The following is a 57,671-nucleotide window of genomic DNA, read 5'->3' on the forward strand; positions in this document are numbered from 1 at the left end:
CGAGCGTCCGGGCGAAGACGTCCTGCAGCCCGCGCTGGCTCAGTCCGCACGCGGCGGCGATCGTGGGGACCGAGGGGCGTTCGGCGGCGTGCAGCTCGATGAACCGGATCGCGTCGCGGAGCCGGTTCGCCACGGGGACGTCGTCACCGCGGTTGCGGATGGGGAACGTGTCGAGGATGACGACGGCCAGCCGGCGGTTCAGGGCGGTCCGCATCGGCCCGAGCACGCGCTCGTCGACCAGGGCCGGCCCGAGTTCTCGGATCAGGTGCCGCAGTGGTTCGCGCCGGGCGACGACCTCGTCCTGCTGGTCGAACAGCAGTGGACCGTCGGGCAGGCGGTAGCCGAGGTCGCGGCCGACGCTGCGCAGGAACCGGTCGGACACGTGCACGCCGTTGTAGACGGTGCCGTCGGACTCGAACCGGTAGGCCTCGGACGCCGACGCGATGTACGGGCTGCCCGGCTCGACGACGCGGGTGCGGTCGGCGAAGTGCATCTCGAGCCGGCCCTTGGTCAGCCAGAACACCACGTGGTCGTCCCGCACGCCGATGACCCCGCCCCGCCGACCACCCTCGGCCCGCATGGTGCGCAGCGACAGGTCGTCGTCGCCCACGACCGTGTACTCGTACCGGGTGTCGTCGGTGGCGAACGTCTCGGAGGCGAAGTCCGAGCCGCCGTACTCGGCCGCGAAGATCTCGGAGTAGTCGGAACCCTCGCCGTCGGAGAACCGCAGCCGGCGGAATCCGTTCGTCGTCGAGGGGTCCATGCGCTGATCATGCCACCGGTTGCGCCCGGACGAGATCGGAATACCCTAGGGGGGTACCGTATTGAGAACGGTGGAGGCGGACATGCACGAACACGTCGGGTACATCGGCGACAAGGACGACCTGCTCAAGCGACTCCGTCGCGCCGAGGGGCAGGTGCGCGGCATCGCGCGGATGGTCGAGGACGAGACGTACTGCATCGACGTCCTGACCCAGATCTCGGCGGCGAACCGGGCGCTCGAACGCGTCGCGCTGTCGCTGCTCGAGGACCACCTGGCGCACTGCGTCGCCGAGGCCGTCGCCGAGGGTGGGGACGCCGCCGACGAGAAGGTGCGCGAGGCCAGCCAGGCGATCGCCCGGCTCGTCCGCTCCTGACCCCGACGACCCACCATCGAGAAGGAGACACCATGACCACCGAAACGCTGCTCGTCGAGGGCATGACCTGTGACCACTGCGTGATGAGCGTCACCGAGGAACTCACCGAGGTCGACGGGGTGTCGGGCGTCGACGTCCGACTCGTCCCCGGCGGATCGTCCGAGGTCACCGTCAGCTCGGCGGCACCCGTCGACGCGGACGCCCTCCGCGCCGCCGTCACCGAGGCGGGGTACGAGGTCGTGCGCTCGTGACCGACCGCACCGTGGAACTCGACATCACCGGGATGACCTGCGCCTCGTGCGCGAACCGCATCGAGCGGAAGCTCGGCAAGCTGCCCGGAGTCACCGCCACCGTCAACTACGCCACCGAGAAGGCGCAGGTGCAGGTCGCCGCGGACGGCACCGCCGACCCCGAGGCGCTCATCGCCGCGGTGGAGTCGGCCGGGTACGGCGCCACGGTGCCGGCCCCGCCCGCCGCTGCTGACGCCGACCCCGCGGTGGACGAGGACCCGACCGGCCCGCTGCGCCGGCGCCTAGCCGTGTCCGCCGTGCTCGCGGTGCCCGTCGTGGTGCTCTCGATGGTGCCGGCCCTGCAGTTCCCGAACTGGCAGTGGCTCGCCCTGACGCTCGCCGCGCCCGTCGCGGTCTGGGGCGCGCTCCCGTTCCACCGTGCCGCGTGGGTCAACGCCCGGCACGGTGCCGCCACCATGGACACCCTGGTGAGCGTCGGCGTCCTCGCTGCCTTCGGGTGGTCGCTGTACGCCCTGTTCTTCGGCGACGCCGGCACGACCGGCATGCACATGACGTTCTCGTGGTTCGCCACGGACCCCGAGGCCACCGACCTCTACCTCGAGGTCGCGACGGCCGTGACGGTCTTCATCCTCGCCGGCCGGTACATGGAGGCGCGCGCCAAGAAGCAGTCCGGTGCCGCGCTCCGTGCCCTGCTCGAACTCGGTGCGAAGGACGCCACCGTCCTGCGCGACGGCACCGAGCACCGCGTGCCCGCGTCGTCGCTCGCCGTCGGTGACGTCGTCGTCGTGCGCCCCGGTGAGCGGATCCCGAGCGACGGCCTGGTGCAGGACGGCTCCTCGGCCGTCGACCTCAGCATGCTCACCGGCGAGTCCGTGCCGGTCGAGGTGGGCCCGGGCGACCGCGTGACCGGCGCGACGATCAACGTCGGCGGCCGCCTCATCGTCGCGATCACCCGCGTCGGCGCCGACACCGAGCTCGCCCGGATGGGCCGCCTGGTGGAGGACGCCCAGACCGGCAAGGCCGAGGTGCAGCGCCTGGCCGACCGGGTGTCCGCGGTCTTCGTGCCGATCGTCATCGCACTCGCCGTGCTGGCCTTCGTCGGCTGGCTCGTGGTCGGCGGTTCGGTCACGGCGGCCTTCACCGCGGCCGTCGCCACCCTGATCATCGCCTGCCCGTGCGCCCTCGGACTCGCCACCCCCACCGCGCTGCTGGTCGGGACCGGCCGGGGCTCGCAGCTCGGCATCCTGATCGGCGGCCCGCAGGTGCTCGAGCGCACCCGTGGCGTCGACACCGTCGTGCTCGACAAGACCGGCACCGTCACCACGGGATCGATGACCCTGCGGTCGGTCACCGCCGTCGACGAGACCGACGACACCGTGCTCCGGCTCGCCGCCGCGGTCGAGGACGGCTCGGAGCACCCCGTCGCCCGTGCCGTGACCACCGCGGCCCGAGCCCGCGGCGTCGACCTGCCCGCGGCGACGCAGTTCACCGCCATCCCCGGCGCCGGCGTCCAGGCGGTCGTGGACGGCGACGTCGTCCTCGTCGGCACCACCCGCTGGCTCGCTGAATCGTGGTCCATCACCCTGCCCGAGGTCCTGTCCGACGCCGTCGACGGTGCCGAGGCCGACGGGGGCACGGCGGTCGTCGTCGCCCGGAACGGCAGCGCCCTGGGTGTGGTCGTCGTCGGCGACACCGTGAAGCCCGAGGCCGCCGACGCCATCGCCCGCTTCCGGGCACTCGGGTTGCACCCGGTGCTGCTCACCGGCGACAACGACGGTGCCGCACGCGGGGTCGCCGCCAGTGTCGGGATCGACGAGGTGCACGCCCGTGCGACCCCGGCGTCGAAGCTCGAGACCGTCCGTCGGCTGCAGTCCGAGGGGCGGAGCGTCGCGATGGTCGGCGACGGCGTGAACGACGCCGCCGCGCTCGCCGCGGCGGACCTCGGCATCGCCATGGGCGCCGGCACCGACGCAGCGATCGCGGCCAGCGACATCACGGTCGTGAGCGGTCGACTCACCGTGGTCGCCGACGCCATCCGGCTGTCCCGCGCCACGCTCGGTGTCATCAAGGGCAACCTGTTCTGGGCGTTCGCGTACAACGTCGCGGCGATCCCGCTCGCGATGGCCGGGCTGCTCAACCCGGTGCTCGCGGGTGCGGCGATGGCGTTCTCGTCGGTCTTCGTCGTGACGAACAGCCTGCGCCTGCGTCGCTTCGCACCGCAGCCGTGAACGCGGCAAGCCGCGCGTCCCTGGACCCGGCGAGTCGACCGCGGCCTGAACGCGGTGCGGCGACCACGGCCCTGAACGCGACCTGCCGGGGGCGTGACGCGCGCAGCGAACGCGAGCCGCGCCTCCCGGCCGACTGTGCGCACCACCTGCCGGAGCGCACTACGCTCGAAGACGGTCCGCGACGCAGCGCTGCGTGACCCGCGGGCTGTACGTCTTGAACGTGATCCCCAGGAGGACCGAAGTGACCGAATCCGCTCCCGTCGACCCCACATCGACCGAAGGCTGGAAGAAGCTCGACAGCATCGCTGCCGACTTCACCCCGGACCTGCGAGGGTGGTTCGACAGCGACCCCGGTCGTGCCGAGCAGTACACCTTCCAGGCCGCCGACCTGACCGTCGACCTGTCCAAGGGCCTGGTGACCGACGAGATCCTCGCCGCGCTGCTGCAGGTCGCGAAGGACACCGGCGTCGCCGAGCGCTTCCAGGCGATGCTCGCCGGTGAGCACATCAACGTCACCGAGGACCGCGCCGTCCTGCACACCGCGCTCCGCCGCCCGAAGGCGACCGAGGACCTCGTGCCCGCGGCACCCCTGACCGTCGACGGCCAGGACGTCGACGCCGACGTGCACGCCACGCTCGACAAGGTCTACGGCTTCGCCGAGCAGGTCCGCAGCGGCGCCTGGACCGGTGTCACCGGCAAGCGCATCGAGACCGTCGTCAACATCGGCATCGGCGGCTCCGACCTCGGCCCCGTCATGGTCTACGAGGCGCTCAAGCCGTACGTCCAGCCCGGCCTCGAAGCCCGCTTCGTGTCGAACATCGACCCGGCGGACATCTACGAGAAGACCGCGGACCTCGACCCCGAGACCACGCTCTTCATCGTCGCGTCGAAGACCTTCGGCACGCTCGAGACCCTGACGAACGCCCGCCTCGCCCGCCAGTGGCTGTGGGAGGAGCTCGGCCTGACCGACGCCGCCGACGACGAGAAGAAGAACGCCGTCGCCAAGCACTTCGTCGCCGTCTCCACCGCGCTCGACAAGGTCGAGGCGTTCGGCATCGACCCCGAGAACGCCTTCGGCTTCTGGGACTGGGTGGGCGGCCGCTACTCGGTCGACTCGGCCATCGGCACGAGCGTCGTCATCGCCATCGGCAAGGAGAACTGGGAGCAGTTCCTGGCCGGCTTCCACGCCATCGACGAGCACGTCCGCACCACGCCGCTCGAGCAGAACGTGCCCGTCCTGATGGGCCTGCTCAACGTCTGGTACACGAACTTCCTCGGTGCGCAGAGCCACGCGGTCCTGCCGTACACGCAGTACCTGCACCGCTTCGCCGCGTACCTGCAGCAGCTCACCATGGAGTCGAACGGCAAGCGCGTCCGCTGGGACGGCTCGCCCGTCACGACCGAGACCGGCGAGGTCTTCTGGGGCGAGCCCGGCACGAACGGCCAGCACGCGTTCTACCAGCTGATCCACCAGGGCACCCGCCTGATCCCGGCCGACTTCATCACGGTCGCCAACCCGGCCCGTCCGCTGAAGGACGAGACCGGCGACGGCAAGGGCGTCGCGCCCGGCACCGACGTGCACACGCTGTTCCTGGCGAACTTCTTCGCGCAGACCAAGGCGCTCGCGTTCGGCAAGAGCGCCGACGAGGTCCGCGCCGAGGGCACCACGGACGAAGGGATCGTCGCGGCGCGCACGTTCCCCGGCAACAAGCCGACCACGTCGATCATCGCGCCGGAGCTCACCCCGAGCGTGCTCGGCCAGCTCATCGCCCTGTACGAGCACATCGTGTTCACCGAGGGCACGATCTGGGGCATCGACTCGTTCGACCAGTGGGGTGTGGAGCTCGGCAAGCAGCTGGCGCTGCAGGTCACGCCGGCCGTCGAGGGCGACCAGGCCGCGCTCGACGCGCAGGACCCGTCGACCAAGGCGCTCATCGCGAAGTACCTGGAGCTGCGGAAGTAACGCAGGCGCCCACCTGACGGACGGGAGGCCCGTGGCGGATCCGCCACGGGCCTCCCGTCCGTCGTGTGCGTGCGCTGGCCGCGGGGCGGACGCCGGGCTGGTTTCGCGCTCAGCGACACCTCACGCGCGTCGCGGCCCGTGAGGTGTCGCCCAGCCCGAAACGCCGCCGGCCGCCGCGCGAGCCGCCGCGCCGGCCGGTCCGCCGGTGTCGGCCGGAGCGGCTACCGTCGAGGGCATGGACCGCTCGGAGATGCTCGCCGCCGCTGCCGCCGCCCACGCCGCCCGGATCGCCGAGGCCGGCGGGGACGACACCGCCGCCCGTGAACGTGCTGCGTCGGTGCACGACCGTGACTCCCTGGCCGACGAAGCCATCCGCGCCGTGGAACGCCGCCGCGCGGGGGAGTCGGACCGCGCGGCCTCACGCACCGAGGGCGTGCTGTCGGACTGGCACCGGATGGGCACCCGTCGCGGCATCACCCCGGACGCGCAGGTCCGCACCGCGTGGACCGTGACCGGGGTCCCCGAGCGCGGTGACGCCCGGGCCCTGGCGAACGTGCTGCTCTCCACCGCGGGGCACGCCGGACGCGTCGCCGACGCCGCACGCCGCAACCCGGCGCTGTCCGGTGCCGCGAGTGCCGCGGCCCGACGCACCGTGCGCCGCTACACCGACCACGGCGCCGACATGGCCTCGTTGGGGGACGTCCTGGGCGACGGACCCGTCGACGACGAACGCTGAGCACCACCTCCACAGTTGGACCGCTCCCGTCCTCATCAGGCGTTCTGTGGACCGTTCCAAAAGACCTGACGACAGAATGTCCAATTGACAGGACATGGAATCGGGTTACGATCAGTCCACGCGATGAAGCGCGATCACCGACGAAGGAGTCACCGAATGGTCGACATCAAACCGACAGCCCCGACTGTCGCACTGCCCCCGTTGGGGACCGGGCCGCACCGCCGACGTCTCGGCGTGCTGGCCCTCGTCGCCACGTTCGGCGGGCTGCTCTTCGGGTACGACACCGGCGTGATCAACGGTGCCCTGAACCCGATGAAGGCGGAGCTCGGCCTCACGAACTTCACGGAGGGTGTCGTCACCAGCTCGCTGCTGTTCGGTGCCGCGATCGGCGCCATGCTCGGCGGCCGCATCGCCGACGGCTGGGGTCGTCGCAAGACGATCATCCTGCTCGCCGTCACGTTCTTCGTCGGCACGCTGATCTGCGTGGTCGCACCGACGTTCGAGGTCATCGTCGTCGGTCGTGTGCTGCTCGGCCTCGCGGTGGGCGGCGCATCAACGGTGGTGCCGGTGTTCCTCGCCGAGCTCGCGCCGTACGAGATCCGCGGGTCGCTGTCCGGCCGCAACGAGCTCATGATCGTGATCGGCCAGCTCGCTGCGTTCGTGGTCAACGCGTTCATCGGCAACATCTGGGGTGAGGGCAACGGCGTGTGGCGCGTCATGCTGGCCGTCTGCGCGCTCCCCGCGATCGCGCTGTTCGTCGGCATGCTCCGGGTGCCGGAGTCGCCGCGGTGGCTCGCGTCGAAGGACCGCTACGACGAGGCTCTCTCCGTCCTCGAGCAGGTCCGGACCACCGATCGGGCCCGCGCCGAGCTCGACGACATCAAGCGGAGCAACGACCTCGAGGCGAAGGTCGAGCGCGTCAGTGGGTGGCACACGCTGCGCGGGAACAAGTGGCTCATCCGCATCGTGCTCATCGGTGCCGGGCTCGGGGTGGCCCAGCAGCTCACCGGCATCAACTCGATCATGTACTACGGCCAGACCGTGCTCATCGAGTCCGGGTTCCAGGCGTCGGCGGCCCTCATCGCGAACATCGCCCCCGGGGTGATCGCCGTGGTCGGTGGCGTCATCGCCCTGTACAACATGGAGAAGATCAACCGCCGCACGACGCTGATCCTCGGGTTCACGCTGACGACGATCTGCCACTTCCTCATCGGCATCGCGTCGGTGGCGCTGCCCGAGGGCAACCCGGCCCGCCCGTGGGTCATCCTGTTCCTGGTCGTCGCGTTCGTCGGCTCGATGCAGACCTTCCTCAACATCGCGGTCTGGGTCGTGCTGTCCGAGATCTTCCCGACCCAGATCCGTGCGCTCGGCATGGGTATCTCGGTGTTCTGCCTCTGGATCGCGAACGCGTTCCTCGGGCTGTACTTCCCGACGATCGTCGCCGCGACCGGCATCACCGGCACGTTCTTCGGCTTCGGGGTCGTCGGGCTGCTGGCGCTGCTCTTCATCTGGAAGTTCGTGCCGGAGAGCCGCGGCCGCACGCTCGAGGAGGTCGAGGAGGGCGTCACCACCGGCAACATCTTCACCGTCCCGGAGAAGGCGTCGCGCCGCTAGTCCGCACCACGGACGGACGGGAGGCCCGGTGCCAGCTGGCACCGGGCCTCCCGTCCGTTCTGTGGTCGCGCTACGGGCGCAGGAGCACCTTGCCGACGCGGCCGGCGGTGTCGCTGGCGCGCACGGCGTCGCGGACCTGCTCGAAGGCGAAGGTCTCGGCGACGGGGAGCGTCAGCGAGCCGTCGAGCACGCGGGTGATGAGCTCACCGAAGAGCTGCCCCTTCGTCTCGGCCGGCATCGTCTTGCTGACGACGGAGCCCCAGAAGCCCTTCACGGTGAGCTGGCCGAAGATGACCTTGCCCGACGGGATCTCGAGCGTCGGTGACGCCATCGCGCCGAAGACGACGAGGGTGGCGTTCTCGCCCAGCACGGAGGCGATGTCGCCGGCGGCCTTGCCGCCGACGGACTCGACACCGGCGATGATCGGGGCACCACCGGTGATCGCGGCGACCTGGTCCTGCCAGTCGTCGGCGTCGGTGGCGACGATGCGCTCGATGCCCTGCTCGCGGAGCTCGTCGACGCCGGCGGCGCGACGGACGAGCCCGATCACGTTGATGCCGCGGGCGGCGCCGAGCTGGGCGACCATGCGACCGACCGCACCGTTGGCGGCGTTCTGGATGATCCAGTCGCCCTCGTGCAGGTCGAGCGAGTGCAGCAGGCTGATGGCGCTGAACGGCATCGAGACGAGCTGGGCGGCGGCCTCGTCGGTCATCGCGTCCGGAACCGGCACGAGTCCGGCGGCGTTCGCGGTGTAGTACTCGGCCCAGACGCCGAAGGCACCGCCGGCGACGCGCTGGCCGACCTGCAGGTTCGTGACGCCCTCGCCGAGTGCCTCGACGACGCCGAGCGCCTCGGTGCCCGAGGCGGCGGGGAGCTCCGGCTTGAAGCCGTAGGTGCCGCGGACGGTCCACAGGTCGTGGTTGTGGATGGGGGAGAGGACCGTGCGGACGAGGACCTCGCCGGCACCGGGCGTCGGGACGGGGCGTTCCTGCACCTCGAGGACGTCGGCGGGCTCTGCGAACGTCTCGTGGACGACGGCGCGCATGGTGGTGGGGGTGGTGGTGCTCATGGGTCAGTCCTCCGAGACGACGATGGTGACGTCGATGTTGCCGCGGGTCGCGTTCGAGTACGGGCAGACCTGGTGGGCCGCGTCGGCGAGGGCCTGGGCCTGGTCGTGCTCCAGGCCGGGGATGACGACCTCGAGCATGACGGCGAGCTGGTAGCCGCCGTTGCCGTTCGGGCCGATCGACACGCGGCCGCCGACGGACGAGTCGGTGATCTTCACCTTCTGGCTGCGGGCGACGCCCTGCAGCGCGGAGTGGAAGCAGGCGGCGTAGCCGGCGGCGAAGAGCTGCTCGGGGTTGGCGCCGTTGCCGGAGCCACCCATCTCCTTCGGGATGGCGAGGTCGAACTCGACCGTGCCGTCGCTCGTGGCGACGTGGCCGTTGCGGCCTTCGCCGGTGGCCAGGGCCTCGGCGGTGTAGAGGGCTTCCATGGGGTTCCTTCCTTGTGGGGCGGATCGTGAAGTTGTGGGGTCGGTGCTCCGCATGCTCTCGCGCTCAGCGACAGTTCACGGGCGCGCGTGGGCGTGAGGTGTCGCTCAGCGCGAAACGGCGCCGGCGCCCGCGCCGGCGCCAGCGGGGTCGCGGTCCGGGTCAGCAGCCGCGTGCATCGTCTCGGTCAGCCGCTGCAGCGTCGCGATGAGCTCGGCGGCGGCGCGCTCGTCCGACAGCCCCATCCCGGCGGCGATGCGCGCGGGGATGCCGCTCAGTTCGGACCGCAGTTCGCGGCCCCGGTCGCCCGCGGTCACGGTGACGACGCGTTCGTCGGTGCTGCGGCGCTCGCGGCGGACCAGGTCGCTCTGCTCCATGCGGCGGAGCAGTGGCGAGAGGGTGCCGGAGTCGAGCTGCAGGTGTTCCCCGAGGCTCGAGACGGTCTGGTCGCCCTCGACCCACAGGGTGACGAGCACCAGGTACTGCGGGTACGTCAGGCCCCAGGGTTCGAGCATCGTGCGGTACGCCTGCGTGGTGGCGCGGGACGCCGCGTAGAGGGAGAAGCACACCATCTCGTCGGTCACGGGCATGCGTCCACACTGTCACGCAACACGGTTGTGCACAACTCTTCGGAGTGGATGCCCAGGTCACGACGAACACGCCGACGGCCGAGGCGGTTAGGCTGACGTGACCCAAGATGACCAGCAGCGACCTCGACACCACCACGACCCCCGGCAACGGATCGGCGTCGTCCCACGGCAAGACGATCCTGATCGGTGAGCACGCCGTGGTGTACGGCGCACCCGCTCTCGTCCTGCCGGTGCTCGACGCACGGGTCGTCGCGACGGTCTCCCCGGTCGCCGCCGACGCCGAGCAGCCCGGGCACAGCCTGCAGTCGACCGTGCACACCGGCCCGCTCGACCTCGCCCCCGCGGCCGTGATGCCGACCGTCACCGCCGTCACCGCGACCCTGCGCCACTTCGGGGTCACCGACCGGCACTTCCACGTCCGGGTCGACAGCGAGGTCCCGACGGCCAGGGGCATGGGCTCGAGCGCCGCGGTCGCCGCCGCCGTGACCGCCGCCGTCGCCGACGCCCTGGGCGAGACCCTCGACGTCGAGACCCACCACGAACTCATCCAGGAGTGCGAGCGCGTCGCCCACGGCCGCCCCTCCGGCCTCGACGCGCGCGGTGTCGTAGCGTCCGCGCCGGTCTGGTTCGAGGGCGGGCACATCGAACCCGTCACGCTCGGCGCCCGGTTCACCTTCGTCGTCGCGGACACCGGCGTCCCCGGGCACACCCGACAGGCGGTGTCGGCCGTCCGCGCCCGCCACGACCAGGACCCGGCCGGCGTCGACGCCGTGGTCGACCGGATCGGCGCACTCGCACGACGGGCACGGGGGACACTGGAGAACGGCGATGCCCAGGGTCTGGGTGCCACGATGGACGCCGCGCACGACCTGCTCAGCACACTCGACGTGTCGAGTGACGACCTGGACCGGCTCGTCGACGCCGCACGTGCTGCGGACGCCCTCGGCGCGAAGCTCACCGGCGGCGGGCGGGGCGGGTGCGTCCTCGCGCTCGCCACGGACGACGACCACGCGGACCGCATCGCGGCCGCACTCCGCGGCGCAGGGGCCGCAGCCACCTGGACCACCACGATCGGAGCCCGCGCTTGCTGAACGCCACCGCCGTCGCGCACCCCAACATCGCCCTCGTCAAGTACTGGGGGAAGGCGGACGCGCAGCTCGCGCTGCCCGCCACGGGCAGTGTCTCGATGGGGCTCGACGTGTTCCCGACGACGACCACCGTCACGGTGGACGGCGGGTCCGGTGACGGCGAGGAGGCGCGTGACCGGTTCACGCTGAACGGTCACGTCGTCGACGACGGTGCGCTGGTGCGCGTGCAGCAGTTCCTCGACCTGGTCCGCGCGCTCGCGGGGTCGTCCGAGCGTGCGTCGGTCGTGTCCGAGAACACCGTCCCCACCGGTGCCGGCCTGGCCTCGAGCGCGTCCGGCTTCGCAGCCCTGGCGACCGCGGCCGCCGCGGCGTACGGCCTCGACCTGTCACCGCGCGACCTGTCCCGCCTGGCCCGTCGCGGTTCCGGTTCGGCCACGCGCTCGATCCCGGGCGGTGTCGCCGTCTGGCACGCGGGCGACGACCAGGGCTCCTTCGCCGAGCCGATCCCGGCCCCGCCGATGGCCATGGTCGTGGTCACGATCGACGCCGGTCCGAAGCCCATCGGCTCACGCGAGGCCATGCGTCGCACCATCGCGACCTCGCCCTTCTACCCCGCCTGGGTGACCTCGACCACCGAGACCGTCGGCGACATGCTGACCGCCTGCGCCGCGGGCGACTTCACCCGCATCGGCGAGATCACCGAGAGCAACGCGCTCCGCATGCACGCGACGATCGAGGGCGCGTTCCCGCCGATCCGCTACCTCAACGCCCGCAGCGTCGCCGTGTTCGACGCCGTCGCCGAGCTGCGTGCCGGCGGCACCGAGGCGTACGCCACGGCCGACGCGGGCCCGAACGTCGTCGTGCTCACGAAGCCCGAGGACCGGTCGGCGGTCGCCGGGGCGCTCGCGTCGCTGGGGGACGTCATCGAGTCCGGCACCGGACCTGCCGCGCGGGTGCTCCGCTCCGAAGAGATCGGGAGCAATCCCGACCAGAAGGAGTCCGCGCAGTGATCGAGTTCCGTGCACACGGCAAGCTGTTCGTCGCCGGCGAGTACGCCGTCGTCGAGCCTGGTCAGCCGTCCGTCCTGATCGCCCTCGACCGCGCCATCACGGCGAAGGTGCGCGAGGGCCACGGCGCGGGCAGCGTGCACTCCGAGGAGTACGGGCACCTGCCGCTCACGTGGACCCGTGCCGAGGACGGCCTGGCGCTCGACCGCGAGCACCACCCCTACGACTACGTGATGGCGACGATCGACCTGGTCGAGAAGCTCCGCGCCGAGCACGGCATCGCCCCGCGGTTCCACGACCTGCGCATCGAGAGCCAACTGGACGACGCCAGCGGCCGGAAGTTCGGGCTCGGGTCCTCGGCCGCGGTCACCGTCGCCACCGTCGGCGCCCTCGACCGCTTCTACGGCATCGGCCTGACGCAGCGTCAGCGCTTCCAGGTGGCCCTGCTCGCCACCATCCGGGTCAACCCCCGGGCATCCGGCGGAGACCTCGCCGCGAGCACGTTCGGTGGCTGGCTGCGCTACAGCGCCCCGGACCGCGAGCGCCTCGCCGCCATGCTCGGCGACCACGCCGTGTCGGCGATCCTGACCGATGGCGACGCGTGGGACGGCTTCGACGTCCAGCGGCTGCCCGCCCCCGAGAACCTGCAGCTGCTCGTCGGTTGGACCGGCTCGCCCGCGTCCACCACGAAGCTCGTCGACGTGGTGCGTCGGCATCGCAACGGCGGGTACCAGGCGTTCCTCGACGAGAGCCGCAGCGCCGTCGACGACCTGACCACGGGCCTCCAGACCGGCGACGCCGAGCGCACGCTCGGTGCCCTCCGTCGCGCTCGCGGGCTGCTGCAGCGCCTCGGCGCGTCCGTCGGGTCGCAGATCGAGACCGAGCGTCTCGCGACCCTGTGCGACGTCGTCGAGGCAGCGGGCGGGGCGGCGAAGCCGTCCGGTGCCGGCGGCGGCGACTGCGGCATCGCGCTCGTCCCGGCGGACACCGACCCCGCCGGCATCCACCGCGCCTGGGAGGCGCACGACATCAGACACCTCAGCGTCGCGGTGCGAGCACCAGAAGGAGCCCTCGATGAGTGACCTGCTCACACCGATCCCCACCAAGTGGGTCGGCCCGATCCGCGTCAGCGGCAACGCCGTGCAGGGGGAGCACGAGGTGCCCCTCGCCACCTACGAGTCGCCGCTCTGGCCGTCCGTCGGCCGCGGTGCCCGGATCTCGCGGATGGTCGAGGACGGCATCGTCGCGACCGTCGTCGACGAGCGGATGACCCGCTCCGTCGTGGTCCGTGCCGACAGCGCCGCAGCCGCCCACGTCGCCGCGGGGCAGATCCTCGCGCGCCAGGACGAGCTCGCCGCGATCGTGGCCGGGCAGAGCCGGTTCGCGAAGCTCATCGAGGTGCACCCGGAGATCGTCGGGGACCTGTTGTTCCTGCGCTTCGCGTTCACCACCGGTGACGCCTCCGGCCACAACATGGTCACGCAGGCGGCGGACAAGCTGCTGCCGGCGATCCTGGACTGGCAGCCGGGCCTGCGGTACGTCTCGGTGTCGGGCAACTTCTGCACCGACAAGAAGGCCACCGCGGTGAACGGCATCCGTGGTCGCGGTCGCAACACCATCGCCGAGATCGTGATCCCGGGCGAGGTCGTCGAGAAGCGCCTGCGGTCGAGCACCGCGCGCATCGTCGAGCTCAACATCGCGAAGAACCTGATCGGCTCGACGATCGCCGGGGCCATCCGCTCGGCGAACGCGCACTACGCGAACATGCTGCTCGGCTTCTACCTGGCCACCGGGCAGGACGCCGCCAACATCGTCGAGGGTTCCCAGGGCATCACGAGCGCCGAGGACCGTGACGGCGACCTGTACTTCGCGACCTCGCTGCCGCACCTGATCGTCGGCACGGTCGGCAACGGCAAGGGCGGGGACCTGCCCGTCGTCGAGGACGCCCTGGTACGCCTCGGCTGCCGCGACGACCGCGAGCCGGGCGCGAACGCCCGCCGCCTCGCCGCGCTCTGCGCCGCCACCGTGCTGTGCGGGGAGCTCTCGCTCCTCGCCGCCCAGACCAACCCGGGTGAGCTGATGGCCGCCCACGTCGCGATGGAACGTCGCGGCGCGAAGCCGGCGGGGGGCGCAGCATGACCGGCGTCGGCATCCACGACATCGCGATCGCGACCGGACACCATGTGCTCGAGCTCGACGACCTGGCCGAGCGACTCGGCGTCGACCCGGCGAAGTACCACGTCGGCATCGGGCAGGACGCCTTCAGCGTGCCCGCCCCCGACGAGGACATCGTCACGATGGGCGCCGCCGCCGCGAAGGAGCTCATCGACCGGCACGGCGTCGACGGCATCCGAACGGTGCTGTTCGCCACCGAGTCCGGCGTGGACCAGTCGAAGGCCGCCGGCGTGTACGTGCACGGCCTGCTCGGGCTGCCGAAGGCCGTCCGCGTCGTCGAGCTGAAGCAGGCCTGCTACGGCGGGATGGCCGCGGTGCAGCTCGCCCTCGGCATCGTCGCCCGTGCCCCGCACGAGCGCGTGCTCGTCATCGCCGCCGACGTCGCCCGGTACGACGTCGACACCCCCGCCGAGCCGACCCAGGGTGCCGGTGCCGCCGCGATCCTGGTGTCCGCCGACCCCGACCTGATCGAGATCGAGCCGGCGGCGGGCGTCTACACGGCCGACGTCGACGACTTCTGGCGGCCGAACGACCGCTCGACCGCGCTCGTCGACGGACGCCTCTCGGTGAGCGCCTACGTCAACGCGTTCGTCGGCGCCTGGGACGACCTGGCGGAACAGGGTGGGCCGGCGTACGACGACATCGCCCGGTTCGTGCACCACCAGCCCTTCACCAAGATGGCGATCAAGGCGCACCGCAAGCTCACGCAGCACGTCGGCGCCCCGTTCGACGAGTCCGACCTGGCGATCGGGTTCACGTACAACCGGCAGACGGGCAACACGTACACGGCGTCGCTCTGGATCGGGCTCGCGGGACTGCTCGACCTGGACGACGACCTGGCGGGGGAGCGACTCGGCCTGTTCAGCTACGGCTCGGGCAGCGTCGGCGAGCTCATCACCGGCATCGTCCGGCCCGACTACCGCGAGCACCGTCGTACGGGTCGCGTGCGGTCGCTGCTCGAGGCACGGGTCCCCCTGACGGTCGACGCCTACCGCGAGCTGCATGCGGGCGGCGCCGCCACCAGCGAGGACGTCGAACGCCCGCGCGTGACGACCGCGCCGTTCCGCTTCGCGGGCGTGCGCGGCGGTGCGCGCCACTACGAGGCATCGGCGCAGCCGGATCAGCAGGCGTAACCGCTCGGTCCCACGTACCCCTCGTGCAAGCGACAGATCCCCGCGGAACATCCGCGGGGATCTGTCGCGTTCGGGGACCGGACCCGGCTCGTGCGCCGGGATCTGTCGCTTGCGCGGGACGGACGGGAGGCCCGTGGCGGCGCCGCCACGGGCCTCCCGTCCGTCTGCTGGTCACGCTGCGGACAGGACCTCGCGTTCGAGTCGCTGGTAGCTGGCCTCCATGCCCTCCGTCATGCCGGTGGCGAGGATCGCGTCCCGCTGGTCCCGGTCCGGGTAGGTGACGAGCAGCGTCATCAGGGTGACGCCGTCGACCTCGTCGAACTGCAGGTCGTTCGTGTTCGGCGGGAAGGGCGCCCCGGTCATGCGCTCGGTCGACACCATCCGGCGTTCGGGTTCGACGACGAGGTTCTCGCCCTCGAACCCGAAGGGCTCGCCCTCGGTGTCACCCGTCGGTGCCCACGCCTGCCGGAACGTCCCGCCCGGGGTCAGGTCGTTCTCGTACACCGTCATCTCCCACCCGTCGGGGCCGAGCAACCAGCGGCGCACCAGGTCGGGCTCGGTGTGCGCCCGCCAGAGCAGGTGCCGCGGTGCCTCGAACGCCCGGGTGATGCGGACGTGGGTGTCGTCGACGACCTCGGTCACGGTCCCCTGGCCCAGCGCCCACGCTCGCAGGTCGGCGAGCACCCGGTCGAGCTGGCCGAACGCCTGCTGGTAGCCCTCGAGCATGCCCATCTCGAGCATGGCGTCGAGGTCGGCGGTCGAGGTGAAGGACGACACCACGGTGACGCGGGAGCCGTCGTCGACCGGCTCGAACGACAGCACGGTCTCGCCCGCGGGGAGGGACTCGTCGACGGCGCCCTCGGGGTCGGTGAACAGGTCGCGGAAGACGATGCGACGGTGCTCGTCGACCTCGGTGACCTGCCAGACGGCGTGGAACCGCTCGCCCTGCGGTGACGTCATCCGGTAGTCGGCCCGGCCGCCGGGGCGCAGGTCGAAGGACGTGAAGGTCGCGGGGAAGGCGGGTGGGCCCCAGAACCGCTCGAGCTGTCGCGGGTCGGCGAAGGCGGCCCAGAGGCGTTCGACGGGGACGGGGAACTCGGCGACGAGGGTCATCGAGAGGGTGTCGGGATCGGTGTGGACGGACGTGGTGGGCATCATCGCTCCTGGTGTCGTCGGGTGTCGTTCAGTGCTGGGTGTCCGGACGCGTCGCCGTCGAGCAGGTCGCCCAGGCGGTCCATCCGGCTGTGCCAGAGGCGACCGTAGGCGTCGAGGAGGTCCCGGACCCGGTCGAGCTGCTCCGGCTCGGCGCGCACGATGCGGGTGCGGCCGCGTGCCTCCTTGCTCACGAGTCCGGCTCCTTCGAGGACGGCGACGTGCTTCTGGACGGCGGCGAACGACATCGAGTAGGCCTCCGCGAGTTCGCTCACGGACGACGACCCGACGAGCGTGCGCCGGACGATGTCACGACGGGTCGCATCGGCCAGGGCATGGAACACCCGGTCGACCTCGGCGTCGGACAGTTCGATTCGTACAACCATTTGGTTGTAGATTACGTCCGCCCGGTCTCGTCCACAAGGGGGACCTGCCGGTAGTCTGGCGGCGGAGATCGGAGGGTCGATGGCGGAGCAGCTCGGTGCGTCCGGTGCCGTCCGTGCCCTCGTCGCCACGCTCCCCCCGGCGCCGCGCCTGACCGACGTGGTCGCCGGTGTCGGCCGGATGGTCGGCAAGTCCACCCGCGTCGTCGACGTCGACGGCCCCAGCTGGGGGCCACTCACCGCGCTCGTGTCGCAGTTCGAGCACGAGAACCTCGTGCTCGTGCCGGCCGGGGCGCCCCCGCTCTACCGCATGCACTGCGTCCTGCACGAGCTCGGGCACCTGGTGCACGGCGACGTCGGGACGCCCAGCCCGTCGTCCGTCGCCGAGTTCGCGGCCGGCGGCCACGTCTGCCGTCGTGCGCTCGACGCCGACTCCGGCCTCGTGAGCATCTCCGACGACGACGAGCACTTCGCCGAGCGGTTCGCGTACGAGCTCGCCACCGTCCTGCTCGCCGGAGCCACCGGGGCGGACGAGCGGGCCTACGGCTGATGGCCGTCCTGCACGCCGCGGCCTTCTGGTTCGCGGCGCTGATCTTCCTCGCCCGCACGCCGTACGTGCTGCGGAACCCGCGCGGCCGGGCTGCCTGGGGTGCCACCGGCGTCGGGGCGCTCGGACTCCTGACCCTCGGCAGCGTCGTGCCGCAGCCGGTGCTCGACGGGGCCCTGGGCGGCTCGAACCTCATCAACCTGGTGCAGAACGTGTGCGCGACCGTGGCGTTCTGGCTGATGCTGCGGGCGAGCACGGACGACCTGCCGAGGCGTCCACTGTTCGCGACCCCCGTGGCGCTGCTCGTCGTGGTCGTGGCCTTCACGGTGCCGTTCCTGCTCGTCGAGGAGCGCGGCGGCACCGACTTCCACTTCATCGTGAACGAGATCGAGCAGACCCCCATGTGGCTCTACGCGACGGTGTACATGGTGGGTGTGGGGCTGATCGCCGCGACGACCCTGCGCCGCGGCGTGCTGCAGACCCCGGTGGCGCTCGTGGTGTTCCGCGTCGGGCTCGCCCTCGTCGTCGTGGCGAGCGTCGACGAGGTCGCCTCGCTCACTGCCGACCACTTCGGGCTCTTCCCGGCCGCCGTGCGGGACGGACTGCGCCTGGCCTTCGACCCGCCGTTCTACCTCGGCATCGTGCTCATCGTCGTGGCGATGGCCTCGCTGACGTTCCGGCGCTGGGGTCGTGACCTCCGGCACCGCGGGCACCACCGACGACTGCGCCGCATCGCCCGGCGGCACGCGGTCCGGGCGGTCGAGCGGCCGGGGGACCCGCAGGCCCGGACCTACGACCTGGTCATCGCGATCCGCGACGCCGAGGTGCAGGGACGGAGGCTCGACGACGCCGAGCTCGTCCAGGTGCGATCGGCCGAACGGACCCTGACCAAGAGCCTCGGAGGATGACGGCGTGACGATCGTGTGGTGGGTGCTCGGAGCCCTCGTGGTGCTGGTGGCGGTGTCGTTGGTCGTCCTGGTCGTCCTGCGCAAGGTCGTCGGCAAGATCGTGCTGCCCGGCGGTGACCGCTGGACCCCGGTGATCGAGGCCGACGGGGACTCCGTCCGGCTGCCGATCACCGTCGACACGGTGCGGCCGGGGGAGTACGGGCTGTGGCACGACGGCGCCGGGCACACCACGGTCGGACCGGTGCTCGAGGTGGACGAGGCAGCCGGGTTCGTCCGTCGGGCCGTGGTGCGGACCACCGGTGCGGTGTCGTCGCGGGTGCGGTGGAGCGGGCACGTGCACCCGGACCCGGCGGCGATGGACGTGGACTGGTCCGAGGTGTCGGTGCCGACGACGGTGGGGCCGGCGCCCGCGTGGGTGGTGCGGCCGGGTCCCGGCGGCGCTGCGCGCCCGGACCGCGTGGCCGAACGGGCTGCAGGCCCCGACCGCGCGGCTGCCCAGGGTGCCGACCCCGCGGCCGCCCGCACGTGGGCCGTTCACGTGCACGGCATCCGGACGACCCGGGTCACCGCGCTCCGGACGGTCCCGGCGGCGCTCGAGCTCGGTTGGACCTCGATCGTCCCGTCGTTCCGCGGGGACGGCGAAGCACCGTGGGAGGGCCGGGCCTCGCACCTCGGCGCCCGCGAGTGGGCGGACGTCGAGGCGGCGCTCGACCACGCCGTCGCGCACGGCGCCGAACGGCTCGTCGTCGTGGGGTGGTCGATGGGCGCGACGATCACGCACGAGCTCCTCGCCCGCTCGGCGCACCGCGACCGTCTGGCCGGGATCGTGCTCGTCGCCCCGGCGCTCGACTGGTCGGTCACCGTGCGGTCCCAGGCCCGGCGCGCGGGACTGCCGGGACCCGTGGTCGGCGCTGCCCTCGGGGCGATGGCGACGCCGGTCCTCTGCCGGCTGGTGGGGCTGCGCTCGCCGGTCGACGTGCGCGCCCTGTCCTGGTTGCGCGCACCCCGGCCGCTGCCACCGACCCTGCTCATCCACTCCACCGGCGACACCACCGTCCCCTTCTCGGCCAGCCAGGAGTTCGCGGACGCCCACCCGGACACGGTGACGCTGGCGGTCAGCGAACCCGCGGAGCACGCGTGGGAGCGCAACGTCGACGCCGTCTGGTTCGACCGGACCATCACGACCTGGGCGTCACGAGCGGGGCTCACTGGTCCACTGGAGTAGAAGGAGCCATGGGGCAGCTCATCTACGACGGCCGACCGCTCGACCTGCGGATCGACGACCGCGCGCTCACGCACCTGCAGATCGTCATCGTCAACATGCTCCGTCGGGACCACCGGTTCGCGTTCTCGTGGAAGGACGACGTGGTCCACGGCAACGGTCGGAGCACGATCTGGCTGAACCCCAACGTGAGCCTGCACTTCAAGTTCACCGGCAGTCGTGTGCCCTCGATCAACCGCAGCTGGCTCGAGGACCTCTACGCCTCGGCCACTTCGGGGTCCGGGCTCGTGCTGACACCGGAGCCCCCGGACACGAGCACCGCGGACGACTCGGCCTGGTCGCGCGCCGTCGCGCCGGGTGACGCGGACGATGCCTCCGCGGCGACGAGCAAGAGCGCGTCGGGGACGACGAGGAGTAGCACAGCGCGCTGATCCGGGTCAACGGGTTTCGCTCAGACTGTCCGGATCGTACGGTTTCGGTACCGCGGTTCGCTGTCGTCCCCCAGCATCGGCCTTCTAGGGCGTCGATGCAGGCAGACACCGCGGGAGGAGGGGAACCCGAATGGCCGTGGCGCAGCACGCGTGCGGCACCGACCAACCATCGGTGGCCGCCGCACTGCACGACGAGAGTCCCGGATCAGGGGACTCCGCGTCCGGGACGCCGGGTCATCGCACCCGGTCCGTCGCGTCACGCTGCTGGGCTCGCCGGTCTGCCCCCATCGACCGGCGCTCCTCCGGGACCGCCCCGGCCATCGGATTCGGGTTCCGTGGCCGGGGCGGACTCACCGCCGTCGTCGCTCAGTAGACGTCGCGGACGTACCGCTTCGCGCGTCGCATGTCGGCCAGGTAGGCCTGCGCGTCGTCCTCGCCGCGTCCGCGGCCACTCCGGATGACCTGCAGGAGCGCCGCCTCGACGTCCTTCGCCATCCGCGACGCGTCGCCGCACACGTACACGTGGCCGCCGTCCTCGAGCCAGGCGAAGAGCTCCGCGGAGCGCTCGAGCATCCGCGTCTGCACGTAGACCTTCTCGGCCTGGTCGCGCGAGAACGCCAGGTCGAGGCGGTCGAGCACGCCCTGTTCCTGCAGCTCGGTGAGCTCGTCCTGGTACACGAAGTCGGTGTCCCGGTGCTGGTCGCCGAAGAACAGCCAGTTGCGCCCCGTCGCCCCGGACACCGCGCGCTCGTGCAGGAACCCGCGGAACGGCGCGACCCCCGTGCCCGGTCCGATCATGATCATCGGGGCCGACTCGTCCGCCGGCACCCCGAACGACGCGTTCGGCTGCAGGTAGACGTCGACGGTGCCGTCCGGGTCGACCCGGTCGGCCAGGAACGTCGACGCGACACCGGCGTACATCCGGTGCGGGTCGCCGTAGCGCACCGACGCGATGGTCAGGTGGATGCGGTCCGGGTGCGCCAGCGGGCTCGACGAGATCGAGTACTGCCGCGCCTGCAGCGGCCGCAGGTTCGGCAGCAGCTCGTCGAGTCCCGGGGCGGCCGGGCCGGCGTCGCGGAGCAGGTCGAGGACGTCGCGTCCCCAGAGCCAGCGGTCGAGCTCGTGCTTGTCGCCGTGCGCCACCACTGCGGCGAGCTCACTCGACGGCGCGCGCTGCACCAGGTCGGCGATGAGGTCCTTCGAGGGCGTCCGGATCTCACGGTCGGTCCGCAGGACCTCGGTGATCGGCCGGCCGTCGAACGCCTCGCTGCCGCTCGCGCCGACCTGCTCGAGCAGGTCCGCCACGAAGACCTCGTCGTTCACCGGCACGACCGCCAGGGCGTCGCCGGCCGCGTACTCGATGCCCGAGTCGCCGAGGTCGAACTCGTAGTGCCGGATCTCCTTCGCGCTGCGCGGCGAGGAGAGCAGCCGGTTCTCGACCAGGCGCGACGGGTACGGGTTGCGCTTGTTCCACTGCGAGCCCGGCCGGGAGGCACGGCTCGCGCCCGCCCCGCCGGTCGCGCCGGCACCGTCGCCGGCACCACCGCCCGTGGTCGCGCCGGGTGCGGCCGTCGCGCCGGCCTCGGCGGCGAGGCGGTCGAGGACCGCCGCGGTCCACAGTGCGGCCGGGTCCTCGAAGTCGACGTCGCAGTCGACGCGGTCGTGGATCCGGGTCGCGCCGAGCTGCTCGAACCGGGTGTCGAGGAGCTTGCCGGCCTGGCAGAACTCGTCGTAGCTCGTGTCGCCGAGGCCCAGGACGGCGTACTGCAGCCCCTCGAGCCGCGGCACGGTGCTCGCCTGGACCGCGTCCCAGAACAGCCCGGCGTTGTCGGGCATCTCGCCCTCGCCGTAGGTCGAGGTGACGACGAGCACGTGCGACATCTCGGCGAGCTGCTCGGGGGTGACGGCGTCGAGCGCACTGGCACGACCGCCGAGTCCGCGGGCCTTCGCGCCGGCGACGAGCTCGTCGGCCAGGAACTCGGCGTTGCCGGTCTGGGTGCCGAAGAGCACGTCGATCGTCGTCGTGGGCGCGCTGGCTGCGACCTTCTTGCCGGCGGCCGCGATGCCCGCGATGAACCCGGCGAGCCAGGACTCCTGGGCGGCCGAGAACGGTGCGTCGACTGGGATCAGCGACCCGGTCGGGGGGAGCAGGCTCACGCGGTCACCGCCTCGGTCGGCGCCTGCGGTGCACGGCGGGCGATGTCCTCGAGCGCCGCGGTCGCGAGCAGCTCGTCGAAGCGGGCCTCGCGAACGCGGCCGTCGTTCTTGGCGTTCTGGTGCATGATCCACCCCGTGGTGCCCGGCGCGTCCATGCTGCGGTTGTTCCGCTGCGTGAGCGCGCGCTTGTAGTCGTCGAGCCGCTTGATCGCGATGAGGGTCGCGAGCTGGTCGTCGGCGAAGCGGTCGAGCGTGCCGCGCAGGTACTTCACGACGCGCTGCTTGACGGAGAAGTCCTCGGTGAGCACGAGGTTCTTGACGGCCTCGGCGACCCGCGGGTCGGCGGCCCCGAACGCACCCGGGACGCGCTCGAGGGCGACGTCCTGGGCGACCCCGAGCACCGTGTACGACGACAGCAGCGAGAACATGTCCTCGCCCTGGTCGCCGAGTGCCGGGGCACGGCCGTCGAGCACCGTGCGCTGGTCGCGGTAGTCGAGCTTGAACGCGCGGAGCTTGTCGGTGGCGATCGAGGTCGCGAGCTCGTCGAGGAGCTCCGGCCGGGTCGCCGCCGCGAGGATCTCGCCGGCGTCCTGCGTGAGCAGCAGGGCGCGGGGCATGCCGACGTAGACGTGCGCGCGGGCGGTGTCCCACTCGGCGAGCAGCCGCTCGGCCAGGACCGAACCGGTTGCCTCGAGGTGCCACTCGAGCAGCAGGCGGGCGGCGGCCTCGTGGAACGCACCGCGCTCGGTGTCGGTGACCGGGAACACCAGGAGCGAGTCCGTGCTGGCACGCTCGGCGACCTGGCCGGAGGGGTCGTACTGGTACAGGAACCCGCCGGACATGCCGTTGCCGAGGCCCTTGCCGAACGCGCCGAGGTTGAACACGGCGCCCCCGGTCATGTACTCGCAGCCGAAGTCGCCGAGACCCTCGACGACGGCGGTCGCGCCGGAGTTGCGGACGGCGAACCGGTCGCCGGCCTCGCCCTCGACGAAGGTGCGCCCACCGGTGGCCCCGAACAGCGCGAAGTTGCCGACCAGCACGTTGCCGCCCTGTTCGGCGCTGCCGCCACCGGGGGCGCGGACGATGATCCGTCCGCCGCTCTGGCTCTTGCCGACGCCGTCGTTCGCGGTGCCGGTGTGCTCGAGCACGACGCCGTCGTTGTTGAAGACGCCGTAGGACTGCCCTGCCGAGCCCTGCGTGCGGATCGTGACCGCGCCGTCCACCAGCCGGCGGCGTCCGCGGTCGTCCGTCGTCACGGCGGGCAGGCCCTGCACGTCCTCGGCGCCGAGCTCGTGGTTGAGCAGGCGCTCGAGGTCGATGCCGAGCTGGCCACCGACCGACTTGTCGGCGTTGCCGAGCAGCACACCGTGCACGAGCACGTGCTCCTGCGCGTGGTCGACCAGGGCGGTGCGGACGCGCTCGAGCAGGGCGTCGTCGGTGTGGAAGTCCTTCTCCAGGTACTCCGGGTCCGCGACGATCTTCTCGGGCACCTGGGCGAGCAGGGCGCGGGCGTCCAGCCGGCCGACGCTCGCCGGGTGGTCCAGGAGCTGCAGCAGGTCGGCCCGACCACGGGCCTCACGCAGGGAGCGCAGGCCGAGCCGGGCCAGGATCTGCCGCACGTCGTGGGCGATGTTGAGCAGGTACTGGGCGAACGCGCGGGGGTCGCCCTCGAACGCCTCGGCGTTCGTGGTCAGGCCCGCCGGGCACTTCACGTTGCAGTTCTTCGCCATCACGCAGCCGAGCATCATGAGCGCGGTCGTGCCGAACTCGAAGCTGTCGCCGCCGAGCAGGGCGCTCGTGACCACGTCGCTGCCGGTCTGGTGTGCGCCGGAGCAGCGGAGCGTGACCTTCTGGCGCAGGCCGTTGGCGACCAGTGCCTGGTGCACCTCGGACACGCCGATCTCCGCCGAGCGGCCGGCGTACTTCAGGCTGGTGACCGCCGCTGCGCCGGTGCCGCCGGTGTTGCCCGCGACGTTGATGACGTCGGCGCCGGCCTTCGCGACGCCGACCGCGATCGTGCCGATGCCCTCGGACGAGACGAGCTTCACGATCACCCGGACCCGGGCGGCCTTGCAGTCGTGGATGAGCTGCGCGAGGTCCTCGATCGAGTACGTGTCGTGGTGCGGCGGCGGCGAGATGAGCTCGACGCCCGGCGTGCCGCCACGGGCCGCGGCGATGTCCACCGTGACCTTCGGCGCGGGCAGCTGACCGCCCTCGCCGGGCTTCGCGCCCTGGCCGATCTTGATCTCGAGCTCCTCGAGCATGGGGTCGGCGAGGTAGCCGGCCCAGATGCCGAAGCGGCCGGAGGCGAACTGCTTGATGCGCGAGCCCCGGATGGTGCCGTAGCGGGAGTGGTGCTCGCCGCCCTCACCGCTGTTCGACATGCCGCCGACCATGTTCGTGCCGTGCGCGACGGCCTCGTGGGCGGTGGCGACGAGGGCACCGTGGCTCATCGCACCGGACGCCAGGGTCCGGGTGATCTCGTGGGCCGGCTGCACCTCGTCGAGCTCGACGCTCGCCGGGGCGCTCTGCAGCAGGGCGAGCAGGGCGACGGCCGCACCGGTGGCGCGCAGCGTCACCCGGGTGTCGTCGACGGCGTCGATGTCGATCTGGCCGGGGTGGAGCAGCGCGAGGCCGTCCGCGAGGGCCCGGTGGCGCAGTGCACCCGTGGTCCCCGTCGACGTGAGCTCCAGGCGGAACCGCTCCGTCCCTCCAGGCAGGTCCTGGTCGTCCGCCGGACGCGAGCCGGAGAGCCCGCGCACCGTGACGCTGGCGTTGCCGCTCGTCGAGAAGCGACCGAGCTCGCGGGCGAAGTCCTCCGCCGTGTCGATGCCCGTGACGTCCGCGGGCAGCGCGAGCACGTCGCGGAGTGCGGCGGGACGGCGGGACCGCTCGTCGTGCGTGGTCTGCAGGAACGTGACGTAGCCCGGCGTGATGCGGTGCGCGTCGATCTCGGCGTCGCTGAGCTGGTCGTAGCCGGTGTTCCGGTACGCGGCGTCGGTGATGCCGAACGAGTCGTCGAGCTGGCCGAGCGTGAGCAGGCGCAGCGCGTCCGAGTCGCCGGAACGCTCGAAGGCCGGGCGCTCCTCGGTCATGCCGCCGAAGCCGCGGACGCTCGCGACGCCGAACGAGTGGCCGGCGCCGTCGGAGCGTTCCTTGAACAGGCCGAGCAGCGGGACCTGGCCCTCGGACGCCACCGAACGGGCACGCTCGTGCCAGTCCGTCGCCGCCTGGGCGATGCGCGCGAAGCCGACCCCGCCGACCGGGGCCTGCATGTGCGGGAAGATCCGCGCGAGCACGTCGTCGCCGGTGTCGAGGTAGTTCGGCTCGAAGAACTCGCCGCCGATGTAGCTCTCGGCGGTGCACAGACCGACGCGGCCCATGGTCTTCGCCAGGGCCTTCTCGGCGGCCTTCCGGAACTGCTTGAGTGCCAGGTCGGTCGCGGTCAGCTCGCCGGCGGGTGCGGGCGCGGCGGGGTACTTCTCCTCCGCACGCAGGCGCGCGCTCAAGCTGTACACAGCGGCGGCACCGAACCCGAGGGCGGTCGCGACGTGGTGTGACGATGGCAGCTGACCGCTCTCCGCGACCACGGACACCCGCAGGCGCAGACCGGTCTCGATGAGCCGCTGGTTGACGGCGGCCACGGCCAGGATCACGGGGAGGGGCGCATGGGTCGACGACACCTCGCGGTCGGTCACGACCGCGATCCCACCACCGCGCGCCGCGAACGCCTCGATCGCGTCGCACAGGGCGTCCAGCGCGCCGCGCATCGCGTCGGCGTTGGCCTGCTCGTCGGTGGGCACCGGCACGTAGAGCATGTCGAAGCGCTCGAGCGGGACGATGTCCTGGTCGCGCAGCCGCACCATGTCGAGGTGCCCGAGGATCGGCGACTGCACGACGAGCTGACGGCCCGTGGTGCCCGTGCCGTCCGGCTTCGCGCCGAGTGCGACGCGCATCGACATGCCGTCGGCCTCGCGGATCGAGTCGAGCGGGGGGTTCGTCACCTGGGCGAAGCGCTGCGAGAAGTACTTCGCCATGCCGCCCTCGGTGTCGCTCAGGGCGTTGATCGCGTTGCCGTAGCCCATCGCCGAGATGCGCTCCGACCCGTTCTGCAGCATCGGGTCGAGCATGAACCGGAAGCTCTCCTGGTTCAGCGAGTACGCCACGTACCGGCCCGCGAGCGACAGGTCTCCGTCGTAGCCCAGGGTCGTCGTCGTGCGCTCGTAGTCCGGAGCGGGCACGTCGTCGAGGTTCACGCGGGCGGCGTCGAGCAGGGTGCCGTAGTCACGGCGGGCCGCGAGCATGTGCAGCACCTCGCCCGTGCGCATCCGGGTACCGGTGCGGTGGTCGACGACGAGCATGCCGCCGGCCTCGATGCGGCCGCGGTGCACGACCTCGTCGGCGGCGAACTCGACCTGGCCGGCCTCGGACGACACCATCAGGTACTCGGCCGTCTCGACGGTGCGCAGCGGGCGCAGGCCCAGGCGGTCCAGGCGGGCGCCGACGACGTCGCCGTCGCTGAAGATCACGGCCGCGGGGCCGTCGTTCTTCTCCTCGTACAGCGAGAAGTACTCGAGCATGTCCCGGACGTCCGGCGTCAGCGTGCGGTCGTTCTCCCACGCCGGCGGCATGAGCGAGACCACGGCCTCGACGATCTCGAGCCCGTCGTCGAACACACGGCTCTGCAGGGTCTGGTCGAGTCGGCTCGAGTCCGACTGCCCGGGCGGGCGGACGATGCTCCGGGTGCGGGCACGGGCGAGCGCCTCGTCCGACAGCCGGTTCTTGCGGTCGGTGTTCAGCTCTCCGTTGTGCGCCATCAGGCGGAACGGCTGCGCCATCGTGGGGTGCGGCTCGGTGTTCGTCGAGAACCGGGTGTGGAAGTACAGCGTCCGGACCGAGTGCCGGGGGTCGCGCAGGTCGGTGAAGTACCCGATGACCTCGCCGGAGTTCAGCCGGCCCTTCAGGATCTGGGTCCGAGCGCTGAGTGACAGCGGGTACAGGGCGGCGTGCTCGGCACGTGCGGCCGCAGCCTCGCCGTAGGACACGGCCTCGATGGCGAGCAGGGCACGGTTCGCCGCCGCGTCGACCTCGGTGCGCTCCCAGTCGGACGGCGCCCGGAAGACCCACTGCACGATCGGCAGCTGGTACTGCTCGGCCTCGGGGCGGGCGACCGAGTGGTCCACCGGGACGTCGCGGACCAGCAGCAGCTCGAAGCCCTCTGCCGCGATGGCGTCCGTGACGGTCTGCTCGGCGCGGGCGCGCTCGTCGGCGCCGTCCGCTCCGTCGCTGCTCGGCACGAAGCAGTTCGCCACGCCGAAGTGCCCGGCGCGCAGCTGCTCGCCGGTGATGGCGCTGAAGAACTCCACCGACAGGTCGATGCTGACGCCAGCGCCGTCACCGACACCCTCGGCGGACTTGCCGCCGCGGTGCGGGATGGAGCACAGCGCTTCGTCGCCCTTGCGGATGACGTCGTGGCTCGGCGTCCCGTCGAGACGGGTGATGAAACCGACGCCGCAATCGCTCGATTCGCGGGCAGGGTCGTAGAGACCGAAGGAGGTGGGGTTCACGTGCGGGTCCAGTGGGGGCGTTGCCGGCAGCGGACGGCGCGGGCTGCATCGATGGAGCGCTCGCCGCGGGCAGACCGATGGTGGCAGTCGGGCCCTGTGGGGTGGTGGTGCGGTAGGGCGATGCTACGGCTTGGTATACCGACCGTGCAACACGGGTGGTGGGCGTGTGGTGCGAGGTTCCGTAACCGGTGCCCGGCAGGACCCGCGGCACGGAGGACGGAACCTCGCACGGGCTGCCCGGCGGGGTCAGCGCGGAGCGCTCGCGGGGTCAGCGCGGCAGCAGGATCTGCACGATCGCGACGACCACGAGCGCCGCGATCGGGACGCCCGCGATCCAGGCTCCGGCGCGCATCTGCGTCCGGCGGATCGTGGGCGGTGCGTGTGAGGACCGTGCGAACTCGGTCGCCGCGACGAGCTCCGGCGCGGCGGCGGGCGGTGCGGGCTCGGGTTGGGGCCGGTCGTCCTCGAACGCGGGGACCTCGACCACCAGGTCGGCGGGGTCCGGGCGGCCCGGGAGCTTGTCGTACGCGTTCGTCGCGGGGCCTCCTCGTCGATGTCCTCCGCCCAGTATGCGACCCGGGCGGCAGTCGGTGAGCAGAAGATGTCGGGTGCGGTCGCGGCACCCGACATCTTCTGCTCACGAAGCGGCCAGAGCGCCGCGAGCGAGGCCGCGCCGCGCACGGTGCGCTGTCGTCCGGCCCGTGCGGGGTTACCTGCTCGGTGCACGGTTGTAGCGCTGCACGGGGCGGGCAACTCCGCACGGGGTGAGCAAGGCCGCACGGTGCGGCGCCGGCACCGGGACGGGCAACTCCGCACGGGGTGAGCGAGACCGCACGGTGCGAGGGGTCAGGCGTACCGCCGCGCTGCCCGGAGCGCGGCCCCGGTGTACGAGCCGCCGAACAGGAACACGTGCAGCAGCAGCGGCGCGAGCTGGTGGAGCTCGACGCGCTCCTGCCAGCCGTCGGCCAGCCGCGACTCCCGGTCGTAGGCGGCGAGCACCGTCTCGAGCCGGGGCAGCCCGAACAGCCCGAGCAGTGCCAGGTCGGTCTCGGCGTGCCCGCCGTGGGCGATCGGGTCGATGAGCACGGCGCCGGTGGGTTCCGATGAATCCGTGGGCCAGAGCACGTTGCCGGCCCACAGGTCGCCGTGCAGACGAGCGGGTCGGTCCCCGACGAGCGCGGGCTGCGGCGACCCGAGCGTGCCGTCCTGCACGCGCGAGGCGACCCGCTCGAACACGGCGGCCTCGGCGTGGTCGAACCCGCCGGCGTCGACGATGCGGCGGACGAAGTCGCGGATCCGGTACTCGGCGAAGAACTCGCCCCAGGTCGCCGGTGCCTGCTCGGCCGTGACGAACGGCGTGCGCGAGCGGCCCATCCGCAGCGCCGCACCGCGGGTCCATCCGGCGGGCGGCGCACCCCAGTGGTCGGCGCCGGCGGCGTGGGTGTGTGCGAGGGACCGGCCGAAGCGCTCGGCCTGGGCGGCGGTGGGGGATCCGTCGGAGATCAGCTCGAGGTCGAGCACGGTCGGGCTCGGGCGCCCCAGCACGCGGGCGATGCGGGTGCCTCCGGTGTCCTCGGCCTCGGCGAGCCAGGCGAGTCCGGCGGCTTCGGCTGCCGCTTCGTCCGCGGTGGTGAACGTCTTCACGTGCGTCTCGGCCATCGGTCCATCCTGCCGAGGGGGCACCGTCGACCGTTCAGCCGACGATCACCCGGCGACCCGGCGACCCGGCGCCCCGGCGACCCGGTCACGCGCTCGGCTCTCCCCGCCGAGCCGCGTGCACCACGAGTGCCAGCTGCACCCGGTTCTCGACCCCGAACTTCTCGTACACGTGCCCCACGTGCGTCTTCACGGTGGCGAGCCCGACGAACAGGTCGGCGGCGATCTGCGCGTTCGACGCACCGTTCGCCACGGCGAGCGCCACCTCGGTCTCCCGCTCGGTCAGCAGGGCGAGCAGTCGGCGCGCCTCGGCTCCGCCGGCAGCAGCGCCGGCAGCAGCGCCGGCAGCAGCGCCGGCAGCAGCGCCGGCAGCAGCGCCGGCAGCAGCGCCGGCAGCAGCGCCAGCAGCAGCGCCGGCCGGTCCGCCGCCCGGGCCACCGGCCGCCTGGCCCGAGCGGGGCCCGGCCGCGAACGCGATCACCCGGTCGAGCACGGACGGGGACAGGATCGAGCGTCCGGCCGCCACCGTCCGGACCGCCTGCACCAGCTCGTGCGGCGGGGTGTCCTTGAGCAGGAACCCGCGGGCACCGGCCTGCAGTGCCCCGAGCACGAGGTCGTCGCCCTCGAAGGTCGTCAGCACCAGGACGGCCAGGTCGGGTCGACGCCGGAGTTCGCGCTCGGTGGCGACGAGTCCGTCGCACCGGGGCATGCGGATGTCCATGAGCACGACGTCGGGTGCGGTCGTCGCGATGACGCCCTCGGCTTCGAGCCCGTCGCCCGCTTCGCCCACGACCACCAGGCCGTCGTCGCCGCTGAGCAGCATGCGGAGCCCGACGCGCACGAGCTGGTCGTCGTCGACCAGGACGACGCGGATCGGTGCGGTCACGCCGTCCACGGCAGCACCGCCTCGACCACGTGCACCCGGCCGTCGTCGCTGCCGGCCCGGAAGCTCCCGCCGACGAGTCGAGCCCGTTCGGCGAGCCCCCGCAGGCCGTGCCCCGCGGTGGCCGCGGACGCCGGGCCCTCGGCCAGCGTGTTCGACACGACCACCCGGATCGCAGGACCGCTGACGACCTCGACGACCACGTCGACGGGTTGCCCGGGGGCGTGCCGGCGGGCGTTCGTCAGCGCCTCCTGCACGATCCGGTACGCGTGCCGCCCGACGACCGTCGGTGCCTCCGAGCTGTCGGCCACGATGCGCGCCCGGACGGTCACGCCGCCGGCACGCGCCTGGTCGAGCAGGGCGGGCAGGTCGACGAGCGTCGGCTGTGGAGGCGCGGTGCCGGTCACCTCGTCGCCCCCGGTCGCCGCGGGGTCGCGCAGCACCCCGAGGACGTCGCGCAGGTCGGTGAGCGCGGAGTGCGCCTCGGCCCGCACGACCCCGGCGGCCGCGGCCGTCTCGTCGGGGGTGAGTCCGGGGCCGCGGTACTCGAGCGCGCCGGCGTGCAGCGCGACCAGGGAGAGCCGGTGGCCGAGGACGTCGTGCATCTCGCGGGCGATGTGGGCGCGTTCCTGCTCGCGGGCCCGGTCCTCGCGCAGCTGCTGGTCGCGCTCGAGCAGTGCGGCCCGCTCGCGCAGCGACAGCAGGAGCGCCCGGCGCTGCCCGATCGCGATGCCGATCACCACGAGCAGGGCGATGCCGACGATGCCCGCGACCATGATCTGCCAGAGCGGCATGTCGTCGGCCGGGGGCGCCAGGACGACGTCGTAGAGCACGGTGGAGCCGAGCATCACGGCGGCGGCGACGGCGAGTTCGGCAGCCCGACGCCGGGTGGCGAGCGAGACGAGGGAGAGTCCTGCTGCCCCGACGGCCAGCGTCGACACCGAGCTGAGGGCAGCGATGACGACCGTGATGACCAGCGGTGCGCGGTGTCGGAACGGCAGGAGGACGAGGGCGGCCAGGCCGGCGCCCATGTCCGCGAGGATCAGGGCACCGACGTGCAGCTCACTCCACCCGCGGGTGTCCATCGTCGGCCACACCAGGGCAGCGGTGAGCAGCCCGGTCAGGGCGGCGACGGCCACCCGCCACGTCTGCGCCCAGACGCGCCGTCCGAGGGGGACGGCGGGGAGCGCGATCGAGGTCATGTCCCGAGCCTAGGGAGCGGGGAGGCCGAGCGGATCCGCCGAAGGTCGGAGCTGCTGCCGGGGTCGGGAACCGCGCGCCTCAGACCGCGTCGACCAGGGCGTGCGCGAGGGGGTGCCACTCGCGCGACGACGGCCCGCTCAGCACCAGGGTCCGCTCGAGGCGCCGGGCCATCGGGATCATCACGAGGTCCGACGGCAGCATCCCGCGGCCCAGCGTCGGCACGATCGACACGCCCTCGCCCCGCTGGATCATCCCGAACATCGTGCTCATCTCCCGCACCCGGTGGGCGTAGCGGAAGGGCCGTCCGTCGAGCTCGTGCAGCTTCTGGATCTGGTACTCGCAGCCGCCGCCACCCGCGACGAGTCCGTCCTCGTGCAGGTCGTCGAGGGTGAGCGCCGGGAGCTCGGCGAGGGGGTGGTCGCGGCGGACGACGGCGGCCATCTCGTCACGGGCGACGACCACACCACCGGCCGGTGTCGGCGACGGGTCGACGAGCACGGCGGCGTCGACGGTCCCGGCCTCGAGCCACTCCGGCATCTCGTCGTCGTCGCCCTCGTAGACCTGCACGTCGACGTCCGGCAGGGTCACCGCCCACAGCTCGCGGAGCCGCGGCAGCAGGCCCTGGCAGACGGTGGGGACGGCCGCGAGTCGCACGGTGCCGCGGGCCGTGGCGGGCCGGACCACCGCCTCCAGGGCGTCGACGGAGGCGAGCACGCTGCGGGCGTGTGCCAACAGGCGGTCGCCGAGCGGTGTGGCGGCGGCGACCGCGCCGCGGCGCACGACGGGGCCGCCGACCTCGCGCTCCAGCCCGGCGACCGCGTGCGACACGGCGGACTGTCCGACCCCGAGCGCCGCAGCGGCCGAGGTGAAGGACCCGGCGTCGAGCGTGGCGACGAACGCGCGGAGTTGCTGGACCGAGACCGTCATGCGTCCTCCTCATGTGTGCATGAGCGACATGCGTTTGCCGCATGCCGATCGCTGGTCCGACACTAGGCCACGTGAACGCTCTCCTCTACGCCCTCGTCGCCCTCACCTGGGGGTCGAGCTTCCTGTTCGCGAAGATCGGCCTCGACGGGCTCGCCCCGCAGCAGGTCGCGACCGTGCGGACCGTGCTCGGCGGGGTGACGCTCGTCGTGGTGCTCCTGGCGACCCGTCGCCGGTGGCCCCGGGAGCCCCGCACCTGGGGACACCTGGCCGTCGTCGCGGTGTTCCTCAACGCGGTGCCGTCGTCACTGATGGCGTGGGCCGAGCAGACGGTGCCGTCCGGGCTCGCGAGCATCTACAACGCGACGACCCCGATCATGACGCTGGCCGCGCTCGCGGTGCTCGTGCCCTCCGAGCGGCTGCGCGGACGACAGGTGGTCGGGATCGTGCTCGGCATCGTCGGGGTGCTCGTGCTGGTCGGCCCGTGGGACGTCCTGACCGATCCCGAGGTGCTGGCGAGCGTGCCGGGACAGGTCGCCCTGCTCGGCATGACCGCGTCCTACGGCATCGGGCTCGCCTACCTGCGCCGGGTGGCCGTGGCGAGCGCGGACGACCCGGTCACCCTGGCGACGGTCCAGCTGACGCTGGCCTCCGGGATGCTCCTGCTGGTCGCGCCCGTCATCGCGACCGGTCCGGTACAGCTGGACGGGAGGATCGTGGCCGCGATGATCGCGCTCGGTTGCGTCGGCACGGGGCTGGCCTACGCCTGGAACACGCGGCTGGTGCAGGCGTGGGGCGCCGGGCGCGCATCCACCGTCACCTACCTGACGCCCGTGGTCGGGGTGGCGCTCGGCGTCCTCGTGCTGGGGGAACGGGTGCGGTGGAACGAGCCCGTCGGTGGACTCGTCGTCCTGCTGGGGATCGCCCTGGCGTCCGGGGTGCTCGTGCGTCGGAAGGCACCCGCGCCGGCTGCTGCCTGACCGGGCCCGGGGCCGAGCCGTAGGATCGGCTCCGACGACGACGAGGTCGTCGAGGAAGACGGAGAACGGCATGCACGACACCCACACCACCCGCGCGACAGCGTCCGTCGCAGCGATCCTCGCCGAGTCCGCGGAGCGGTACCCGGACGACGTCGCCGTCATCGTGGGTGACGTCCGCACCACCTACGCCGAGCTGTGGGCGCAGACCCTCGCCTACGCCGGAGCGCTCCGCGCACGGGGCGTCAGCGAGGGGTCGAAGGTGGCGATGCTCGTGCCGAACGTCGCGGACTTCCCCCGCGTCTACTACGCCACGCTGGCCCTCGGCGCGGTGGCCGTCCCCGTGCACGCCCTGCTGAAGCGCCGCGAGGTCGAGTACGTCCTGCGCGACAGCGGCGCCACCCTGCTCGTCTGCGCCGCACCGCTGCTCGGCGAGGGTTCCGCCGGCGCCGAGCTGGCCGGGGTCGACGTCGTGACCGTGCTCGCGCCGGCGACCACCGACGACGGGTCCGCGGTCGGCCCCGACCGGCTCGAGGACCTGGCCGAGCGGAGCGAACCGCTCGACACCTACGTCCCGCGGCACCCGTTCGACACCGCGACGATCCTGTACACGAGCGGCACCACCGGCCAGCCCAAGGGGGCGGAGGGCTCCCACTTCTCGCTGCTCGAACAGGTCAACACCAACCTGCTGACGACGTTCGACATGCACCGCGGGGACGTCCTGCTCGGCGCACTGCCGCTGTTCCACACCTTCGGGCAGACCTGCACGATGAACACCGGGTTCCGGACCGGCGCGACGCTCGTCATGCTGCCGCGGTTCGACGGCGACTCGGCGCTCGCCGCGATGGTCGAGCACGGCTGCGGCATCTTCATGGGCGTCCCGACGATGTACATGGCGCTGCTCGACGCCGCGACCCGGTCCGAGGCCCGACCGACGCTCCGGTACGCGATCTCCGGTGGTGCTTCGCTGCCGCTCGCGGTGCTCGAGCGGTTCGAGCAGGTCTTCGACGCCCCGATCCACGAGGGGTACGGCCTGACCGAGACCTCGCCGGTGGCCACCTTCAACCACGTCGGCCGACCGCCGCGGCCCGGCACGATCGGGACACCGGTCTGGGGCATCGACGTCGAGATCGCCGACCCGGAGGTCCGCGACGCGATCGTGATGCTGCCCCGAGGCGCGATCGGCGAGCTCGTGATCCGCGGCCACAACCTGATGAACGGGTACCTCGACCGCCCCGAGGACACCGCGGAGGCGATCGTGGACGGCTGGTTCCGCACCGGCGACCTCGGCACGAAGGACGACGACGGGTACCTGACCATCGTCGACCGCACGAAGGACATGATCATCCGCAACGGCTACAACGTGTACCCGCGGCAGGTCGAGGAAGTGCTCGCCACCCACCCCGACGTCGCGATGGCCGCGGTGTTCGGCGTGCCGCACGCGGTGCACGGGCAGGAGGTCGAGGCCGCGGTGGTCCTGCACGCCGGCGCGACCGTCGAGCCGCAGGTCCTGGTCGACTTCGTCGCCGCCGAGATCGCGGCGTACAAGTACCCCCGGGTCGTGCACGTCCTCGACGCGCTGCCGCTCGGTCCGAGCGGCAAGGTGCTCAAGCGCGAGCTCGTCGACCGGTTCGGCGTCGATGTGACGGCGGTTCCGTGATCCCTCCCACGACCGCGCAGGCGCGATCCGTACGCTGACCGGGTGACCGCCAGCCGCACCCCGTCGACCGCGCGCCTGCTGTTCGCGTCCTCACACCCGGGGCCCACGGTCACCGTGACGGTCCTCGCCGCGGTCATCGCCGCCGCCGTCGGGCACCCGGTGTGGCTCGTCGTGCTGGTGGCCCTGACGGTCGTCGCCGGGCAGCTGTCCATCGGGCTCGCGAACGACTGGATCGACGCGGACCGCGACCGGGCCGTCGGGCGGAGTGACAAGCCCGTCGCGCGGGGACTCATCGCGGTCGGCACCGTCCGCACCGCCGCGTTCGCCACCGCCGGGGCCGCCGTGGTGCTCTCGCTGTTCCTGGGACCGGTCGCCGCGGTCGCGCACCTCGTGCTGGTCGCCGCCGGGTGGGCCTACGACGCCGGGCTCAAGCGTTCGGCGTGGTCGGTGGCGCCGTTCGTCGTCGCCTTCGGGCTGCTGCCCGTGGTGTCCGTCGCCGCCGGGCCCGAGGGCCAGTGGCCGGCGTGGTGGGCGATCGCCACGGGGGCCGTGTTCGGGATCGCGATCCACTGCACCAACGTGCTGCCCGACCTGGTCGACGACGCCGCGACCGGTGTCCGGGGGTTCCCGCACCGGCTCGGACTCCGTCGCGCCGGGATCGTCGCGTTCGCCGCACTCGTCGTCGCTGCCGCCCTGGTGCTCAGCGGGCAGGTGCTCGGCGACGACCCCGTGCGCGGTGCCGACGTCGTGCTCGCGGTCGTCGGTGCCGTCGTGGTGCTCGTCCTCGCGGTCGTCGGCGTCCGGCTGGTGCTCGCCGGGCGGGCGTCACGCACCCTGTTCCGGCTCGTCATCGCGTCGTCGCTCGTGCTGGTCGTCGAGCTCGGCCTCGCGGGCGCGCGACTCGTCGCCTGACGACGCGGAACACGCTGCGCGACTGCGTGCTGAGCGCCGGACGCGAGCCGTCAGGCCCAGCGCATCGCGTAGAGCCGGGCCAGGCCGTGCGCGGTCGGCAGCGACAGGGCGGTCCGGAGCAGCGCCTCCCGGCCGGTCGCCGTGACGGGGCCGAGCGGACGGCCGAGTGCCATGTTCACCTCGGCCTGCCGTGCCGCGCGTCGGGCGGACGCCTGTCGTCGGGCGGCGTAGCCCGGCCACGGACCGGCGACACCGGTGCGGACCGCACCCGCCAGCAGCGGCGCCAACTCGGCGGCGTCGAGCCACCCGAGGTTCATGCCCTGCCCGCCGATCGGGCTGATCTCGTGGGCGGCGTCGCCGACGAGCACGACCCGGCCGGCGCCCACGCGGTCGGCCGTGCGGCGGCGGACCCGGAAGCCGCTGGTCATCGAGCAACTCGCGGCGTCCGGCACGACACCGGTGCGCTCCGCGACGAGTGCGGCCAGGCGGGCTGCGACGTCGGTGTCGGCGGGACCCGCGCTGCCCTCCGCCGAGGCGAAGTCCGCGTCGTCGGGCACCAGGGCGACGTACCGGCGACGTCCGCCGGGCAGGGGGAACGACTCGACGACGCCGGACGGACCGACGTCGACGAGTGCGGCCGAGCGGGCAGACGGCTCCTCCGGGTCGGCGAAGTCGCCCATCACGTAGCGGTCGGGGTACTCGCGACCGGTGGTGCCGATGCCGAGCAGGTCGCGGACGATGCTCCGCGCACCGTCGGCCCCGACGACGAAGGCCGTACGGACCGTGACGGTGTCGCCGTCCGGTCCGGTCCCGGTGACGTCGACGTGATCGGTGTGGCGGGACAGCGCGGTCAGGGAGGTCCCGGTGCGCAGGGCCGTGGGCGCCGCCGCGTCGAGCCGGTCGCGCAGGAGCGACTCGGTGCGGTGCTGGTCGAGGGTGGCGACGTAGGGATGGGTCGGCGACGCACGGTCGAAGGACAGGGCTCCGAGGGTGCGACCGCGGCTCCGGGCCACACCGGCACGGACCAGCGACGCCTCGGCGACGATCGGAGCGTGCAGACCGATCGCGGCGAACGCGTCGAGGGACGGCGGGTGGATGCCGATGGCCCGCGAACCGGTCGGGGGCTCGGATCGGCGTTCCCACACCCGGACGTCGACGCCCCGTGCGGCGAGCAGTGCCGCGAGGAACAGCCCGACGGGTCCGCCGCCGACGACCAGGACGTCGACGCGTTCGGTGGGCACGAGGTGAGCCTACGGTGACCGTTCGCCGCAGCGTTCAGTGAGCAGGAGATGTCGGGTCAGCGGGCAGTAGGCGACGTGTTCTGCTCACTCGATGCGCTGCGCGCGGGCGCGGCGGACCCGTGCGCGGAACCGCTCGACCGGCACCTCGACGGCGTAGGCGGCGCCGATCGACACGATCACCACCGCGCCGACCAAGCCGGCCGTGCCCCACGGGCCGATCGCGAACGTCGCGAGCAGCGCGATCACCAGCGGGTGCCACAGGTACGCCGAGTACGACACCCGGCGACCGAACCACGACGCCGGCGTCCAGGCCAGGGCGGCCGACACGGGGGAGCGGACCGAGACCAGTCCGCCGATGAGCAACGCCGAGATCAGCCCCGTCGCCGGCAGCACGACCCCGAACGTCGACGCGTGCTGCGTCCAGTCGTCGCCGATCCCGAGCAGCACCCCGACCAGCAGCACGAGACCGAGCCAGGTCGCCACGTGCCCGAGGACCCCGGCGGCGCGCACCCGCACCCGTTCGTCGTCGAGCAGCAGGGCGAGCCCGCAGCCGATCGCGAGCGGCACGACCCCGAGCACGGGCGAGAAGTAGACGTCGGGCGTTGCACCGCCGCTCGGGGTCCGGTAGCTCGCCCACGACGCAGCCGAGGCCCCGACGACCAGGACACCGAGCCCGGCCAGGAGCCACCGACGACGGACCCGGAGCGCGGCGAGCAGCACCAGGACCGGCGGCCAGACCAGGTAGAACTGCTCCTCCATCGACAGGCTCCACGTGTGCGCGAAGACGCCCTGCGAGGTGTCCCAGAACGCGCGGAACAGGTTGCCCGTGTAGGTCAGCGCGATGAAGGCCGCTTCGCCGGACTGCAGCGAAGCGCCCTTGTAGTCACCGACCCAGTTCCACAGCAGGAGCCCGACGACGACGAACGCGAGCAGTGCCGGGTAGAGCCGGAGCAGTCGTTTCACCCAGAACGTGCCGAGCCGCACCCGCCCGGTGCGACGCCGTTCACCGAGCAGCAGCGTCGTGATGAGGAAGCCTGACAGCACGAAGAAGACCGTCACGCCGATGAACCCGCCCTCGAACTGCGGGACGTGCAGGTGGTACAGGACGACGATCAGGATGGCGACGGTGCGGAGCCCGTCGAGCGCGGGTGCGCGGTACGTCAACGGGGGTGGTGGAGCCTGCTGGGTCCCCGCCCCGGAGTGCTCCGGGGCGGCCGGACGGTGCTGTGGCTGCGCCTGCGTCGGCGCGTGCGTCAGCGTGGTCGTCGCCATGGTCCCTCCCCGCGGTGCTCGGTTCCGTGTCACCGACCAGGGTCCTCCTCGCGGGTAAGAGGAGTCTCAACGAGCGGGGTGGCCAGGCTCGTCGGGGCCGACGCCGGTCGACAGTGTCGACGTCGCACGACAACGACAACGTCGTTCGTTGCACGCGCGGACTGTTTCGCAGCGCGCGCAGCGACGATGTCGCTGTCGGACGACAGCGACATCGTCGCTCCGCGTCGGCCGGTCTCACGGTCCGGGCCACGCGTCGGCGCCAGCCCCGCGCACCACGCGCCGGCCGGGAGGCCCGTGACCGGCCTGCCCCGCGCCTCCAGGCCGTCGCGTCCCGCGTCCACCGCACGCACACCGTGAGCAGGAACGGCCGGGTCCGACGTGCGGACCCGACCGTTCCTGCTCACGAAGCAAGCGTGCGAGCGTGCGTGACTACTCGGCCTTCTGCAGCTGCCAGGGGTCCGGCTCGCGGTCGCCGTTCGGGCGGACCGGGCGGACGTCGCCGACGATCGGGATCGAGCGCTTCCGCATGAACCACACGTAGCGGACGAAGAAGTGCGTCAGGGTCGACATCCGGTTGCCGGCGCCGAGCAGGCTCGTGATGTGCACGAACACCCAGGCGAGCCAGGCGATCGGGCCGACCATCGTGATCCCGCCACGGAGCTGGGCGACCGCGGCGTTCGTGCCGATCGTCGCCATCGTGCCCTTGTCGAAGTACTTGAAGCGCTCGGTGGCCTTGCCCTCGAGCAGGCGCACGATCTGCCGTGCGGAGTGCCGGCCGCCCTGCAGCGCGGGCTGTGCGAGCTGGGCGAGGGCGTCGTCCTGCGCGGCGATGTCGCCGGCCGAGAAGATCCGCTCGGCACCCTTCACGCTGAGGTCGTCGTTCACCTGGATGCGACCACCATGGGTCTGCGGCAGGCCCCAGCCGGAGACCTCCTTGTGAGCGGCGACGCCGGTCGCCCAGACCACCTGCGACGCTGGGATGAACTCGCCGTCCGCGGTCATCACGCCGTCGCGCTCGACCTCCGAGACGCCGGTGTTCAGCCGGAGCACGACGCCGCGCTTGCGCAGCACCTTGGCGGCGTAGCGGCGCAGGCGCGGGGCGAACGGCTTGAGGAGCTCACCGCTGCGGTGCACGAGGGTGATCGAGATGTTGCCGCGTTCGATCTCCGGGTACGCGCCGACGAGCGCCTGGTCGCGGAGCTCGGCGAGGGCGCCGGCCATCTCGACGCCGGTCGCACCGCCGCCGACGATGACGATCCGGATCTCGTCGGGGCCCTGGTTCGCCGCCGCTTCCTCGAGGCGGGTGAACAGCTCGTCGCGGATGCGGAGCGCCTGGGAGCGGGAGTACATCGAGTACGCGTACTCGTACGCCCCGGGGGTGCCGAAGTAGCTGGTGTTCACGCCGTTGGCGAGGATCAGGTAGTCGTAGTGCAGGTGCTCGCCGTCGGACATCTCGGCGATGCGCTGGTCGGTGTCGATGCCGGTGAGCAGGCCGTGGCGGAACTCGGCGTTCGACTGCCGGGCACGGAGCGAGCGCAGGAAGTACGTCACGTCGCCGGCGTTCAGGCCACCCGTCGCCACCTGGTACATCAGGGGCTGGAACATGTTGTAGACGTGGCGGTCGACCAGGGTCACCCGGACCGGCGCATCGGCGAGCTCGCGCATGGCGGCCACACCGGCGAATCCACCGCCGACGATGACGACGTGCGGGCGGGTGTCCTGGGTCATGCTTGCTCCGGTGTTCCTCGGGTGCGTGTGGTCACCCACGAGGGTACGCGCGGTTGGCCGGGGCGCATGACGGGTGCGGGGCCGGGAGGCCCGTGGTGCGTCCGTCAGGCGTCGAACCGCCCGTAGGTGTTCAGCACGTTGCCCTTGCTCGTCACGGTGCTGTCGACCAGACGCAGGCGCGTGGGCGGGTCGGTCGGTTCGAACAGTCGCCGGCCAGGGCCGGCGATCGCCGGGTGGATCATGAGCTGCAGTTCGTCGAGGACCCCGGCGAACAGCAGGCTCCGGACGAGGGTGACACTGCCGCACACGGCGATGTCGGCGCCGTCGCGCTCCTGCAGCTCGCGGACGAACGTCGGGACGTCACCGGGGATCCGGGTGCTGTTCTGCCAGGTCAGGTCGTCGCCGAGCGTCGTCGACGCCACGTGCTTCTCGATCGGGTTGATCCACTGGCCGAACGGATCGTCGGCGTGGGCGGGCCACCACTCGGACCACTCCAGGTAGCTGTTCCGCCCCAGGAGCACGGTGTCGGTCCGGGTCATCCAGGCAGTCATCGCCGCGCCGAGCTCGTCGTCGAAGCTGTCGTACTGGAACTCGTAGGGGTCCTGCACGACGCCGTCGACCGACGTGAACAGACCGGCAGTGGTCTTCCGCATGCTCCGGATCGTACCGCCGGGTCAGCTGCCCGTGCCGGAGTCCGTGCTGCCGTCGCTGGTGCCGTCGGTGCTGCTGCCGGGGGCCTGCCCGGTGCCGTTGCCCGGGAACCGGTTCGTGCCGGGCACCTGCGTCGTCGACTGCGTCCGGTCCGCCCCGATCGCGTGGCCGACGGCGAACCCGACACCACCGCCGACGAGCAGTGCTGCGAGTCCGACGATCGCCGCCAGCAGGGGCCAGAACCACGGCGGCTTCGGGCCTGGGCTGCGGCGGTCGGTCGCAGCTCCGGCGCCGTACCAGGGCGTGGTGCCGTTCGGGGCGGTGGAGTCCCAGGCACCCGGGGTCCTGGCGCCGGCGTCCGCGCGGGACTGCTGCTGCTGCTGCTGTTGTTGTTGTTGCGGCGCGGGGGCGTCGAGCGTGGAGGTCGACGTCGGGGTCGGTGCGGCGCCCCAACCGGTCGGCGTCGTCGCCTGGGGAGCCCGGTCGGAGCCGTCCGGCTGGTGGCCGTTGGTGGGAGTGGTGTCGCTCATGCCAGGAGTGCACACGCCCCGGCTTTGCACAGACCATGACGAGGCTGACCCGGTGCTGCGAACCGCCGCGTAGCCTCGGCTCGTGCGCGCTGCTGTGGAGACCGTCCGGATCGACGGGTTGCCCGTGCGCCTGCACACCATGGCGTCCAGAGAACCGCTCCGAGACGGCACTGACCCCACCGTCGTGTTCGTCCACGGCATCGGGATGTCCCACCGGTCCTTCGCCCGGTCACAGCGTGCCGTCGCCGCGACCCACCACACGATCAGCGTCGACCTGCCGGGGTTCGGCTGGTTGCCCGCCGCCGGGCGCCGGCTGTCGATCGAGGAGCTCGGCGACGTGGTCGTGCGGGCCGTCCGGCACCTGGTCGACGGCGACCTGGTGCTCGTCGGGCAGTCGATGGGCGCCCAGGTCGTGGTCGAGTCCGCGCGGCGACACCCCGGTGCGGTCGCCGGGATCGTGCTCGTCGGGCCCGTGATCGCGGCGGAGCGGCGCTCCCTCGCCCTGCAGGCGCTCGACCTGGGCCGCGACGGGTTCGTCGAGGGTGTCCGGATGAATGCGGTGCTGGTCACCGACTACCTGCGGAGCGTGTGGCAGTACACCCGGGAACTCCGGCCGATGCTCCGCTACCCGACCGAGCAGACGATCACCGAGGTCACGCAGCCCGTCCTCGTCGTCCGCGGCACCCAGGACCCGATCGCGCGGCACGACTGGTCGGCCCGGGTCGCCGCCGCGGCGCCGAACGGCACCTTCGTCGAGCTGGCGGGGCCGCACCACGTGCAGGAGCGGCAGCCGGCCGCGTTCGCACGGCTGGTCGAGACGTTCCGCGGTGCCGAGACCCTGGAGGGCCTCCGATGACCCGGCCGACCACGTCGGGGACGGGGGCTGCGCGGACGGAGCAGACCGGGCCTCCAGGCCGTGTTCCGCTGGTGCGACGCGCGTGGTGGGCCGCACTCGACTGGGGGTACGCGGCCAGGTGGCAGGTGCGGAGCCTCGGTCCGACCACCGCGGACGACTACCGGACCGGCGACGGGCAGGCCGTCGTCGTGGTCCCCGGTGTCTACGAGACCTGGCACTTCATGCGGCCGCTGATGGACGCGCTGCACGACCGGGGGCACCCGGTGCACGTGCTGCCGGTGCTCCGGCACAACCTGCGACCGGTGCCGGACTCGGCGCGCGAGGTGGTGGCGTACCTGCGGGAACAGGACCTGCGGAACGTGCTCGTGCTCGCACACAGCAAGGGCGGGCTGATCGGGAAGTACGCGATGACGCAGCTCGACCAGCACGAACGGATCGACCGGATGGTCGCGGTGTCCACGCCCTTCGCGGGCTCGGTGTACGCGCGGCTCGCGCCGGTGCCGCACCTGCGGGCCTTCCGCGCGGCGGACCCGGTGATCGCGGGGCTCGCGCGGGAACTCGACGCCAACGCGCGGATCACGTCGGTGTACGGGGTGTTCGACACGCTCATCCCGGAGGGCAGTGAGCTCCGGGGTGCGACGAACGTGCGGCTTCCGGTGGGTGGGCACTTCCGGATCCTCGGCGACGCGCGGACGCGGTCGGCGGTGCTGGCGGCTCTGGCGGTCTTTCGCGCTGAGCGACAGATCACGGGCGCGCGACCGCGTGACGTGTCGGTCAGCGCGAAACGGCGTCGGCGGTCAGCGGTCGCGGGCGGCGGTCACCGCTCAGCGGTCGCCGACGCTCGCGCGCTCGACGATGCGGTGCGGCACGACGACGGTCTCGGGTGGCGCGGCACGGTCGGCGATGCGCCGGGTCAGCAGGTCGAGCGCCGCCGTCGCGAAGGCCCGCCGGTCGAACGACACCGTGCTGAGCGACGGGATCGCGTACGCGGCGCCGTCCACGTCGTCGAACCCGATGACGCTGACCTGCTCCGGCACCCGGACCCCGCGGGCGGCGAGCACGTGCAGCACGCCGAACGCGATCGAGTCGGTGAAGGCGAAGACGGCGTCGGGCAAGGGGTGCTCATCGAGCCAGGCCGCGAAGGTCGTCGCCGCCGAACTCGTGGTCCACGACGGCAGCGGGACCCGGAGCGACGGGTCCGGGGTGATCCCGGCGGCGGCGAGGGCGGCGCCGTACCCGCGTTCTCGCAGTTCGCTCGTCGCCGTCGCGGCACCCTCGGGTGACGCGCCGACGATCGCGATGCGCCGGTGCCCGTGGGCGATGAGGTGCGCGGTGACCTGCTCGGCCGCCGCGCGGCTGTCGACGTGCACCTGGTCGACGTGCTCGGGCTCGACCTCGCCGATGACGACCGTCGGCGGCAGCCCCTCGGTCGAGGCCAGGACGCTCGCGCTGAGCGACACCGGGTTGAGGATCAGCCCGTCGACCAGGTGTGCTCGGGCACGGGACACCAGTTCGCGCTCGCGGGCCGGGTCGTTGGCGGTCTGCTCGAGCTGCACGACCCAGCCGCGTTCGCGGGCGAGTTCCACGAACGACTGTGCGAGCTCGGCGGAGTAGGCGCTCCCCATCTCGGGCAGGGTGAGTGCGATCGCCCCGGACCGGCCGTTGCGCAGCCCGCGGGCGGACAGGTTCGGCACGTAGTCGAGTTCGGCCACCGCCCGCTCGACGCGTTCGCGGGTCTCCGGGCGCACGACCACGCCGCCGTTGACGACGTTGGAGACGGTCTTCGGGGACACCCCGGCGAGGGCGGCCACGTCCCGCACGGTTGCGCGCATCGGGTCGAGCGTAGCGCGGGGCAGCGCGGCGCAGTGCGGGTGCGCTGTGCGGGCGGCGGCGGTGCGGGTGCGCTGCGCGGCGGCGGTGCGGCGCGGGCTCAGTCCGCGACCTGCACCGGGACCGTCCGGCCCGTCCGCACCGACTCCTGCGCGGCCAGCACGATCGACAGCGTCCGGAGCCCGACCCCGACGTCCGGCTGCGGCTGCTCCCCGGACCGCACCGCCGCCAGGAACGTCCGGAGCATCGGCAGGTCGTGGTCGGGCCCGTACCGGAGCTCGATCGGCCGGCCTCCGACGGCGTCGAGCCCGCGAGCAGCCGCCCCGAAGAAGTCCACCGACACCGTGCCACCGGTCCCGGCGACGTCGAGCGTCACCCCGCCCCACACGGGCGACGTGTCCGGTCGGCTCCACGAGCAGTCGATGGCCGCGATCGTGCCGTCGTCGTACGTGATGGTCACCAGGCCCGCGGTCTCGGCCCCCGCCCGGTCCGCGTGCAGCACCCGGTTGGCGACGGCGGTGACGGACACCGGCGTCGCCCCGGTCAGCCCTTCGATCAGGTCGGCGACGTGCACGACGTGGTCGACGAGGGCGCCACCACCGCTCAGCCGCTCGTCGGTGAACCAGTCGCGGGCGAGCGGGAGCATGCCGTTGTTCGCGCCGCGCACCGAGAACACCGTGCCGAGTGCGCCCGAGTCCCGCGTCGCGCGCAGCCGGTCGAACGCCGAGGCAAAGCGCACCGGGAACGCCATCATCAGCAGCACCCCGGCGCGGTCGACCGCCTCGCGGATGGCGAGACCGTCCTGCCACGAGGTCGCGAGCGGCTTCTCGCAGAGCACGTGCGCGCCGGCAGCGGCCGCGAGTTCGACGAACTCGCGGTGCCGAGCGTTCTCGCTCGTGACGATCACCGCGTCCGGGCCCCACGCGAGCAGCTCGTCCACGGATTCCGCGTACCCGGCGCCCAGCGCGCGTGCCAGTTCGGCTCCGCGCAGGTCGCCGAGTTCCGTCCCCGTCGAGGCGCCGCCCGGGTCCGTGCCGCGCACCTCGACGTCGGGCATCGCCGCCAGGGCGCCGAGGTAGCTGATGGCGTGCGTGTGGGCGAAGGAGAGCACTCCGACCTTGAGCGTCACCGCGACACCTCCACCGGCTGGCCGCACTCGATCGAGGCGATCGCCGCGTTCGCGATCCGCACCGCAGCGACGCCGTCGTCCACCGTCACCCGGGGCGGTGCACCACCGTCGAACGCGGCGAGGAAGTCGGCGAGCTCCAGCGCGTACGGATCGTCCGCCGGGTCCACCGTCGGCAGGAAACCATCCACGGAAGCCGGTGCCGCGAGGTCGCTCCGGGTGTCCTCCTCGGCCCGGGACGAGTGCGACAGGCTGCCGAGCGTCCCCGTCACCGAGTACTCGGTCGTGAAGGCGAGGTGCTGCGGACCCCACAGCCCGGCGACGTGGCTGATCGCGCCCGACTCGTGGGTGAGCAGGACGTGCGCCGCCTCGACCGGCTCCGCCTCGGAACCCGCGCGGACGCTCACCGCCGACACCCGGGTCACCTCGCCCGCCACCCAGCGGGCGATGTCGAGGTCGTGGATCATCTGGTCCATCACGATCCCGCCGGACAGCGCGCGGTCACCGAACCACGGGACGTGGGTGGGGAAGGCGCCGGACCGTGAGAACCGCAACACCGCCAGGTCGCCCAGGAGGCCCGTGGTCGCGGCCTCGTGCAGGCGCGCGTACGCGGGGAACCAGCGCACCACGTGGGCCGGGAAGAGCTGCACGCCAGCGTCCGCCGCGCGGGCTGCCAGGTCCGCCGCGTCCGCGTCGGACCGGGCCAGGGGCTTCTCGGAGACGACGTCCTTGCCCGCCGCGATCGCCGCGCGGACGACCTCGGCGTGGGCGTGCGTCGGGACCACCACGTCCACGACGTCGACCGCGGCGAGGAGCTCGTCGAGGCTGTCGGCGACGGTGATCGTGCTGCCCTCGGCCCGGGCGGTGTCGGTGAACGCGGCGACGAGTTCGTGGGCGCCCTCGCGAGCGTGCACCACCACGTCGCCCAGGCGGAGCAGTCCGGGCAGGTGTGCGACGGAGATGCCGCCCGCGCCGACGAGACCGATGCGTTTCCGGGCGAGGGGCTCCGACCCCGACTGCGACGTCATGGGGTCAGCGTAGGAGATGCGGTGGAACGACGGGTGCGACAGCAGGGACCGGTCGCACAGCGGAGACCGGTTGCCCCGTGGGGTTCTACGATCGGGGTGTGGGCAACCGGGGCATCTACGTCGAGACGATCATCGACGCGGACGTCGAACGGGTCTGGGCTGCGACGCAGGATCCGCGGCAGCACGTGCGGTGGGACGTCCGGTTCTCGGAGATCGTCCCCGAACCGGCCGACACCGACGGAGCCGCCCGCTTCACCTACGTCCGGCGGTCAGCCGTGCACGACGTCCACGGCACCGGTGTGAGCATCGGCGAGCGACGCCGGTCGGACGGCACACGGACGTCGGCACTGCGCTTCTCCACCCGGGACCCCCTGTCGCCGATCCGGCACGGCCGCGGGTACTGGAAGTACGTCCCGACCGACGACGGCCGCACCCGGTTCATCACGGGGTACGACTACGACGCCGGGTGGGGTGTGCTCGACCTCGTCGTCCGGCCGCTGCTCGGGTGGGCGACGGCGTGGAGCTTCGACCGGCTCCGCGTCTGGCTCGAGGGCGGTGGTGATCCGGAGGGCTGGCCGCTCACGAGTGTGCTGCAGGTGTGGCGCCGGGACCGGCCACGGGCCTCCCGGTCGTCCCGCGCACCTCGTGGCGGCACCCGACGGGGCGACCACCTGCACGATGCGCCGGCGACGCTGGCCGCCCTGCCCGACCCGGGGGAGCACCGATGAGTTCCGTGTTCGAGGAGGCGCTCGGCGCCGACTTCCAGCGGTTGCACCCGATGATGCAACGGCGGTTCGGCGTCGGCCTCGACGCTGCCGAAGCGTGCATCGGGCGCGGGGTGATGACGTCGATCCGCCGCGGTCCGTGGTGGACCGTGCCGTTCCTGCAGATCGGACGGCTCCGGAACATCCTGGTCCCCGACGTCGGCGACGACGTGCCGTTCACGATCGAGAACTACCCGTACCGGGATGCGCACGGCCGCGAGACCGTGACCTTCGTGCGCACCTACACGACCCGGCCTGGTCGCACCGCGCGTTTCGACGCCACCATGGTCCTCGCCGACGGACGGGTGCTGGACTACCTCGGTTCGCACCAGCACCTCGCGGTGGACCTCGACCTCGAGGTCGACGACCGGGGCGGGCTGGTGCTCACCTCGGACGCCCAGCGCTTCTACGAGGGGCCGATCGCCTTCCGGTTCCCGATGCTCTGCAGCGGCCGGGCCACGCTGCACGAGTACTGGTCCGACGAGGACGAGTCGTTCCACGTCGACCTCGAGGTGCACAACGCGCTGTTCGGGTTCCTGTTCGGCTACCGCGGGACCTTCACGTGCGAGTGGGTCCCGGCGACCGACGCCCCCGAGCGGTTGAAGCCCCGGCGGACCGAACTCAGGACCTGAGCCAGGACGGGTCGGCGAACAGGTCCTCGAGCTCGCCCAGCAGCCGGGTCGTGTGGAAGCCGTTCGCTGGGCCTGGCTGATCTGCAGGCTCCACCCTCGTGCGGGATCGCTTCCCTACGGTGGAGCCATGCCGACGCTCGAACGTGTTCCCGCCCTGGTCGCCACCGGATTCCTGGCCATCCCCGTCGCCGAAGCCCTCGTCGCGCTGCCGAGCGAGGTCGTCATGAAGATCGAGGGCGCACCGATCGACGCCGACTTGGCCGATACCGCGGCGTTCTCGGAGGCCTACGGCTACCCGCTGGCCGGGGGCGCGAACTGCATCGTCGTCGCAGGGAAGCGCGGCGACGAGGTCCGCTACGCCGCCTGTGTGGTCCTGGCATCGACGAAGCTCGACCTGAACCGCGTCGTGAAGCAGCTGCTCGACGTCCGCAAGGCGAGCTTCGCGCCGATGGACGAGGCGGTCGAGTTGACCGGCATGGAGTACGGCGGCATCACCCCGATCGGGCTGCCGTCGTCGTGGCCGCTCTACATCGACGCGCGCGTCCTCGATGCGCCCGAGGTCGTCATCGGCGCCGGGCGTCGTGCCGCGAAACTGTTCCTGCCCGGCGCCGCCCTCACTGCGCTGCCGAACGTCACCGTGGTGGAGGGCCTGGCCACCGAACCGGTCAGTCCGACGGACGGATGAGGCAGAACGGGTGCCCCGCGGGATCGAGGTAGACGCGGAACGTCTCCGTGCCCGACCCGGTAGCCGTCGCACCGATCGCGAGCACCGCGGCCTCGCCGTCGTCGAGGTCGTCGACCTTCACGTCGAGGTGACTCTGCTGCGGGACCGTCTGACCGGGCCACTCGGGCGCCCGGTAGTCGTCGACCTGCTGGAAGGCCAGGATCGGACGGTGGTCGGTGAAGGGGAGGGCGATCTCCGCCCAGTCCTCGTCGTCGCCGACGATCTCCCCGCCGAGCATCTCGGCGTAGAAGCGGGCGAGGGCGCGGGTGTCCGAGCAGTCGAGGACGACGACGTCGAGTGTGCCGATCATGGCCGAAACGGTAGCCCCATCAGCGTGCGGCGGTCAGGGCCTTCGTGATCCGCTGCAACGAGACGGTCTCGGCGGTCCCGAGTTCTTGCGCGAACAGGCTGAGTCGGAACTCCTCGAGCATCCACCGGGCATGCACGAGCTCGGGGTGCGCGCCGACGGCGGGCGGGAAGGTGCCGCCGGCGTCGGTGTAGCGGTCGGTCGCCACGGTGACCTCGCGCATCCAGGTCGCGTCGCGCCCGGGGTTCTGCAGCAGCTTCTGCACACGGGCCTCGATGCCCTGCAGGTACACGCGGACACGGCGCAGGCGGTCGAGCCCCGCCACGGCGACGAACCCGGGGAACACCAGGCGCTCCATCTGCTGCCGCATGTCGCTGAGCGCGGCGAGCAGCGACACCGAGTTCGCCTGCTTGAGCGCCCGTTCGGCTGAGCGCTGCGCCGCGAGGACGGCCGCGACCTCGGACACCGCGGTGAACATGGTGTCGACGACGGTGGAGGACACGGCATCGCGGACCGACTCGAACTCGGCCTTCGTGAAGACCAGGCCGTCCGGGTGCGCGCGGCGGATGCCGGCGTCGACGACGGCCGCCAGGACGTCGTCGAACAGTGCGGCGGTCGACGGGTAGGGGCTGGCGGCGAGCGCGAGCTTCTCCTTGGCGGTCAGGTGCGACTGGATGTACGACACCGGCGAGGGCACCGCGTGCATCACCAGGCGACGGACCCCGGCGGGCATCGTCACGATCCGGTCGGACGGGGTCGCGAGGAGCTGCACCCCGACGGTGGCCTTCGGACCGGTGCCCTCTTCCACCAGGGACGGGTAGGCGCGGATGACGCCGCCCGCCTGCTTGGTGTCGAGGGTCTGCGGCAGGTCCTGGTCGGGCCAGGCGGTGAGTCCGGACTGTTCCAGCGGGCGACCGGCGCCGGCGGATGCGACGCGAGCCGCGCCTCCTGTCCGTCCCGCGCCCTTCGCCGTGGCGGAGGCGACGCTCTGCTGGGTCCGGTCCTTGAGCTTGGTCTGCAGGGCCGACAGGTCCTTGCCGGTCTCGACGCGGCGACCCCGCTCGTCGACCACGGCCCACGTCGGCAGCAGGTGTGCCGGGACGCGGGACAGGTCGAAGTCGGACTCGGAGACCGGCACGTAGGTCATGCGCTGGATCGCCTTGGCGAGCGTGGCGCGGAACGACTCCGTCGGCTCGGTGGGGGCGTCGTCGGGCAGCTCGGCGACGATCTTCTCAGCCCAGTCGGCAGCCGGCACGACGTTCTTGCGGATCTGCTTCGGCAGCGACTTGATGAGCGCCGTGACGAGTTCCTTGCGGAGGCCCCGGACCTGCCAGTCGAAGCCCTCTTCGCGCATCCGGGGCAAGAGCGCGAGGGGGACCTGCACACTGACGCCGTCGTCCTGGGCGCCGGGCTCGAAGCGGTACTGGATGGCGAGGCGCTGGTCACCGCTCCGCCACTGGGTCGGGTACTCGACGTCGTCCTCGGCGGCCTCGGCCGCTGACTCGTCGAGCAGGTCGGACCGGCGCATCGTGAGCAGGTCCGGCTGCTCGCGGCGGGTCGTCCGCCACCACCCCTCGAAGTCTCGGGTGGTGGCGACGTCGGCCGGGATGCGGGCGTCGTAGAACTCGTAGACGTTCTCGTCGTCGAGCAGGATGTCGCGGCGCCGAGTGCGCTCCTCGAGCTGCTCGAGTTCCTTGCGGAGCTTCCGGTTGGCACGGTCGAAGGCCTGTTGTGAGTCCCACTCGCCCTCGACCAGGGCGTGCCGGATGAAGAGCTCGCGGGAGTGCTCCGGGGCGATCCGCGAGTACTGCACGCGACGTCGCTGCACGATCGGGACGCCGAACAGGGTCACCCGCTCGTACGCGACGACGGCGCCCTGCTTCTTCTCCCAGTGCGGTTCGCCGTAGGTGCGCTTGAGCAGGTCGCCGGCGAGCGGCTCCACCCAGGCGGGGTCGATCCGGCCGACGGTCCGGGCGAACAGCCGGCTCGTCTCGACGAGCTCGGCGGCCATCACGGCGTCGGGCTGCTTCTTCGCCAGGACACTGCCCGGGAACACCACGAACCGGGTGTTCCGCGAGCCGAGGTAGTCGCGCTTCTCGCGGTCGCGCAGCCCGATCTGGCTGAGGAGTCCGGAGAGCAGCGCACGGTGCACGGCGTCGCCGTCGTCGGAGCGGGCCTGCCCCACCCGCACGTCGACCTGCTTGGCGGCGCGGGAGAGCTGCCGGTACAGGTCCTGCCACTCGCGGATGCGCAGGTAGTTCAGGAACTCGGCCTTGCACAACCGTCGGAACGCGCTCGACGACAGGTCCTCCTGCTGCTCCTCGATGTGGTTCCAGAGGTTCAGCAGGGTGAGGAAGTCGCTGGTCGGGTCGGCGAACCGGGCGTGCAGCTGGTCGGCGTGCGCACGCTTCTCGAGCGGGCGTTCGCGGGGGTCCTGGATGCTCAAGGCGCTGACGATGGCGATGACCTCGCGCCCGACGCCCTGCCGCCCGGCCTCGAGCACCATGCGACCGAGGCGGGGGTCGATCGGCAGCCGGGTGAGCTGTCGCCCGGACTTCGTGATGCGACCGTCCTTGTCGACGGCTCGGAGTTCGCGCAGCAGGTCGAGGCCGTCCTTCACGCCTCGGCTGTCCGGCGGCTGCAGGAACGGGAACGACTCGATGTCACCGAACCCGAGCGAGATCATCTGCAGGATCACCGCGGCGAGGTTCGTGCGGAGGATCTCGGGGTCGGTGTACTCGGGGCGTCGGCCGAAGTCGTCCTCCGAGTAGAGCCGGATCGCGATGCCGGCACTCGTGCGGCCCGCTCGACCGGAGCGCTGGCTGGCGCTGGCCTGCGAGATCGCCTCGATCGGCAGGCGCTGCACCTTGGCACGTGGGGAGTACCGGGAGATGCGCGCCGTACCCGTGTCGATGACGTACTTGATGCCGGGCACCGTCAGCGAGGTCTCGGCGACGTTCGTCGCGAGGACCACGCGGCGACGGATGCCGGGGGTGTTCCGGCGCTCGAACACCCGGTGCTGGTCGGCGGCGGACAACCGTCCGTACAGCGGCAGGACCTCGGTGCCCTGGTAGCGCTTGCCCTCGATCGCGTCCTGCGCGTCGCGGATCTCGTTCTCACCGGACAGGAACACGAGGACGTCGCCCGGGTCCTCCTGTGCCAGCTCGTCGAGAGCGTCGGTGATGCCCTGCAGGGTGTCGCGGTCGTCGGCCGCGTTGCCGCTGTCCCCGGTGCGCGAGTCCGACTCGTCGTCGGCGTCGTCGTCCTGGTCTTCGGCGACCAGCGGGCGGTACCGGATCTCGACCGGGTAGGTGCGGCCGGACACCTCGATGATCGGGGCGTCGTCGAAGTGCTTGGAGAACGACTCGGGGTCGATCGTCGCACTCGTGATGATGAGCTTGAGGTCCGGCCTGCGGGGGAGCAGCCGCTTCAGGTAGCCGAGCAGGAAGTCGATCGTCAGGGACCGCTCGTGCGCCTCGTCGATGATGATCGTGTCGTACCGCTTCAGGTCGCGGTCGAAGTGGATCTCGTTCAGCAGGATGCCGTCGGTCATCAGCTTCACGCGGGTCTCGGAGCTCACCTTGTCGGTGAAGCGGACCTGGTAGCCGACGAGTCCGCCGAGCTCCCCGCCGCCCAGTTCTTCCGCCACACGTTCGGCGATGGTCCGCGCCGCGATCCGGCGGGGCTGGGTGTGCCCGATGTGCTCACGACCGAGCTCGAGGCAGATCTTCGGCAGCTGCGTCGTCTTGCCCGAGCCGGTGGCCCCGGCGACGATGACCACCTGGTTGTCACGGATGGCAGCCGCGATGTCGTCCCGCCGCTGCGAGACCGGCAGTTCGGGCGGGTACGTGATGACGGGCAGCGGGGAAGACATGAGCATTCCAGCTTACAGGCGTGGCGGACCGGAACGTCGTCAGGCGATCTGCTGGGAGAGGACGTCCACCGACCGGGACGGCAGCGCGCAGACCCGGTCGTGGCAGACGTACGCGGCAGGGTCGAGGGAATCCCGCCCCTCGAGCAGCGAGAACCCTTCCGCGGCCCAGTCGCGAGCCTGTTCCGGGGTCGCGGCGACGACGACCGTGCCGGGGCGCCGACCCCGGAACGCCACGGCCCGCATCGGGTCGTCGACGTCGCTCGTGACGACGACCACCTCGCGTGAGGGTCGTTGCAGGGCGAGGGCGACGCCCAGGGCATCCGCATGGCCGAGGGGACGCTCGGTCCCGGTGCGGGCTCGGTCGGCGACGAGTCGCGCCGCGGCGCCTCGCAGCGCGTCGTCACCCGTCAGCGCCGCCAGCGTCGCGGCCGCCGCCGCCAGGGCCACGGTGCCGGACCGCATCGCGGTCTGCGGCTGTTCCCCCGTGGCCGTGCCCGCGGCGGCGAGCACCGGGTCGACGTCGAAGCGCTCGGCCAGGCCGTCGTCGACCAGCGAGCGTGCGACGGTCGCGTAGGAGACCTCGCCCGTCACCAGGGCCAGTTCGAGCAGCCCTTCGGCGAGCAGTCCGACGTCCTCGACGGTGGCCGGTGCAGAGGAGACCCCGCGCGGTGTGCTGGACCGCACCGTCACGTGGCCGTCCTGCACGTGCGCGGCGAGGACCGCGTCGGCCGCTCCCCGCGCGAGCGCGACGAGTTCCGGGTCGCCGTGCCGTGCGCCGGCGATCGCGAGCCCCCGGATCGCCAGGCCGTTCCAGCCCGTGAGGACCTGGTCGTCCAGCGGTGGCGGGTCGAGCTGGGCCCGCTCGGCGACCGGTCGCCGGTACCACTCGCCCTCGACCCGACGGCCGTCGATGGTCGACTCGCTGTCCTGCGCGGCGACGAACGCCCCGTCGGTACGGCGCAGGGTGTCCCGGAGGAAGTCGGCGATGCCGCGGGCCTGCTCGGCACCCGCGACCGCGAGCAGCCCCGCGTTGTCGTAGAGCATCCGTTCGTAGTGCGGCACGCTCCAGTCACGCTTGGTGGCGTACCGGAAGACGCCGCCGTCGGCGTCGGTCAGCTCGGACGCGCGGATCGCGTGCAACGACCGGTCGAGCAGCCCGTCGGCCTCGGCGTCGCCGTCGGCCGCCGCGTCTGCGAGGAACTCGAGCAACGGTGTGCTCGGGAACTTCGGCGCGCCGCCGAAACCCCCGTAGGTGGTGTCCTCTGCCCCGGACAGCTGGTCCGTGACGGCCCGGATGGCCTCGACGGACGGGAGGCCCGGGTCGGCTCCGGCACCGCCCTCGCCCGAGCGGGTGGCTGCGTCCGCCACGGCGCCCTGCCGGATCGCCGTCGCGATGGCCGAGGCGTTCGCGTCGACCTCGTGCCGACGCTCGGTCCAGGCGTCGAGCACCGCGGCCAGGATCTGCCGGAACGCCGGGACCTGCCCGACCGGAGTGGGTGGAAAGTACGTCCCCGCGAAGAACACGTGGCCGTCCGGGGTCAGGAACGTCGTCAGCGGCCAGCCGAGCTGTTGCGTGAACGCACTCGCCGAGGCCATCAGGCTCGCGTCGATGTCCGGCCGTTCTTCGCGGTCGACCTTCACCGACACGAAGTCCCGCCGGAGCAGATCGCCGATCTCCGGGTCGGCGAAGCTCTCGCGCGCCATGACGTGGCACCAGTGGCACGTGGCGTACCCGACGGACACGAGGACCGGGACCCCGCGCTCGCGCGCCTCGGCGAACGCGTCGGGACCCCACTCGCGCCAGTCGACGGGGTTGTCGGCGTGCAGACGCAGGTACGGGCTGACCGAGGTGCCGAGGCGGTTGTCGTTCATGGCTCCAGCGTGCCCGCCCGAGACTGGGCGGACCACCGCCCGGGGACTTCTGTGGACGGGACGGCCGCTCTGCACAGGCCGAGCGGGGAGATCAGCGCTCGAGCCACCCCGTGATCGACGCGAGCCGTGCGGCCACCTGGGCGGGGCTCTGGCCGTCGGTGTCCACCCGGGTGACCGTGTCCGCGGTGGCCGAGTCGAGCCTCCCGGCCGTCCGCGTGCCGTGCGCGAGCTGCGCCTGCGGGACCGCACCACGCGCTCGTCGTGCGAGCCGGTCGGCAGTCGTGTCGTCGGATGCGCGGAGCAGGACGACGCGCACCAGCGGATCGTCGCCCATCGCTGCAGCGAGGCGCTCGTGCTCGAGCACGGACACGGTGTTCGTGTAGACGAGCCGGTGGTGACCGATCGCCCGGTAGCCAGCCCAGATCGTGGCCAGGTTCCGCTCGGCCAGGTGCACCTCGGGGTGTTCGACGTGCGGTGCCGGGTGCGCGAGGTCGAGCACGTCGCCCTCGATCACCGCGTGCCGGACGTCCGCCGCGACGAGCAGGTCGTGCAGTGCCTCGGCCGCCGTGGACTTGCCCACGCCGGAACGTCCGCCGATGAACAGGACCTCGGACCGGAGCACCGTGTCAGCCCAGGTTGAGGGAGAGGAGCGCGAGTGCGGCGTCCTCGGGGCCGTAGTCGAACATGTGGTCCCAGAACGGGTCGTCGGCCCACGGGACGTCGCCGTCGGCGGGCGTCGCGTGCGCGGTCTCGACCAGCCAAGCCAGCTCCGGGGCGACGGCGGTCCGGAACTCCGGCGGTTCCCAGCCCAGGGCACGTGCCGCCGTGGTGTCGAGGACGAACGGCGACGGCGACGACCAGGGCGTGCCGCCGACGAAGGCGGGCGCGTCCTCGTCGAGCAGGACCTCGTCGAACCGGTGGTCCAGGTGCCCGGCGATCGTGCGGACGATCTCGAGCACGGTCGGTGCAGAGGCGTCCGCGACGTTGAGGATCCGGCGGTCCGGTGCGTCCGCCACGAGTCGGACGAGCGAACCGATGCCGCTCGCCGCCGTCGTGTGGTCGATGCCGCGGCCGTGGTCGGCGAGCAGGATGCGCTCCCGGCCGTCGAGCACACGGCGGACGACGAACCACTCCCGCGGGCGGCCGATGCCGACGCCGTACACCTTCGACGGGCGGAGCACCGTGACCGGGGCACCGTGGTCGAGCAGGACCTGCTCGGCCGCCACCTTCGCGGCGCCGTACCCGTCACGACTCGTCGGGTCACCGTCCCCGGCGGTGACCGTGGGCTGGATCTCGGTGACCGCGCCGCCGAACACCGGCTTGTCGAGCGAGTTCGCGTGCCGGCCCTGCTCGTCGGCGTAGACGGCCTTGGACGAGACGAAGACCGTCGAGCCGACGTCCTCGAGGAACGGCAGGAGCTGCTGGGCGTCGTCACGCGTCACACCGACGGTGTCGACGAGCAGGTCGGCTCCGGGGCGCAGCAGGTCACGCAGGACGGAGCGGTCGCGGCGGTCGCCGGACGTGAACGTGGCGCCGGAGGCCGTCAGTGCATCCGCGGCGGGGCTACCTCGGCGTGCGAGGACGTCGACCTGCCACTCGTCGCCGCCCCGGCCCGAGGCGTCGAGGAGTTCACGAGCGACGGCGGAGCCGATCCCGCCGGTGCCGCCGAGGATGACCGCGCGTCTGGTGCTCATGGTGCAACGGTAGTGCGGCTCGACTGCCGGTCCTTGCTCGGCCGGCCGTGCCGTCAGGAGGCGAGTTGCTCGTGCTGCCACCAGTCGGCCAGCGAGCCGTCGTAGACCTTCACCCGGTCGTGCCCGAGCACCGTCAGCGCGAGGGCGTCGACGCACGCGGCGCTGCCCACGCCGCAGTACGTCACGATCTCGTCGGCACCGATCACGGCTGCGAAGGCCTTCTCGAGTTCGGCGCCACGCAGGTACGCGTTCGTCTCAGGGTTGACCAGGGTGTCCGCGGTGATCGGGGTGCTGCCCGGGACGATCGGCGGGTGGTCGTCACCGAGGGCGGCCCAGGGCGCGGCGAACACCAGGGAGGCCGGCTCTTCGCCCGAGACAGCACGGTTGACGCGGTCGTGGTCGGCCCAGAGTGCGCGCTCTTCACCGGCGAGGAACGCACCGGCGTCGGGGTCGGTCGGCCCGGCGGGCGTACGGAGTGCGCCGACCCGCACCGGACGGCCCTCGTCCCGCCACTTCGGGAAGCCGCCGTCGAGCACCGCGACCGAGTCGAAGCCGAACGAGCGGAAGATCCACCACAGCCGTGCCGACCACTCGCCGACGCTGTCGTCGTAGACCACGACCGTCGACGTGTTCGTCACGCCGAGCTGAGCCGCGGCGACCTCGAAGCGCTCGGCGCCGGGGCGGCTGAACGGGACGTCGGCGTCCGGCGCGGAGAAGTCGTCGATCAGGTCGGCGAAGCGGGCGCCGGGGACGTGGCCGCGCTGCTCGTGGGCATCCCGTCCGGGAAGCCAGGTGGTCTCGAACCCGACCCCGACCGTGTGCACCGAGGCGTCGAGCACGACGAGCTCGTCAGCACCGAGGTGGTCTGCGAGCCACTGCGTCGACACGAGTGGTGAGGTCAGGACGGGGGCCATGCGGGCCACCATAATCTGCACCCCTGACGTGGGCCAGTGTCTTGGACACACGGCGCAACCGGGGGTGCGGGCGGGGTGCGTGCGGGATGCGCTGCCGACGTGGAACGACGGTGTCGTCGTCGTACGACATCGACTCCGTCGTACCCGCGCGCGTGCAACAGGCGGCGCGTGCACGGAGCGACGATGTCGCCGTCGTACGACGACGACGATGTCGTTCGGCGTCAGTCCCCGCCGCGGCGCACTGACACTGGCGCTGCGCTTCGGCGGGGATGCTCCCGGTCGTGGCGGATCCGGCGCGGGCGAGCCGCTCGACCCGCACCGACTGCCGGTTGATGAGCAGGCCTCCGGCGAGGGCGACGAGCACGAGCACCCCGGCCGAGATGCCGAACGCCGCGTGGTACCCGTCGAGCGTCGCCTGGGCCTGCTGCAGCTTCGTCGGGGCGGCGGACAGCCCGGACAGGCTGTTCGCCACGACGTCGGCGAAGATCGTCGACAGCAGCGCCGTGCCGATCGAGCCGCCGATCTGCTGCATGGTGTTGACCGTCGCCGATGCCACACCGGCGTCGGCGCGGGCGACCCCGGTCGTCGCGGTGTTCATGGCCGACGAGAAGATCGTGCCCATGCCGAGCCCG

Annotated in this window: 50 protein-coding genes (2 of these 50 running past the window's edge); 22 read left to right on the forward strand and 28 right to left on the reverse strand. The window is 72.4% G+C overall.

Annotated elements, in window-relative coordinates; genetic code table 11:
* A protein-coding gene (locus KK087_RS00585) for an AraC family transcriptional regulator (RefSeq protein ID WP_214563855.1) crosses the window boundary here: on the reverse strand, positions 1-763 show its 5' portion. It extends 458 nt beyond the left edge of the window; only the first 763 of its 1,221 coding nucleotides appear in the window; the start codon lies at positions 761-763; the stop codon falls past the left edge of the window.
* An 82-nt stretch (positions 764-845) separates the two neighbouring features.
* On the opposite strand from KK087_RS00585, the gene KK087_RS00590 reads away from it, so the two are divergent.
* The 6 genes from KK087_RS00590 to KK087_RS00615 all read left to right on the forward strand — a co-directional run bounded on the left by KK087_RS00590 (position 846) and on the right by KK087_RS00615 (position 7,928).
* A complete protein-coding gene (locus tag KK087_RS00590) occupies positions 846-1,136 on the forward strand; it encodes a metal-sensitive transcriptional regulator (protein ID WP_027466001.1) in 291 nt (96 codons plus the stop codon).
* A 32-nt stretch (positions 1,137-1,168) separates the two neighbouring features.
* The gene (locus KK087_RS00595; protein ID WP_111024449.1) at positions 1,169-1,387 is read left to right on the forward strand and encodes a heavy-metal-associated domain-containing protein; all 219 of its coding nucleotides are present in this window, start codon (positions 1,169-1,171) and stop codon (positions 1,385-1,387) included.
* Complete coding sequence (locus KK087_RS00600; protein WP_214563856.1) at positions 1,384-3,615, forward strand: heavy metal translocating P-type ATPase; 2,232 nt, start codon at positions 1,384-1,386, stop codon at positions 3,613-3,615. The genes KK087_RS00595 and KK087_RS00600 overlap by 4 nt, the downstream gene beginning before the upstream one ends.
* A 241-nt stretch (positions 3,616-3,856) precedes the next feature.
* On the forward strand, positions 3,857-5,578 hold the full coding sequence (gene pgi, locus KK087_RS00605; protein WP_214563857.1) for a glucose-6-phosphate isomerase: 1,722 nt from the start codon (positions 3,857-3,859) through the stop codon (positions 5,576-5,578).
* 235 nt (positions 5,579-5,813) lie between these two features.
* Positions 5,814-6,314, forward strand: coding sequence for a hypothetical protein (locus tag KK087_RS00610; protein ID WP_214530778.1), 501 nt, complete (start codon positions 5,814-5,816; stop codon positions 6,312-6,314).
* A gap of 156 nt (positions 6,315-6,470) precedes the next feature.
* Positions 6,471-7,928: a sugar porter family MFS transporter gene (locus KK087_RS00615; RefSeq protein WP_214544845.1), complete on the forward strand. Its 1,458-nt coding sequence runs from the start codon at positions 6,471-6,473 to the stop codon at positions 7,926-7,928.
* Positions 7,929-7,998: 70 nt separating this feature from the next.
* Here the strand turns inward: KK087_RS00615 and KK087_RS00620 are convergent, their stop codons facing one another.
* The 3 genes from KK087_RS00620 to KK087_RS00630 form a co-directional block, all read right to left on the reverse strand.
* The gene (locus KK087_RS00620) at positions 7,999-8,973 is read right to left on the reverse strand and encodes a zinc-binding dehydrogenase (RefSeq protein WP_071406109.1); all 975 of its coding nucleotides are present in this window, start codon (positions 8,971-8,973) and stop codon (positions 7,999-8,001) included.
* 27 nt (positions 8,974-9,000) lie between these two features.
* Positions 9,001-9,423: an organic hydroperoxide resistance protein gene (locus KK087_RS00625; protein WP_027466009.1), complete on the reverse strand. Its 423-nt coding sequence runs from the start codon at positions 9,421-9,423 to the stop codon at positions 9,001-9,003.
* Between the two features lie 105 nt (positions 9,424-9,528).
* Positions 9,529-10,011: a MarR family winged helix-turn-helix transcriptional regulator gene (locus KK087_RS00630; RefSeq protein WP_214563858.1), complete on the reverse strand. Its 483-nt coding sequence runs from the start codon at positions 10,009-10,011 to the stop codon at positions 9,529-9,531.
* A 107-nt stretch (positions 10,012-10,118) separates the two neighbouring features.
* Here KK087_RS00630 and mvk point away from each other — a divergent pair, with 107 nt between their 5' ends.
* From mvk to KK087_RS00655, 5 genes are read left to right on the forward strand one after another with little or no spacing between them, the layout of a single operon-like run.
* Positions 10,119-11,102, forward strand: a complete 984-nt coding sequence (gene mvk, locus KK087_RS00635) for a mevalonate kinase (RefSeq protein WP_214530775.1) — start codon at positions 10,119-10,121, stop codon at positions 11,100-11,102.
* Positions 11,096-12,109, forward strand: coding sequence for a diphosphomevalonate decarboxylase (gene mvaD / locus KK087_RS00640; protein WP_214563859.1), 1,014 nt, complete (start codon positions 11,096-11,098; stop codon positions 12,107-12,109). The genes mvk and mvaD overlap by 7 nt, the downstream gene beginning before the upstream one ends.
* Positions 12,106-13,188, forward strand: a complete 1,083-nt coding sequence (locus KK087_RS00645; protein ID WP_214530773.1) for a phosphomevalonate kinase — start codon at positions 12,106-12,108, stop codon at positions 13,186-13,188. The genes mvaD and KK087_RS00645 overlap by 4 nt, the downstream gene beginning before the upstream one ends.
* Positions 13,181-14,245: a hydroxymethylglutaryl-coenzyme A reductase family protein gene (locus tag KK087_RS00650; RefSeq protein WP_214530772.1), complete on the forward strand. Its 1,065-nt coding sequence runs from the start codon at positions 13,181-13,183 to the stop codon at positions 14,243-14,245. The genes KK087_RS00645 and KK087_RS00650 overlap by 8 nt, the downstream gene beginning before the upstream one ends.
* A complete protein-coding gene (locus tag KK087_RS00655) occupies positions 14,242-15,414 on the forward strand; it encodes a hydroxymethylglutaryl-CoA synthase (protein WP_214563860.1) in 1,173 nt (390 codons plus the stop codon). Before KK087_RS00650 ends, KK087_RS00655 begins: the two co-directional genes overlap by 4 nt.
* Before the next feature lie 171 nt (positions 15,415-15,585).
* On the opposite strand, the gene KK087_RS00660 is transcribed toward KK087_RS00655, so the two are convergent.
* Positions 15,586-16,569, reverse strand: coding sequence for an SRPBCC family protein (locus KK087_RS00660; RefSeq protein WP_214563861.1), 984 nt, complete (start codon positions 16,567-16,569; stop codon positions 15,586-15,588).
* Positions 16,569-16,952: an ArsR/SmtB family transcription factor gene (locus KK087_RS00665; protein ID WP_214563862.1), complete on the reverse strand. Its 384-nt coding sequence runs from the start codon at positions 16,950-16,952 to the stop codon at positions 16,569-16,571. Before KK087_RS00665 ends, KK087_RS00660 begins: the two co-directional genes overlap by 1 nt.
* 79 nt (positions 16,953-17,031) lie before the next feature.
* Here KK087_RS00665 and KK087_RS00670 point away from each other — a divergent pair, with 79 nt between their 5' ends.
* From KK087_RS00670 to KK087_RS00685, 4 genes are read left to right on the forward strand one after another with little or no spacing between them, the layout of a single operon-like run.
* On the forward strand, positions 17,032-17,499 hold the full coding sequence (locus KK087_RS00670; protein WP_214530768.1) for a hypothetical protein: 468 nt from the start codon (positions 17,032-17,034) through the stop codon (positions 17,497-17,499).
* Positions 17,499-18,404, forward strand: coding sequence for a hypothetical protein (locus KK087_RS00675; RefSeq protein ID WP_214563863.1), 906 nt, complete (start codon positions 17,499-17,501; stop codon positions 18,402-18,404). Before KK087_RS00670 ends, KK087_RS00675 begins: the two co-directional genes overlap by 1 nt.
* A gap of 4 nt (positions 18,405-18,408) precedes the next feature.
* Entirely contained in the window at positions 18,409-19,629 is a 1,221-nt protein-coding gene (locus tag KK087_RS00680) for an alpha/beta hydrolase family protein (protein ID WP_214530766.1), read from the forward strand.
* Positions 19,630-19,637: 8 nt separating this feature from the next.
* The gene (locus KK087_RS00685) at positions 19,638-20,057 is read left to right on the forward strand and encodes a DUF7882 family protein (RefSeq protein ID WP_214530765.1); all 420 of its coding nucleotides are present in this window, start codon (positions 19,638-19,640) and stop codon (positions 20,055-20,057) included.
* 366 nt (positions 20,058-20,423) lie between these two features.
* Here the strand turns inward: KK087_RS00685 and KK087_RS00690 are convergent, their stop codons facing one another.
* The 7 genes from KK087_RS00690 to KK087_RS00720 form a co-directional block, all read right to left on the reverse strand.
* Positions 20,424-22,214 (reverse strand): sulfite reductase subunit alpha, encoded by a 1,791-nt coding sequence (locus KK087_RS00690; RefSeq protein WP_214563864.1) that lies wholly within the window; start codon positions 22,212-22,214, stop codon positions 20,424-20,426.
* Positions 22,211-27,781, reverse strand: coding sequence for a glutamate synthase-related protein (locus KK087_RS00695; RefSeq protein ID WP_214563865.1), 5,571 nt, complete (start codon positions 27,779-27,781; stop codon positions 22,211-22,213). Before KK087_RS00695 ends, KK087_RS00690 begins: the two co-directional genes overlap by 4 nt.
* Before the next feature lie 268 nt (positions 27,782-28,049).
* Positions 28,050-28,268: a hypothetical protein gene (locus tag KK087_RS00700; protein ID WP_111104016.1), complete on the reverse strand. Its 219-nt coding sequence runs from the start codon at positions 28,266-28,268 to the stop codon at positions 28,050-28,052.
* 359 nt (positions 28,269-28,627) lie between these two features.
* Positions 28,628-29,440 carry a fructosamine kinase family protein gene (locus tag KK087_RS00705; RefSeq protein ID WP_214563866.1) on the reverse strand — a complete coding sequence of 271 codons (813 nt, stop codon included), beginning with the start codon at positions 29,438-29,440 and terminating at the stop codon, positions 28,628-28,630.
* An 85-nt stretch (positions 29,441-29,525) separates the two neighbouring features.
* Entirely contained in the window at positions 29,526-30,332 is an 807-nt protein-coding gene (locus KK087_RS00710; protein WP_214563867.1) for a response regulator transcription factor, read from the reverse strand.
* Positions 30,320-31,522, reverse strand: coding sequence for a sensor histidine kinase (locus KK087_RS00715; RefSeq protein WP_214563868.1), 1,203 nt, complete (start codon positions 31,520-31,522; stop codon positions 30,320-30,322). Before KK087_RS00715 ends, KK087_RS00710 begins: the two co-directional genes overlap by 13 nt.
* Before the next feature lie 79 nt (positions 31,523-31,601).
* The gene (locus KK087_RS00720) at positions 31,602-32,450 is read right to left on the reverse strand and encodes a LysR family transcriptional regulator (RefSeq protein WP_214563869.1); all 849 of its coding nucleotides are present in this window, start codon (positions 32,448-32,450) and stop codon (positions 31,602-31,604) included.
* Positions 32,451-32,521: 71 nt separating this feature from the next.
* Between KK087_RS00720 and KK087_RS00725 the strand changes: the two genes are divergently transcribed.
* The 3 genes from KK087_RS00725 (at position 32,522) to KK087_RS00735 (ending at position 35,996) form a co-directional block, all read left to right on the forward strand.
* Positions 32,522-33,427, forward strand: a complete 906-nt coding sequence (locus tag KK087_RS00725) for a DMT family transporter (protein ID WP_214530756.1) — start codon at positions 32,522-32,524, stop codon at positions 33,425-33,427.
* A 70-nt stretch (positions 33,428-33,497) separates the two neighbouring features.
* Positions 33,498-35,084 (forward strand): long-chain-fatty-acid--CoA ligase, encoded by a 1,587-nt coding sequence (locus tag KK087_RS00730; RefSeq protein ID WP_214530755.1) that lies wholly within the window; start codon positions 33,498-33,500, stop codon positions 35,082-35,084.
* A 42-nt stretch (positions 35,085-35,126) separates the two neighbouring features.
* Positions 35,127-35,996, forward strand: a complete 870-nt coding sequence (locus KK087_RS00735) for a UbiA family prenyltransferase (RefSeq protein WP_214563870.1) — start codon at positions 35,127-35,129, stop codon at positions 35,994-35,996.
* 50 nt (positions 35,997-36,046) lie between these two features.
* Here the strand turns inward: KK087_RS00735 and KK087_RS00740 are convergent, their stop codons facing one another.
* The 5 genes from KK087_RS00740 to KK087_RS00760 all read right to left on the reverse strand — a co-directional run bounded on the left by KK087_RS00740 (position 36,047) and on the right by KK087_RS00760 (position 41,418).
* Positions 36,047-37,237, reverse strand: a complete 1,191-nt coding sequence (locus tag KK087_RS00740) for an FAD-dependent oxidoreductase (protein ID WP_214563871.1) — start codon at positions 37,235-37,237, stop codon at positions 36,047-36,049.
* An 84-nt stretch (positions 37,238-37,321) separates the two neighbouring features.
* Positions 37,322-38,509 (reverse strand): acyltransferase family protein, encoded by a 1,188-nt coding sequence (locus KK087_RS00745; RefSeq protein WP_214563872.1) that lies wholly within the window; start codon positions 38,507-38,509, stop codon positions 37,322-37,324.
* Between the two features lie 429 nt (positions 38,510-38,938).
* Positions 38,939-40,237 carry an NAD(P)/FAD-dependent oxidoreductase gene (locus KK087_RS00750; protein WP_214563873.1) on the reverse strand — a complete coding sequence of 433 codons (1,299 nt, stop codon included), beginning with the start codon at positions 40,235-40,237 and terminating at the stop codon, positions 38,939-38,941.
* A gap of 104 nt (positions 40,238-40,341) precedes the next feature.
* A complete protein-coding gene (locus KK087_RS00755) occupies positions 40,342-40,890 on the reverse strand; it encodes a dihydrofolate reductase family protein (protein ID WP_214563874.1) in 549 nt (182 codons plus the stop codon).
* A gap of 21 nt (positions 40,891-40,911) precedes the next feature.
* A complete protein-coding gene (locus KK087_RS00760; protein WP_214563875.1) occupies positions 40,912-41,418 on the reverse strand; it encodes a hypothetical protein in 507 nt (168 codons plus the stop codon).
* Positions 41,419-41,500: 82 nt separating this feature from the next.
* Here KK087_RS00760 and KK087_RS00765 point away from each other — a divergent pair, with 82 nt between their 5' ends.
* On the forward strand, positions 41,501-42,274 hold the full coding sequence (locus KK087_RS00765; protein WP_214563876.1) for an alpha/beta fold hydrolase: 774 nt from the start codon (positions 41,501-41,503) through the stop codon (positions 42,272-42,274).
* Between the two features lie 824 nt (positions 42,275-43,098).
* Here KK087_RS00765 and KK087_RS00770 read toward each other — a convergent pair.
* From KK087_RS00770 to KK087_RS00780, 3 genes are all read right to left on the reverse strand, one after another.
* Positions 43,099-44,106, reverse strand: coding sequence for a LacI family DNA-binding transcriptional regulator (locus KK087_RS00770; RefSeq protein WP_214563877.1), 1,008 nt, complete (start codon positions 44,104-44,106; stop codon positions 43,099-43,101).
* A 98-nt stretch (positions 44,107-44,204) separates the two neighbouring features.
* A complete protein-coding gene (locus KK087_RS00775) occupies positions 44,205-45,233 on the reverse strand; it encodes a Gfo/Idh/MocA family protein (RefSeq protein WP_214563878.1) in 1,029 nt (342 codons plus the stop codon).
* The gene (locus KK087_RS00780; RefSeq protein ID WP_214563879.1) at positions 45,230-46,258 is read right to left on the reverse strand and encodes a Gfo/Idh/MocA family protein; all 1,029 of its coding nucleotides are present in this window, start codon (positions 46,256-46,258) and stop codon (positions 45,230-45,232) included. Before KK087_RS00780 ends, KK087_RS00775 begins: the two co-directional genes overlap by 4 nt.
* A gap of 98 nt (positions 46,259-46,356) precedes the next feature.
* Between KK087_RS00780 and KK087_RS00785 the strand changes: the two genes are divergently transcribed.
* The 3 genes from KK087_RS00785 to KK087_RS00795 all read left to right on the forward strand — a co-directional run bounded on the left by KK087_RS00785 (position 46,357) and on the right by KK087_RS00795 (position 48,339).
* The gene (locus KK087_RS00785; RefSeq protein WP_250896671.1) at positions 46,357-46,986 is read left to right on the forward strand and encodes an SRPBCC family protein; all 630 of its coding nucleotides are present in this window, start codon (positions 46,357-46,359) and stop codon (positions 46,984-46,986) included.
* A complete protein-coding gene (locus KK087_RS00790) occupies positions 46,983-47,654 on the forward strand; it encodes a DUF4166 domain-containing protein (protein ID WP_214563880.1) in 672 nt (223 codons plus the stop codon). Before KK087_RS00785 ends, KK087_RS00790 begins: the two co-directional genes overlap by 4 nt.
* Before the next feature lie 127 nt (positions 47,655-47,781).
* Positions 47,782-48,339: a YbaK/EbsC family protein gene (locus tag KK087_RS00795; protein WP_214563881.1), complete on the forward strand. Its 558-nt coding sequence runs from the start codon at positions 47,782-47,784 to the stop codon at positions 48,337-48,339.
* Here KK087_RS00795 and KK087_RS00800 read toward each other — a convergent pair.
* The 7 genes from KK087_RS00800 to KK087_RS00830 form a co-directional block, all read right to left on the reverse strand.
* Complete coding sequence (locus KK087_RS00800; protein WP_214563882.1) at positions 48,320-48,688, reverse strand: VOC family protein; 369 nt, start codon at positions 48,686-48,688, stop codon at positions 48,320-48,322. The genes KK087_RS00795 and KK087_RS00800 overlap by 20 nt on opposite strands.
* Before the next feature lie 19 nt (positions 48,689-48,707).
* Positions 48,708-52,559 carry an ATP-dependent RNA helicase HrpA gene (hrpA, locus tag KK087_RS00805; protein ID WP_214563883.1) on the reverse strand — a complete coding sequence of 1,284 codons (3,852 nt, stop codon included), beginning with the start codon at positions 52,557-52,559 and terminating at the stop codon, positions 48,708-48,710.
* A 39-nt stretch (positions 52,560-52,598) separates the two neighbouring features.
* Positions 52,599-54,431 (reverse strand): thioredoxin domain-containing protein, encoded by a 1,833-nt coding sequence (locus tag KK087_RS00810; RefSeq protein ID WP_214563884.1) that lies wholly within the window; start codon positions 54,429-54,431, stop codon positions 52,599-52,601.
* Between the two features lie 91 nt (positions 54,432-54,522).
* Complete coding sequence (locus KK087_RS00815; protein WP_214563885.1) at positions 54,523-55,053, reverse strand: AAA family ATPase; 531 nt, start codon at positions 55,051-55,053, stop codon at positions 54,523-54,525.
* Positions 55,054-55,057: 4 nt separating this feature from the next.
* On the reverse strand, positions 55,058-56,125 hold the full coding sequence (locus KK087_RS00820; protein ID WP_214563886.1) for an NAD-dependent epimerase/dehydratase family protein: 1,068 nt from the start codon (positions 56,123-56,125) through the stop codon (positions 55,058-55,060).
* A gap of 53 nt (positions 56,126-56,178) precedes the next feature.
* On the reverse strand, positions 56,179-57,039 hold the full coding sequence (locus KK087_RS00825) for a sulfurtransferase (RefSeq protein ID WP_214563887.1): 861 nt from the start codon (positions 57,037-57,039) through the stop codon (positions 56,179-56,181).
* Positions 56,975-57,671, reverse strand: the end of a protein-coding gene (locus KK087_RS00830) for an MFS transporter (RefSeq protein WP_307859903.1). Its footprint extends 1,160 nt past the window's final position; 697 of the gene's 1,857 nt are visible here — the last part of the coding sequence; its start codon lies off the right edge, out of view; its stop codon occupies positions 56,975-56,977. The genes KK087_RS00825 and KK087_RS00830 overlap by 65 nt, the downstream gene beginning before the upstream one ends.

It is taken from the genome of Curtobacterium aurantiacum (assembly GCF_018598555.1).
GTDB lineage: Bacteria > Actinomycetota > Actinomycetes > Actinomycetales > Microbacteriaceae > Curtobacterium > Curtobacterium aurantiacum.

Excerpts from the sequence above, each read along its gene's own strand:
- KK087_RS00590 (WP_027466001.1), top strand. The coding sequence starts at position 846 with ATGCACGAACACGTCGGGTACATCGGCGACAAGGACGACCTGCTCAAG.
- KK087_RS00595 (WP_111024449.1), top strand. The coding sequence starts at position 1,169 with ATGACCACCGAAACGCTGCTCGTCGAGGGCATGACCTGTGACCACTGC.
- KK087_RS00610 (WP_214530778.1), top strand. The coding sequence starts at position 5,814 with ATGGACCGCTCGGAGATGCTCGCCGCCGCTGCCGCCGCCCACGCCGCC.
- KK087_RS00615 (WP_214544845.1), top strand. The coding sequence starts at position 6,471 with ATGGTCGACATCAAACCGACAGCCCCGACTGTCGCACTGCCCCCGTTG.
- KK087_RS00620 (WP_071406109.1), bottom strand. The coding sequence starts at position 8,973 with ATGCGCGCCGTCGTCCACGAGACGTTCGCAGAGCCCGCCGACGTCCTC.
- KK087_RS00625 (WP_027466009.1), bottom strand. The coding sequence starts at position 9,423 with ATGGAAGCCCTCTACACCGCCGAGGCCCTGGCCACCGGCGAAGGCCGC.
- KK087_RS00630 (WP_214563858.1), bottom strand. The coding sequence starts at position 10,011 with ATGCCCGTGACCGACGAGATGGTGTGCTTCTCCCTCTACGCGGCGTCC.
- mvk (WP_214530775.1), top strand. The coding sequence starts at position 10,119 with ATGACCAGCAGCGACCTCGACACCACCACGACCCCCGGCAACGGATCG.
- KK087_RS00650 (WP_214530772.1), top strand. The coding sequence starts at position 13,181 with ATGAGTGACCTGCTCACACCGATCCCCACCAAGTGGGTCGGCCCGATC.
- KK087_RS00655 (WP_214563860.1), top strand. The coding sequence starts at position 14,242 with ATGACCGGCGTCGGCATCCACGACATCGCGATCGCGACCGGACACCAT.
- KK087_RS00660 (WP_214563861.1), bottom strand. The coding sequence starts at position 16,569 with ATGCCCACCACGTCCGTCCACACCGATCCCGACACCCTCTCGATGACC.
- KK087_RS00665 (WP_214563862.1), bottom strand. The coding sequence starts at position 16,952 with ATGGTTGTACGAATCGAACTGTCCGACGCCGAGGTCGACCGGGTGTTC.
- KK087_RS00670 (WP_214530768.1), top strand. The coding sequence starts at position 17,032 with ATGGCGGAGCAGCTCGGTGCGTCCGGTGCCGTCCGTGCCCTCGTCGCC.
- KK087_RS00675 (WP_214563863.1), top strand. The coding sequence starts at position 17,499 with ATGGCCGTCCTGCACGCCGCGGCCTTCTGGTTCGCGGCGCTGATCTTC.
- KK087_RS00685 (WP_214530765.1), top strand. The coding sequence starts at position 19,638 with ATGGGGCAGCTCATCTACGACGGCCGACCGCTCGACCTGCGGATCGAC.
- KK087_RS00705 (WP_214563866.1), bottom strand. The coding sequence starts at position 29,440 with ATGGCCGAGACGCACGTGAAGACGTTCACCACCGCGGACGAAGCGGCA.
- KK087_RS00715 (WP_214563868.1), bottom strand. The coding sequence starts at position 31,522 with ATGACCTCGATCGCGCTCCCCGCCGTCCCCCTCGGACGGCGCGTCTGG.
- KK087_RS00720 (WP_214563869.1), bottom strand. The coding sequence starts at position 32,450 with ATGACGGTCTCGGTCCAGCAACTCCGCGCGTTCGTCGCCACGCTCGAC.
- KK087_RS00730 (WP_214530755.1), top strand. The coding sequence starts at position 33,498 with ATGCACGACACCCACACCACCCGCGCGACAGCGTCCGTCGCAGCGATC.
- KK087_RS00745 (WP_214563872.1), bottom strand. The coding sequence starts at position 38,509 with ATGGCGACGACCACGCTGACGCACGCGCCGACGCAGGCGCAGCCACAG.
- KK087_RS00750 (WP_214563873.1), bottom strand. The coding sequence starts at position 40,237 with ATGACCCAGGACACCCGCCCGCACGTCGTCATCGTCGGCGGTGGATTC.
- KK087_RS00755 (WP_214563874.1), bottom strand. The coding sequence starts at position 40,890 with ATGCGGAAGACCACTGCCGGTCTGTTCACGTCGGTCGACGGCGTCGTG.
- KK087_RS00760 (WP_214563875.1), bottom strand. The coding sequence starts at position 41,418 with ATGAGCGACACCACTCCCACCAACGGCCACCAGCCGGACGGCTCCGAC.
- KK087_RS00770 (WP_214563877.1), bottom strand. The coding sequence starts at position 44,106 with ATGCGCGCAACCGTGCGGGACGTGGCCGCCCTCGCCGGGGTGTCCCCG.
- KK087_RS00780 (WP_214563879.1), bottom strand. The coding sequence starts at position 46,258 with ATGACGTCGCAGTCGGGGTCGGAGCCCCTCGCCCGGAAACGCATCGGT.
- KK087_RS00790 (WP_214563880.1), top strand. The coding sequence starts at position 46,983 with ATGAGTTCCGTGTTCGAGGAGGCGCTCGGCGCCGACTTCCAGCGGTTG.
- KK087_RS00795 (WP_214563881.1), top strand. The coding sequence starts at position 47,782 with ATGCCGACGCTCGAACGTGTTCCCGCCCTGGTCGCCACCGGATTCCTG.
- KK087_RS00800 (WP_214563882.1), bottom strand. The coding sequence starts at position 48,688 with ATGATCGGCACACTCGACGTCGTCGTCCTCGACTGCTCGGACACCCGC.
- hrpA (WP_214563883.1), bottom strand. The coding sequence starts at position 52,559 with ATGTCTTCCCCGCTGCCCGTCATCACGTACCCGCCCGAACTGCCGGTC.
- KK087_RS00810 (WP_214563884.1), bottom strand. The coding sequence starts at position 54,431 with ATGAACGACAACCGCCTCGGCACCTCGGTCAGCCCGTACCTGCGTCTG.
- KK087_RS00820 (WP_214563886.1), bottom strand. The coding sequence starts at position 56,125 with ATGAGCACCAGACGCGCGGTCATCCTCGGCGGCACCGGCGGGATCGGC.
- KK087_RS00825 (WP_214563887.1), bottom strand. The coding sequence starts at position 57,039 with ATGGCCCCCGTCCTGACCTCACCACTCGTGTCGACGCAGTGGCTCGCA.